The organism is Glaciecola sp. HTCC2999 (genome assembly GCF_000155775.1).
Lineage (GTDB): Bacteria > Pseudomonadota > Gammaproteobacteria > Enterobacterales > Alteromonadaceae > Opacimonas.
Genome location: NZ_DS989812.1, coordinates 323,392 through 376,007 on the forward strand (window position 1 = coordinate 323,392; position 52,616 = coordinate 376,007).

Annotated in this window: 43 protein-coding genes (1 of these 43 running past the window's edge); 31 read left to right on the plus strand and 12 right to left on the minus strand. The window is 40.2% G+C overall.

Features of this window, described 5'->3' with window-relative positions; all coding sequences use genetic code 11:
* Both zipA and G2999_RS07765 read left to right on the plus strand, forming a co-directional pair.
* On the plus strand, positions 1–1,011 hold the 3' portion of the coding sequence (zipA, locus tag G2999_RS12680; protein WP_010180410.1) for a cell division protein ZipA. 342 nt of this gene lie to the left of the window's left edge; only the last 1,011 of its 1,353 coding nucleotides appear in the window; its start codon lies off the left edge, out of view; the stop codon is at positions 1,009–1,011.
* Between the two features lie 5 nt (positions 1,012–1,016).
* On the plus strand, positions 1,017–2,948 hold the full coding sequence (locus G2999_RS07765; protein WP_010180413.1) for a BRCT domain-containing protein: 1,932 nt from the start codon (positions 1,017–1,019) through the stop codon (positions 2,946–2,948).
* Positions 2,949–2,967: 19 nt separating this feature from the next.
* Here the strand turns inward: G2999_RS07765 and G2999_RS07770 are convergent, their stop codons facing one another.
* The gene (locus G2999_RS07770; RefSeq protein ID WP_010180415.1) at positions 2,968–3,498 is read right to left on the minus strand and encodes a DUF2062 domain-containing protein; all 531 of its coding nucleotides are present in this window, start codon (positions 3,496–3,498) and stop codon (positions 2,968–2,970) included.
* Between the two features lie 82 nt (positions 3,499–3,580).
* Between G2999_RS07770 and G2999_RS07775 the strand changes: the two genes are divergently transcribed.
* From G2999_RS07775 to kdsB, 5 genes are all read left to right on the plus strand, one after another.
* On the plus strand, positions 3,581–5,950 hold the full coding sequence (locus tag G2999_RS07775) for a DNA internalization-related competence protein ComEC/Rec2 (protein WP_232222436.1): 2,370 nt from the start codon (positions 3,581–3,583) through the stop codon (positions 5,948–5,950).
* Positions 5,951–6,047: 97 nt separating this feature from the next.
* Positions 6,048–7,793, plus strand: coding sequence for a lipid A export permease/ATP-binding protein MsbA (gene msbA, locus G2999_RS07780; protein ID WP_010180419.1), 1,746 nt, complete (start codon positions 6,048–6,050; stop codon positions 7,791–7,793).
* Positions 7,794–7,810: 17 nt separating this feature from the next.
* Positions 7,811–8,776 carry a tetraacyldisaccharide 4'-kinase gene (gene lpxK / locus G2999_RS07785; protein ID WP_010180421.1) on the plus strand — a complete coding sequence of 322 codons (966 nt, stop codon included), beginning with the start codon at positions 7,811–7,813 and terminating at the stop codon, positions 8,774–8,776.
* A 25-nt stretch (positions 8,777–8,801) separates the two neighbouring features.
* The gene (locus tag G2999_RS07790; protein ID WP_010180423.1) at positions 8,802–9,008 is read left to right on the plus strand and encodes a Trm112 family protein; all 207 of its coding nucleotides are present in this window, start codon (positions 8,802–8,804) and stop codon (positions 9,006–9,008) included.
* A gap of 4 nt (positions 9,009–9,012) precedes the next feature.
* Entirely contained in the window at positions 9,013–9,789 is a 777-nt protein-coding gene (gene kdsB, locus G2999_RS07795) for a 3-deoxy-manno-octulosonate cytidylyltransferase (RefSeq protein ID WP_010180425.1), read from the plus strand.
* On the opposite strand, the gene rimO is transcribed toward kdsB, so the two are convergent.
* Together rimO and G2999_RS07805 are read right to left on the minus strand one after the other, a co-directional pair.
* The gene (rimO, locus tag G2999_RS07800; protein ID WP_010180427.1) at positions 9,790–11,235 is read right to left on the minus strand and encodes a 30S ribosomal protein S12 methylthiotransferase RimO; all 1,446 of its coding nucleotides are present in this window, start codon (positions 11,233–11,235) and stop codon (positions 9,790–9,792) included. It abuts the gene before it with no gap.
* A gap of 106 nt (positions 11,236–11,341) precedes the next feature.
* A complete protein-coding gene (locus G2999_RS07805) occupies positions 11,342–11,992 on the minus strand; it encodes a Crp/Fnr family transcriptional regulator (RefSeq protein ID WP_198006096.1) in 651 nt (216 codons plus the stop codon).
* Between the two features lie 122 nt (positions 11,993–12,114).
* Here G2999_RS07805 and G2999_RS07810 point away from each other — a divergent pair, with 122 nt between their 5' ends.
* Both G2999_RS07810 and G2999_RS07815 read left to right on the plus strand, forming a co-directional pair.
* Positions 12,115–12,933, plus strand: a complete 819-nt coding sequence (locus G2999_RS07810) for a sterol desaturase family protein (protein ID WP_010180432.1) — start codon at positions 12,115–12,117, stop codon at positions 12,931–12,933.
* 42 nt (positions 12,934–12,975) lie between these two features.
* Positions 12,976–13,443 (plus strand): DUF2919 family protein, encoded by a 468-nt coding sequence (locus tag G2999_RS07815; RefSeq protein ID WP_083781694.1) that lies wholly within the window; start codon positions 12,976–12,978, stop codon positions 13,441–13,443.
* Positions 13,444–13,471: 28 nt separating this feature from the next.
* Here G2999_RS07815 and G2999_RS07820 read toward each other — a convergent pair whose 3' ends face one another.
* Both G2999_RS07820 and tcdA read right to left on the minus strand, forming a co-directional pair.
* A complete protein-coding gene (locus G2999_RS07820; RefSeq protein WP_010180436.1) occupies positions 13,472–14,110 on the minus strand; it encodes a hypothetical protein in 639 nt (212 codons plus the stop codon).
* Positions 14,111–14,191: 81 nt separating this feature from the next.
* Positions 14,192–14,968 (minus strand): tRNA cyclic N6-threonylcarbamoyladenosine(37) synthase TcdA, encoded by a 777-nt coding sequence (gene tcdA / locus G2999_RS07830; protein ID WP_010180437.1) that lies wholly within the window; start codon positions 14,966–14,968, stop codon positions 14,192–14,194.
* 107 nt (positions 14,969–15,075) lie between these two features.
* Here tcdA and G2999_RS07835 point away from each other — a divergent pair, with 107 nt between their 5' ends.
* On the plus strand, positions 15,076–15,951 hold the full coding sequence (locus tag G2999_RS07835) for a pirin family protein (protein WP_010180439.1): 876 nt from the start codon (positions 15,076–15,078) through the stop codon (positions 15,949–15,951).
* 83 nt (positions 15,952–16,034) lie between these two features.
* Positions 16,035–17,453 carry a mannose-1-phosphate guanylyltransferase/mannose-6-phosphate isomerase gene (locus tag G2999_RS07840; RefSeq protein WP_010180441.1) on the plus strand — a complete coding sequence of 473 codons (1,419 nt, stop codon included), beginning with the start codon at positions 16,035–16,037 and terminating at the stop codon, positions 17,451–17,453.
* 2 nt (positions 17,454–17,455) lie between these two features.
* Here the strand turns inward: G2999_RS07840 and G2999_RS07845 are convergent, their stop codons facing one another.
* Positions 17,456–17,881, minus strand: a complete 426-nt coding sequence (locus G2999_RS07845) for a DUF3429 domain-containing protein (protein ID WP_010180443.1) — start codon at positions 17,879–17,881, stop codon at positions 17,456–17,458.
* Positions 17,882–17,963: 82 nt separating this feature from the next.
* Entirely contained in the window at positions 17,964–19,244 is a 1,281-nt protein-coding gene (locus G2999_RS07850; protein WP_010180445.1) for a citrate synthase, read from the minus strand.
* A 430-nt stretch (positions 19,245–19,674) separates the two neighbouring features.
* Here G2999_RS07850 and sdhC point away from each other — a divergent pair, with 430 nt between their 5' ends.
* The 8 genes from sdhC (at position 19,675) to sucD (ending at position 29,536) form a co-directional block, all read left to right on the plus strand.
* On the plus strand, positions 19,675–20,049 hold the full coding sequence (sdhC, locus tag G2999_RS07855; protein ID WP_010180447.1) for a succinate dehydrogenase, cytochrome b556 subunit: 375 nt from the start codon (positions 19,675–19,677) through the stop codon (positions 20,047–20,049).
* Positions 20,043–20,390, plus strand: coding sequence for a succinate dehydrogenase, hydrophobic membrane anchor protein (gene sdhD / locus G2999_RS07860; RefSeq protein ID WP_010180449.1), 348 nt, complete (start codon positions 20,043–20,045; stop codon positions 20,388–20,390). Before sdhC ends, sdhD begins: the two co-directional genes overlap by 7 nt.
* Before the next feature lie 6 nt (positions 20,391–20,396).
* Positions 20,397–22,169, plus strand: a complete 1,773-nt coding sequence (gene sdhA, locus G2999_RS07865) for a succinate dehydrogenase flavoprotein subunit (protein WP_010180451.1) — start codon at positions 20,397–20,399, stop codon at positions 22,167–22,169.
* Between the two features lie 12 nt (positions 22,170–22,181).
* Positions 22,182–22,892 carry a succinate dehydrogenase iron-sulfur subunit gene (locus G2999_RS07870; protein ID WP_010180453.1) on the plus strand — a complete coding sequence of 237 codons (711 nt, stop codon included), beginning with the start codon at positions 22,182–22,184 and terminating at the stop codon, positions 22,890–22,892.
* Between the two features lie 139 nt (positions 22,893–23,031).
* Positions 23,032–25,857 (plus strand): 2-oxoglutarate dehydrogenase E1 component, encoded by a 2,826-nt coding sequence (locus tag G2999_RS07875; RefSeq protein ID WP_010180455.1) that lies wholly within the window; start codon positions 23,032–23,034, stop codon positions 25,855–25,857.
* A gap of 9 nt (positions 25,858–25,866) precedes the next feature.
* Positions 25,867–27,348, plus strand: coding sequence for a 2-oxoglutarate dehydrogenase complex dihydrolipoyllysine-residue succinyltransferase (gene odhB / locus G2999_RS07880; protein ID WP_010180457.1), 1,482 nt, complete (start codon positions 25,867–25,869; stop codon positions 27,346–27,348).
* Positions 27,349–27,497: 149 nt separating this feature from the next.
* Complete coding sequence (gene sucC, locus G2999_RS07885; protein WP_010180459.1) at positions 27,498–28,664, plus strand: ADP-forming succinate--CoA ligase subunit beta; 1,167 nt, start codon at positions 27,498–27,500, stop codon at positions 28,662–28,664.
* Entirely contained in the window at positions 28,664–29,536 is an 873-nt protein-coding gene (sucD, locus tag G2999_RS07890) for a succinate--CoA ligase subunit alpha (protein WP_010180462.1), read from the plus strand. Before sucC ends, sucD begins: the two co-directional genes overlap by 1 nt.
* Before the next feature lie 67 nt (positions 29,537–29,603).
* On the opposite strand, the gene G2999_RS07895 is transcribed toward sucD, so the two are convergent.
* Positions 29,604–29,801 carry a hypothetical protein gene (locus G2999_RS07895; RefSeq protein ID WP_010180465.1) on the minus strand — a complete coding sequence of 66 codons (198 nt, stop codon included), beginning with the start codon at positions 29,799–29,801 and terminating at the stop codon, positions 29,604–29,606.
* A 131-nt stretch (positions 29,802–29,932) separates the two neighbouring features.
* Between G2999_RS07895 and G2999_RS07900 the strand changes: the two genes are divergently transcribed.
* On the plus strand, positions 29,933–30,628 hold the full coding sequence (locus G2999_RS07900) for a cupin domain-containing protein (RefSeq protein WP_010180467.1): 696 nt from the start codon (positions 29,933–29,935) through the stop codon (positions 30,626–30,628).
* A gap of 56 nt (positions 30,629–30,684) precedes the next feature.
* On the opposite strand, the gene G2999_RS07905 is transcribed toward G2999_RS07900, so the two are convergent.
* Positions 30,685–32,478 carry a S41 family peptidase gene (locus tag G2999_RS07905; RefSeq protein ID WP_010180469.1) on the minus strand — a complete coding sequence of 598 codons (1,794 nt, stop codon included), beginning with the start codon at positions 32,476–32,478 and terminating at the stop codon, positions 30,685–30,687.
* Between the two features lie 197 nt (positions 32,479–32,675).
* On the opposite strand from G2999_RS07905, the gene G2999_RS07910 reads away from it, so the two are divergent.
* The 6 genes from G2999_RS07910 to G2999_RS12685 all read left to right on the plus strand — a co-directional run bounded on the left by G2999_RS07910 (position 32,676) and on the right by G2999_RS12685 (position 41,631).
* On the plus strand, positions 32,676–34,556 hold the full coding sequence (locus G2999_RS07910; RefSeq protein ID WP_010180471.1) for a carbamoyltransferase: 1,881 nt from the start codon (positions 32,676–32,678) through the stop codon (positions 34,554–34,556).
* Positions 34,543–35,001, plus strand: a complete 459-nt coding sequence (locus G2999_RS07915; RefSeq protein WP_010180473.1) for an SxtJ family membrane protein — start codon at positions 34,543–34,545, stop codon at positions 34,999–35,001. Before G2999_RS07910 ends, G2999_RS07915 begins: the two co-directional genes overlap by 14 nt.
* Before the next feature lie 11 nt (positions 35,002–35,012).
* Positions 35,013–35,165 (plus strand): DUF5989 family protein, encoded by a 153-nt coding sequence (locus G2999_RS13605; RefSeq protein WP_010180475.1) that lies wholly within the window; start codon positions 35,013–35,015, stop codon positions 35,163–35,165.
* 119 nt (positions 35,166–35,284) lie between these two features.
* Complete coding sequence (locus G2999_RS07925) at positions 35,285–37,294, plus strand: alpha-amylase family glycosyl hydrolase (protein ID WP_010180477.1); 2,010 nt, start codon at positions 35,285–35,287, stop codon at positions 37,292–37,294.
* On the plus strand, positions 37,287–39,782 hold the full coding sequence (locus G2999_RS07930) for a TIM-barrel domain-containing protein (RefSeq protein WP_010180479.1): 2,496 nt from the start codon (positions 37,287–37,289) through the stop codon (positions 39,780–39,782). The genes G2999_RS07925 and G2999_RS07930 overlap by 8 nt, the downstream gene beginning before the upstream one ends.
* Before the next feature lie 187 nt (positions 39,783–39,969).
* Positions 39,970–41,631, plus strand: coding sequence for an EAL domain-containing protein (locus tag G2999_RS12685; protein WP_010180481.1), 1,662 nt, complete (start codon positions 39,970–39,972; stop codon positions 41,629–41,631).
* Here the strand turns inward: G2999_RS12685 and sbcB are convergent.
* Complete coding sequence (gene sbcB, locus G2999_RS12190) at positions 41,628–43,094, minus strand: exodeoxyribonuclease I (RefSeq protein WP_010180482.1); 1,467 nt, start codon at positions 43,092–43,094, stop codon at positions 41,628–41,630. The two genes, G2999_RS12685 and sbcB, sit on opposite strands and share 4 nt — an antisense overlap.
* 166 nt (positions 43,095–43,260) lie before the next feature.
* Here sbcB and G2999_RS07945 point away from each other — a divergent pair, with 166 nt between their 5' ends.
* The 4 genes from G2999_RS07945 (at position 43,261) to G2999_RS07965 (ending at position 49,897) form a co-directional block, all read left to right on the plus strand.
* The gene (locus tag G2999_RS07945; protein WP_010180484.1) at positions 43,261–44,304 is read left to right on the plus strand and encodes an isoaspartyl peptidase/L-asparaginase; all 1,044 of its coding nucleotides are present in this window, start codon (positions 43,261–43,263) and stop codon (positions 44,302–44,304) included.
* Positions 44,305–44,315: 11 nt separating this feature from the next.
* Entirely contained in the window at positions 44,316–48,248 is a 3,933-nt protein-coding gene (gene hrpA / locus G2999_RS07950) for an ATP-dependent RNA helicase HrpA (RefSeq protein ID WP_010180486.1), read from the plus strand.
* Positions 48,249–48,316: 68 nt separating this feature from the next.
* On the plus strand, positions 48,317–48,607 hold the full coding sequence (locus tag G2999_RS07955; RefSeq protein WP_010180488.1) for a PilZ domain-containing protein: 291 nt from the start codon (positions 48,317–48,319) through the stop codon (positions 48,605–48,607).
* Between the two features lie 124 nt (positions 48,608–48,731).
* A protein-coding gene (locus G2999_RS07965) for an IS3-like element ISApr1 family transposase (protein WP_076611658.1) occupies positions 48,732–49,897 on the plus strand; the annotation gives its coding sequence in 2 pieces (ribosomal slippage) (positions 48,732–48,978 and positions 48,978–49,897; 1,167 coding nt in all).
* Positions 49,898–49,954: 57 nt separating this feature from the next.
* Here G2999_RS07965 and G2999_RS07970 read toward each other — a convergent pair.
* Both G2999_RS07970 and rnhA read right to left on the minus strand, forming a co-directional pair.
* Positions 49,955–51,142: a class I SAM-dependent rRNA methyltransferase gene (locus tag G2999_RS07970; RefSeq protein ID WP_029257461.1), complete on the minus strand. Its 1,188-nt coding sequence runs from the start codon at positions 51,140–51,142 to the stop codon at positions 49,955–49,957.
* Between the two features lie 111 nt (positions 51,143–51,253).
* A complete protein-coding gene (rnhA, locus tag G2999_RS07975) occupies positions 51,254–51,727 on the minus strand; it encodes a ribonuclease HI (protein ID WP_010180492.1) in 474 nt (157 codons plus the stop codon).
* Between the two features lie 70 nt (positions 51,728–51,797).
* Between rnhA and dnaQ the strand changes: the two genes are divergently transcribed.
* A complete protein-coding gene (gene dnaQ / locus G2999_RS07980) occupies positions 51,798–52,520 on the plus strand; it encodes a DNA polymerase III subunit epsilon (protein ID WP_010180494.1) in 723 nt (240 codons plus the stop codon).
* The last annotated feature ends 96 nt before the right edge of the window (positions 52,521–52,616 follow it).

A 52,616-nucleotide genomic window follows, 5' to 3' on the forward strand; every position in this document is an offset into this window, starting at 1 on the left:
TCATCAATATCTGATTTAGATGATATTCCGCGATTTGATGAAAATACGCCTGTAGCACCAGACAAACCAGAACCTGAAATAGATGATCATGTCGTATATGCTTCGGTCGTAACCAATCCAAAACCGCATACAAAACCCGTCGTGCAAGTAGATATTTCAAATAATGATATTCCTGAACCACCAAAGCATTTTTTACAAGATAATGAGTCTGAAGTAACTAACGCTAATACTCCTCAAGATACTGTTAATGCGCCAGAGTTGAGCGAAACGGCATTAGCTGATACACCCGTTTCTGATGAAACTAATAACACTATAGAAGAAGTGCCTATTTATACTGCGCCGACTGTCGAACCAAAGCTTAGCGAAACACCAGAGAAGTTGGAGCCTCAAAAAAAACCATCATTGACAGAGCAAGCTAAAAATTTAGTCATACGTAAAAATCGCCGTTCAAGTATCAGGAATGAACCTAAAATCAATGATGACCAAATGCGCATTGATTTTGATACGGTAGATCCTGTGCTTAATGAAACAAAAGCGACGGCAAAAGCCCAACAAGAGCCAACTCATGATATCGCTCCTGAGTTTTTATCTTTGAACATTCGAGCAGCGAGAGAATATCCTATTGCGGGTGCGAGCTTACTAGCATCCATGCTTACACTAGGTTTTAAATTTGGTGAATCAGACATTTTTCATCGCCATGTTAACTCTAATGGGAAAGGGCCTGTCTTATTTAGTATTGCTAATATGTTTAAACCAGGAGTGTTTGACGTACACAATATGGAGTCACAACAATTCCATGGATTAACTTTGTTTATGGCACTTCCGATTGATGGTGATGCTCATCAAGTCTTCAACATGATGCATAATGCTGCTCGTAAATTAGCGGATGAATTTGGCGCAGAAGTATTGGATGAGTATCGCAGTGCATTGACCCAACAAGGTTTACAACATTATGTAGAGCGTATCCGTGAATTTGAACGTCGCCGTTTACTTGGCCAACCAAAAGCGTGAGTCAAATGACACCTCAACAGCAACAAATTATTTCAAGCTTAACATTACCGATATCCGTCAATTCTGTGATGGATTTGTTGGAAGAAGCTCAACCAACTTCATGGACAGATGAGCAACTTATTGCGGTTTTAGAGGCAACTAATGCGTGTTATCGTGCCGGTTTCCCTCTAGTAGAAGACGCATTTTACGATCATCATTTACTCTCCGCATTACAAGCTCGCGAGCCTGATCATCCATTTTTACTTAAAGTTGAACCAGAAATAGTTTCGGGTAAAACAATCACTCTACCTCAAAAAATGTTATCTACGGATAAAGCTTACTCAATAACAGAGATTGAAAAGTGGGTCACTCGGATCAAAAAAGCTGCTGATGAGTTAAGTATTCCCCATAGTGACGTCAATATCCGAATTACGCCTAAACTTGATGGCTATGCCGCTTACGATGACGGAAACACCCTCTACACTCGTGGGGATGGTGTGCGAGGTCAAGATATCACGCGTGCATTCACACGTGGTTTAGCTGTCGCTAATCAAGGAGAAAGGGGCTTAGGTCCTGGTGAAATAGTTATCTCCAAACAGTACTTTGATACATTTTTGTCAGACCAATTTGAAAATTCTCGTAATATTCAAGCCGCAATCATTGCAGAAAAAAAGATTGAGCCCTCAGTCGTTAAAGCGATTCAAGATGAAGCATGTGTGTTTTATCCGTTTGCATTATTACCTAACTGGACAGGATTAATCGATGTCTTAGCTGAGGATGTCGAAGCGAGAATTGAACCGATTTGGCAAGCGGTAGATTATGATATTGATGGGGTTATATTAGAAACTACGCATCCGGATATTAAAGCCCACCTGGGAGCTACACGCCATCATCATCGCTGGCAAATTGCCTTTAAAGTGAATGATGAATCAGCTGAGGTAGAAGTACTTAGTGTGACCCCTCAGACATCTAGAACAGGTCGAGTATCGCCGGTTGCGGAACTGGTACCCACTAAACTCAGTGGAGCTACCATTAGTCGAGCAACGGTACATCATTATAATATGGTGCAATCCAACGGTGTAGGTCCTGGCGCTATAGTGCAACTGGTACGCAGCGGTTTAGTTATTCCAAAAATTGAAAAAGTAATTACAGCAGTTACTCCACAATTACCTGATGCGTGTCCAAGTTGTCATTCTCATCTTATCTGGGAGGCAGACCATTTAATTTGTCCGAATAAGAATGATTGCCCTGCTCAACGAGAAAATACACTTGTGCATTTCTTTAAAACACTTGGCAATAACGATGGTTTTGGACCAAAAGTAGTAGAAAAATTGTGTCAAAACGGTGTAAAACATATTCATGATATTTACGCGCTTGGACCAGTTGATTTAATGGCTTGGGGTTTTGGTGAAAAAACGGCACTTAATTTAGTGGAACAACTTAATGTCAGTCGTTCAGTCGCTATCGAAGACTGGCGTTTCCTTGCTGCTTTCGGGATCACACGATTAGGAGGTGGCAATGGAGAAAAGCTACTTCAACATCATACGCTTTCAGAGTTATTTGATTTAACTGTTGACGCTATGGTCGAAATTGATGGATTTGCGCAACTCAGTGCAGAAGCGATTGTAGAAGGACTTGCTAACGTCAAAACTGAGTTTTTCAAAGTGTATGAACTTGGGTTTAACTTGATTGTCACACCAAAATTATCAGAAAGTGATTTAGCTGACACGGTGCTATTTGGTAAACAAGTGGTGTTCACAGGTTCAATGACGTCAGGCTCTCGCAGTGATATGGAAAAACATGCTAAAACACTTGGTGCGAAAGTGGGTAAGTCTGTAAGTGGTAATACAACCTACTTGATTACGGGTGATAAAGTGGGAGCAAATAAGATCAATGCTGCTAGAGATAAAGGCGTCACTGTACTGACTGAACTAGAGTATTTAGCGATGATAGGTTAACCTAACCATCGCTAATAGTTTATTTAGAATGTCGTTCTCGGCGTTTAACACGTCTTTGTTGCCAAGTTTTGACCACGGAACGGCGCCATAATAGGTTCATACTTAAATAGCCTAAGCCACCAAATACCACTGAACAAATCAAACAGCCTACAATAAATGCGGGTCCAATTGTATTGACACTCTCTACTAGCCAATCCCACGAAAGTTGAAATTCAAATTGACCTTCTTCAGTACCTAAAGCAATCGTTCCAACTTTATATGCGCCATAAAAAATAGGGGGCATGGTGATGGGATTAGTCAACCATACCGTGGCTACAGATAAGGGTAAATTAACACGTAATGGAATAGCGGCAAATGCAGCCAGCCACATTTGAAAAGGGACTGGCCAAAAAGCAAAAAATAACCCCACGCCAAATCCACCGGCGGCAGAATGCCGATTCAAATGCCATAAATTAGGATCTTGAAACATACTTCCGAACAGTTTCAGGAATTTTTGCTCCCTGATAGTCTTATGGTCTGGCAGAAATTTATTAATAAACTTTTTAGGCATGATAAATAAACAGTTAAGTTCCTATTTAAAGTATTGGATTAATATATTTCATCCAACGACGTTATCCGGTTTTGCATTATGCATGGTGTCGTTCTCCTGGTGGCCAAAGTTACCAGAGGGATATTCGATTATATGGGTCACTTCTATTGTAATAATTACTCTGTCAATTTTGCCCCGTTACCTAAACGATAATCGTTCGAAAACAGTGCGTCTGATGGGATATTTTACAATAGGTGTAATTGTAGCATGGCTCTATTGTAATTGGATAGGACATCAGTATATACAAAAAACTAACAGTGTCGATTTTCACAGGCCGATAAAAGTAATAGGTGAAGTAGCTAGCTTGCATCATGATGATATTGAGCACGTGAATAAAATTGTTGTGAAACTACTGGTTCGTCAAGTCGACCATAAACCAGTCATTCCTTTTAAGATAAGACTCAATTGGTACTATCCTAACGTGCCTGTATATCAGGGGCAAGATTGGCAATTTTTAGTAAAACTCAAGCCTGCCAGAGGGTTAGCAAACGAAGCCGGGTTTGATTATCATCGTTATCTGATCGGGCAAGGTATATCAGCGACAGGATACATTAAAGCTAATGAGAAGCCGGTGCTACTTAACGATGATATCTCTATGCTACAAAGAATATTAATTGCTATAAATACTGGCAAATTTAATCATCAACCTTGGATTAATGCCTTAATATTAGGTTATAAACATGATTTAACCAAAAGCGATAAAGTACTGATTCGACATACGGGAACGGCTCATTTGTTCGTGATCTCTGGTTTGCATATAGGCATAGTGGCTGGCTGGATTTATTATATATTTCATACGGTTGCTAAGCTGGGTAAGTTAGTTAATCGACAAGCCTTTTCTGATCAATATGTATTATTAGCCACATTAATTGGGACATGGGGTTATTGCTATTTATTGGGATTTACTATTCCGATGTTACGTGCTTTCATTGTGTTGCTGTTATGTCTATATATCCACTATAAACAGCTCAACATATCTATGTGGCATAAATATCTATTATGCCTTTGTGGTGTGTTAGTTAGCTTCCCTCTAAGTAGTTTCAATACCGGATTTTGGCTAAGCTTTCTAGCCGTAAGTGCGATCAGTATTATTGTCCATTGTCTGTCGAAATCAGTACGCAGTTTGTGGGATAAGGTGATGGCATTCATTATGATACAGATTGCATTAACTATACTGTTATTCCCTATTAATATCGTCGTTTTTGGTCAGATTTTTCCTTGGAGTATATTGGCAAATTTATGGGCAATTCCAATCGTGACACTGTTCTTAGTGCCTGTAGGTATGATGCTATTGTGTGTGTATTTAATAAAAATACAATACGATATTAGCTCATTCGATTCAATAATAAATGGTGGAATGTGGCTGCTTAATATGGGGTTTAACGGGCTAATATCTGGCTTACACATGATGACTCAATTCCCAATACTATCAACCGTGTTCGCGCCTGTGAACATTTCTCTAGATCCCGTTTGGTGTGTTGCTTTACTGATGGGCATAGTGGTCTTTTTCGTCTTTTATAAACAATGGCGATTATGGGGGTGGTGCCTATTATTAATACCCGCAGGAATGTCGGTTTGGGAATATCATTTCAACGTTAACAATCAACATGATCCAACACCTAACATTACGTTTACGGTATTTGATGTTGGGCAAGGTAGTAGTGCACTATTATTAGTGAATGATTCGGCCTATGTGTTTGATGTGGGCAATGATTTTGGCGAGAGTTTCAATATGGTTAATAGTGTTTTATTAGCCTATGTAAATGCTCAACCTCATATCAATATCAAGGCCCTTTATATCAGTCATTTTGATAAAGATCATGCTGGAGGTATACCCAGGTTTATCACGTATTTTCCGCTAACGCCTATATATTCGACACATGAAGGGTGTAGGCAAGGACAATCTCATCTTTGGCCCAACGATGTAAAAGTCGATGTACTATGGCCACCTCACACATTAGTTTCTGAAACATCGTCATCCAATAATATGTCATGTGTAGTGAGAGTCAGCTTACCTAATGGACAGCATATATTAGTTACCGGAGATATCGAGAAAAGTACAGAGTTAACACTGGCCAAATATCATGACCAAGGAGATATCAATTTGCATTCAGAAATTCTGATCGTCCCTCATCATGGAAGTAAAACATCTTCAACGACAGCCTTTATTGAACGAGTTCAACCTGAATATGCACTTGTCTCTGTGGGTTTTATGAATCGTTATGATCTTCCTAATGATGTTGTTATGAAGCGTTATCATGATGCCAACATAACGGTATTATCTACTGAAGAAGTTGGTCAAATTACGTTATCGTGGATGCAACGCTCGCATTCATCAATGATGCATATCTCAACTGTGCGTGGCTCTGAATTTGACCCATGGTATCGTCAACGTTGGTATGGAGTTAATTGATAATTACTTAACTATCCCCACATTTATTTGGGTAACCTTTTAAATACAGGTACAATACTATGATAAAGCAGCATAAGTAGGATATTTACGTTTGAGCATGACATTGCCTAAAAGAAGGGAACCATCAATATTTAAACGATTTTTAGGTTATTTAACCGCGTTTAAACTGTATTTTGGTATCGCAATCGTCGGTATGATTGGTTATTCCGCTATCGATGCATTTGTTATTGCCCAACTCCAACCATTAATCGATGAGTCTTTAGGTCAGGGAAATTTTGAATTTTTACGTATTGCTGCATATTTGATTATTCCGTTATTTGTATTACGTGGCGTTTTTAACTTCATGGGTACTTATACGTTAGATTGGATCTCTGGCAAAGTAGTGATGAATATGCGTCAAGCATTGTTTGCTCACTACATTAACCTGCCTGTCAGTTTTCATGATCAACACTCCACTGGACAATTGATTTCAAAATTAACATTTGATACAGAGCAAGTTGCTCAAGCCGCAGGGAAAGCGTTGTTAACCCTTGTGCGTGAAGGGGCATTAGTCATTGGGTTATTGATTGTCATGTTTTATTATTCTTGGCAATTATCCGCTATATTCTTAATTATTGCGCCACTCGTTGCAGTGGTGGTATCGGTTGTGAGTAAACGGTTTCGTAAAGTTTCGAAACGTATTCAAGATGCTATGGGTAACTTGACTACTGCCGTTGAGCAAGTGGTTAAAGGGCATAAAGTTGTTTTAATGTTTGGTGGAGCAGAAAGTGAGTCGACTCGTTTTGCTAAAAAAAATAACGAAAATCGCCAACAAACACTTAAACTCAGTGTAGCAAGGATCCTCAGCGTATCATCCATTCAGATTATTGCCTCCATCGCACTTGCTGTTGTGTTATTTATTGCGAGTGTGCCAGGCTTAGTTGAAAATTTAACTGCAGGGGTCTTTACCCAAGTCGTAGTTTGTATGACGATGCTGTTAAAACCATTAAAACAAATTACCACCGTCAATAGCCATTTCCAACGTGGTATGGCGGCTTGTAAAAGTATCTTTAAGGTGCTTGATGAAACCCTTGAGCCAAATAGTTCAACGCATACATTATCACGAGTCAGTGGTGCGTTATCGTTTGAAAATGTTAATTTTGCTTATCCAAATAAGAAAACAAATGCTCTGACAAATGTCAGCTTCGACGTAGCGGCAGGAGAGACCATTGCATTAGTTGGACGCTCAGGTTCAGGTAAATCTACGATATCAAGCTTACTGACTCGTTTTTATCAGCCTCAAACAGGTCAAATTTTAATTGATGGACATGATATTAACGATGTTGAATTAACTTCATTACGTAGACAGTTCGCGTTGGTGTCTCAGCATGTCACATTATTTAACGATACGATCGCTAATAATATTGCATATGGTATGCAAGATCAGGTGGCGTTTGAAGCAATTGTTGAGGCCGCAAAAATTGCTCACGTTACTGAGTTTGTAACCGATTTAGATGATGGCTTTCATACTGTTGTTGGTGAAAATGGTTTGATGCTCTCCGGTGGCCAACGTCAACGCATTGCGATTGCTCGAGCGATATTACAAAATGCCCCTATTTTAATTCTGGATGAAGCCACTTCTGCTCTAGATACAGAGTCTGAGCGTCTAATTCAAGATGCATTAATTAAATTACAGCAGCAGTGTACAAGCATTGTCGTCGCGCATCGTTTATCAACGATTGAGTCAGCGGATAAAATTTTGGTCATTGACCAAGGACAAATTGTAGAGCAGGGCAGTCACTCACAATTACTGGAAGAAGGTGGTGTTTATGCACAGCTCCATACCATGCAATTCAGTGAATAAATCATGTGGTAATTTCCATGAATACCATTGAACGTGCATGGAGTAAACAGGCTAAATGGCTTTACCTTTTAGCGCCATTAAGCGCATTATTTTGTTGTTTAAGCACAATCCGTCGTGTTTTATATAACATCAATTTAAAAGCCTCACATAAACTCGACGTACCAGTAATTGTAGTAGGAAATATAAGTGTTGGCGGTAATGGTAAAACACCGACAGTGTTAGCCATTGTTGAGCACTTAATTGCGCAAGGGTATCAACCTGGTATTCTATCTCGAGGGTATGGCGGTGCGTGTAAACGGTTTCCATATCGGGTAAAAACTGATGATGTTGCACAATATGTGGGTGATGAACCATTATTAATGGCCCAAGAAACCAATGTCCCAGTTATTATCGACCCTAATCGCGTTAGAGGTGGACAACAGCTAGCCAAGATTTGCGATGTCATTGTATGTGATGACGGTTTACAACATTATGCATTACAGCGTGATATTGAAATAGTGGTTATGGATGAACGCCGCGTCGGAAATGGGTGGTTATTACCTGTAGGTAATTTACGTGAGTTACCTCAACGGCTTAACGATGTAGACTTTATTATTATTAACTCGGCAACGCTGCAACACCCTAACGAATATTATATGGAGCTTACACCTCAGTCGATCATTCCTTTGCTAAACAGTGAGGATAAACAGTCAGAGCATTTACCTTCAAAGTTTGACTTTATCATGACAGGAATAGGTAACCCTAGACGTTTTGAAGAGACATGTGATCGGTTGAATATTCAATATGCTAATTCCTTATTTTATGATGATCACTTTGCATATTCGCCTGCAGATGTGCCCTCAGGTGTCATTTTAATGACACAGAAAGATGCTGTGAAATGTCGTGCGTTTGCGCTACCATCTTGGTATTACTTACCAGTGAAAGCCTCCTTTTCAGGTGACTTTTTAGTGCAACTATCGGATAAGTTACGACTACTGAGATGACCCTTAACTAAAGAGGTATATAGCAATGGCATTTGATTCATTATTATTATCCGTTCTAGCATGCCCTATATGTAAAGGAAGTCTGGTTTGGCACACGCATCCGGATACTAAAGCGCCAGAATTAGTGTGTAAATTTGACCGCTTAGCGTTCCCCGTGTTGGGTGATGCGCCTATTTTAATAGAGCAAAAAGCAAGAAGTCTCTTACTTGCTGAATACGAACAGGTAAAATAATCTCATGTCTTTTATTGTAATCATTCCCGCTCGTTTTGGGTCAACTCGTTTTCCAGGTAAACCCTTGGCAGATATACATGGCAAACCGATGATCCAACACGTTGTAGAGCGCTCAATGGCGGCTCAAGCAGATGCCGTCTATGTGGCTACTGACGATGTCAGAATAGAATCAGTCGTAAATGATTTTGGAGCGAATGTCATCATGACATCACCGGATCATCAGTCAGGTACTGAACGTTTGGCTGAAGTCGTTGACATATTAAATGCCAGCGATGAAACCATTATTGTGAATGTTCAAGGTGATGAGCCGCACATTCCTGTCGATATTATTCGCCAAGTTGCTCAAAACTTAGCTCAGCACCCTGAAGCAGTGATGGCCACTTTAGCATGTGCAATTACCACTCCTGCTGAGTTGATGAATCCAAATGCGGTAAAAGTGGTGATGGATAAGCATGGTATGGCGATGTATTTTTCACGTGCGCCATTACCGTATGTAAGAGATGAGTTTATGGCTGGTACTGAAACAAAACCCGTGAGCGATATTCATTCACCACTGACACATTCTCATTATCGCCATATTGGGATATATGCTTATCGTGCTGGGTTTATTAAAGAGTACATGACATTAACTCCGAGCGATTTAGAACAGATAGAATCATTGGAGCAATTAAGAGTGTTGTATCATGGATATAAAATTCATGTGGCAGAGGCGTTGAGCACACCTCCACCGGGGATTGATACGCCAGAAGATTTAGCTAATATTCTAGCATCAGGGGTTTAATTACTCATCTTCAGATAAAACGCCCCAGATATCATGCTCATCGGCGTGAATAATTTCAGCCCAGACACGCTCTCCTGGGGCTACATCAAAGACCCCATTTAGATGCACAACTCCGTCAACTTCAGGAGCATCAGCGAAACAACGTCCGACTGCTCCTTCTGACGTCACTTCATCTATAACAACTTGATATTCTTTACCAATACGCGTTTGCAAACGCTGCGCACTGATTTGGCTTTGAACTGCCATAAACCGGGCTAATCGCTCTTCTTTGACATCTTCAGGAATATGATCAGGTAACGCATTTGCCGTCGCACCTTCAACAGGTGAATATTTAAAACATCCCGCTCGGTCAATTTGAGCCGCTTCTAAGAAAGCGAGTAACTCTTCAAATTCTGCTTCGGTTTCTCCAGGGAAGCCCACAATAAAAGTGGAACGAATAATTAATTCTGGACAAATTTCGCGCCATTTTTTGATTCTATCAATAGTACGATCGGCAGAGCCTGGACGCTTCATTAGACGTAGTATCCGTTTTGAAGCATGTTGGAAAGGAATATCCAAATAAGGCAACACCTTGCCTTGCGTCATTAATGGGATCAAATCATCTACATGAGGGTAAGGGTATACATAATGCAAACGAACCCACATATCAAGTGTTCCCAACTGTTCACATAATTGATTCATATGGGTTTTAACCGGCATTCCGTCCCAAAAATCAGTTTTATGTTTCACATCGACGCCATAGGCACTGGTGTCTTGAGAGATTACCAATAGTTCATTCACGCCTGCTGCTTTCAAACGTTTCGCTTCGTTGAGTACTTCACCGACTGGGCGAGAGACTAGATCCCCGCGCATTGATGGGATAATACAAAAAGTACATCGGTGGTTACAGCCTTCCGATATTTTTAAATAGGCGTAATGCTTAGGTGTCAATTTCACACCATGATCGGGTACTAAATTCAAATAAGGATTATGAGCAGGTTTAGGTAAGTGTTCATGGACTTGTTCTACGACAGACTCGTATGCATGAGGTCCTGTGATGGATAAGACATTCGGGTGTACTTCCCTAATTTCGTCTTCTTTAACCCCTAAACAGCCCGTGACAATGACTTTACCATTTTCAGCTAACGCTTCACCAATCGTATCTAGCGACTCTTCGACTGCAGAGTCAATAAATCCACAGGTATTAACGATAACTAACTCCGCATCATTATATGTGGACACAACATCATAACCTTCTGTACGCAACTGGGTGAGGATGCGTTCTGAATCTACCAAGTTTTTTGGACAACCCAAAGAAACAAAACCAATTTTCGCTGCGGTTGAATTTTGTGTACCGTGTTGAGCATCAATCACTTTCACTGGGGTTTCTAATGTGGTGGTTTGTTTAACCGACGATTTAGTCTTCGGTGTGTTATTTTGGTTGGGATCAAATTGTTCGACCGACATACATTTACTCTAAATAAACTCAATGTTGACATTATACAGTAAGGTTTTATGAAATTCAGAATCGTTTATTATACGTCCAAGTTTAACGCCATTATTAGTTAACACATTAAGATGAATAATGAACGGGTAATAACGACAAATGCTCATTCAGCCAGTATTCTAAATTGATTTTGTCAAGTACGATAATGGCACCATATGAAGTCGACACTAAGCCTATTTCAGTGAGTTTATGTAATGCTTTATGTAAGCTTAGTACTGTTACAGCAAGTAATTCAGCACAATCTTGTTGACGTAATTTAATGCTGTTGATTCCGTTTTGATGGCATCGTTTATATAGTAATTTCGCTAAGCGAACGTGCGTAGGTAAGCGTCTGTGATCATCCATTAACTCCAAGGCCGTATTGAGTTTAGCGGCCAGAGAAGTCAGTAAATAGGTATTAAATTCAGGCTCGTGTTGATGTAAATAATCAAATTTTTTACGGCAAAGGTGACTGATAATGACGTCATCTAATGCTTGAGAATGATGTGTACGTGGTTTATTAACAATAACGGTGACTTCACCAAAGCTATCTCCTCGAGATAAATATGACGCGAGTTGATACTTGCCATCGAGTCCATAGTTACCGACTTTCACGATACCAGATTGGATGACTTTGAGACCGGGCTCTTTATCACCGCGTTGATGGATTTGCTGACCTGCTTGATAAATCTTACGTTCACCATGTGCTTCACATAAGTCTAGCAGTCTATTGCTCATTTTTTGTAAATCGCTCATGTTAAAATGTTATAACAAATCGACCACAAAAGTATAGATCTATATTTTTTAGTTGTTACTTAGTCTTTATAATCTGAATCACTTAAAAATTGGAGATAAACATTGTGACTTTTCAATATGCGATTTTAGCTATTTTTGTGACGTTTGCATTGATAGAAGCAAAAAATGGTAAATTCTTTAGGAAAGAGAGTGAAGTCAAAAGCGATGGTTATGTAGAAATTATTGGTTCACTCATGCTGTTCATGTTTACCCAACCTTTAATTTTATTCACATCTGCTTTTTTAATGGGACAAGCCCTGCCGGAATATGCTGGCGTATTGGCGAATTCATCAATTGTTTTACATATTGCGTTGTTATTAATATTTGACGACATGATGCAATATTGGTGGCATCGTGCATCCCATAACAGCCGTTTTCTATATTTTTTACATCGTGCGCATCACAATGCAAAATATATGAGCGTTCGCATTGTGTATCGCAATAACTTTTTTTATTACTTGTTGATGCCTTCTATCTGGTTTTCAGGAGTACTTATTTATCTTGGGCTAGGCTGGTCTTATGCGGTGTATTTAGTATTTAAAATGCTGGTCATAATAGGAGCACATTCGGAATGGAAGTGGGATCGAGCTCTATACAGTACAAAAGCACTTGCACCATTAGCCTGGGTCGTCGAACGTACAATTTCAACCCCATCTACCCACAGCGCACATCATGGTTTAACGATGGAAGATGGCGTCACTCATTACAAAGGCAACTATGGTAATTTATTGTTTTTGTGGGATGTGTTATTTGGCACAGCTAAAATTACGCGTCGTTACCCAGATAAATATGGTATCGAAGGAATGAGAAAAGCAGAGTGGGCAGAACAATTATTTTGGCCACTGATCAAATCCAAGAAAAAACCCACTAAGATCACTGAATAATTTGCGTGAGGCCTGGTAAATTTTTACGTATAATCAGGTCTTATGAACAAACTTCCACTTCCCCTTCACTGTTATGACCATGCCGGACGTGTCATTCCTCCCAATTTATTTTGGTTTTCAGGTTTTTTCTTAATGAAAAGCTGGTTAATCTTTTTAGGTTCAATCACTATTCGTGGAAAAGAAAAAGAAATCCTGGAATTTTGGTTTCCAGTACATCAAGATTTATACGTGTCACTCATTTTAGGGTTACCGGCCTTATTAGCCATGCTCTTAGCCAGTTACCGCAATACATTATGGGACAAGGGCAAAATACGTTGGGTATATTGGATTGGGATCTTGATGTCGCTAGCAGTTATTGCACAACTCATTTATTCAATGAATCGTTTAGTGCAAGCACAATTTAATTATCACAACAGTCTAGCATTGAGTATATTCGGTATATCGTTAATAGGCGTATACATGCTTAGAAGTCAACATATTGAGCTTATGTTGAAGGATTGGTTGCGCTAACTATAGTGTAAATAATGGTGGGTAAGTATTATGTTTGTCGATGTTTTTTAATATCCATGTATAACGCTATTATCAACCAAATAACAACTACACTGATTAAAAATGTCGAGTTCTCTGCTAATTGCATTACTTCTTCACTTAATGTCGCCGTAGCAAATATTAACAGCAAATAGTAGGGTAGATTTAGGATCCCTGCTAAGCCAATGATCTTTCGACTTCGATTGGCCGCGCCTTGGTTGACCATGAAGAATGCTAAAGAGTTAATGTGGATCATAGCGATTAGCAAAGAGTTAAATTTTATAGGATCAGAAACGCGCTTATTTATTTCACTGGCACTTGTTCGTCGGCCAATTTCATAGTTAATGACGGAACCGATGGTGGCACCGAGCACCATTGCAATGGTCAATTTAAAGATATCACTTGGACCTGGACTCGCACCTATTACCATCAGAACCGCAAAAAATTGTCCGGGAAAGTAAAAGCCAACATAGACAATGGACTCTAATAATATAATCACTAGAATTAAGGTATAAAAATAATCACCAGCACTATCTCGTAATAAACTAAGTAGTTCTCCACCCGGAGGAATAATATGATAATTAACTAAAACTGCTAATAAAATAAGCGCGAGCAGAGCAGTGATAGGGAGCGAAGAATAATATTTCATGAGCTTGAATTTAGCTTACTTAAAGGCATTTTTACGTGCGATAAAGCGTTCAGATCAAATGTTCGTTGCAACTGAATAGAATTATGCACGTTGTTTCAGAAATTTATTAATTGCTTGCGCTACAGCGACAAACCCAAATGTACCTGTAACAGCAACACTGGCACCAAATCCAGTTTCACAATCCAATTTGACAGCACCTTCATCAGAGAGTTTTTGTTTTCCAACAGTACCATCTCCCTGGGGATAGCGCAGCTGCTCGGTAGAATAGATACATTCAATACCAAAACGACGTTTAGGGTTTTTACTGAAATTATACTGACGGCGCAATTCAGAGCGAAGTTTTGCCGCGAGTGGATCTTGAATCGTTTTGGCAAGATCGCCAGACGTCACCAAACGCGGATCTATTTGTCCACCCGCACCACCAATAGTAATGATATTAATTTTATTGCGTTTACAATATGCAATCATTGCGGCTTTAGCCGGAATACTATCGGTTGCATCTATCACTATATCCATGGACTGGGTAAGATATTGAGATACGTTATCAGCAATAACAAAATCCTCAATTTCATTAACGATACAATCAGGATTAATGAGTTTGATTCTGTGTGCCATAGCACTCACTTTAGCCTGACCGATGGTATCCTGCAGAGCATGAGCTTGACGGTTTGTATTAGTGATACAAATATCATCAATATCAATTAATGTGATCGTTCCGACACCACTACGTGCAAATCCTTCAGCCACCCAAGTACCCACACCGCCAACGCCGACAACCGTGAAATGTGCTTGTTCTAGGGAAGCTAAACCCTGCGTTTCATATAATCGCTCAATCCCACCAAAACGTTGTTTTTGCATAAATCATTCTAAATAATTAATTGTAATGTTCTTATTATTCACCGTTACTCGGCAAACAGTTTATGTTGTAATACTATTATATTGTTTCCAATGAGAGTTGTCATATTATGTCCCATACTGAACTAAATCCAAGCAATACAAATCCTGAAAACAAAACGTTAACAAAGATCAAGCAGATCGCTAAAGGTCAGGCTACGTCCGATGGTGCCGGTGTCGCCCTGACACGTATTATTGGTCAAGGTAGTGTAAAACGCATTGATCCATTTATTATGTTAGATGAATTTGGCTCGGATCAACCGCAAGACTATCTTGCTGGTTTTCCTTCCCATCCTCATCGTGGCTTTCAAACAGTTACTTATATGCTCCAAGGTAAAATGGGGCACGAAGATTCTGTAGGCAATCAAGGTCTCATTGAAGATGGCGGGCTACAGTGGATGAATGCTGGTAAAGGCATTATCCATTCGGAAATGCCAATGCAAACTAATGGTGTATTAAGAGGGTTCCAGTTATGGGTCAATCTACCTGCCTCTGAGAAAATGTCTCCTCCAGATTACCAAGATATTCCGAGCGGTCAAATTCCGGAGCATATCTTTACTGATGGTAAAGTGAGAGTATTAGCAGGTGAATTTAACGGATTAAAGGGGGCGGTGACGACCAGAGCTATCAATCCTCAATTCTTTGATATTCATTTCACGTCATCAACGTCTTTAACATTCGATACAAACAAAAAACACAACGGGTTTCTATTTGTTTATGAAGGCCAGATCAAAGTTGGTGAACAGATATTGATGAAAGGCGAGTTGGGTATTTTGGCATTTGAAGATCTTCTACTCATCCATGCTCAGTCAAATACACGCTTAATATTTGTGTCTGGCGAGCCAATTAACGAGCCAGTTGCTCAATATGGTCCATTTGTTATGAATACCCAAGCAGAAATAGAACAAGCGCTGCGGGATTATCGTGATGGCCGATTAACTCAATAATATGAACATGGGTAAAACGTGTTTTTCATTTTAACCGTTGTTGAATATTGCTCAAGCATCATTAAGTAAAGTGTAAAAAATTTATGAAACCTATTATTCTGGCGGGTGGTTCAGGTAGTCGTCTTTGGCCAAAGTCACGCGTTGCCATGCCCAAACAATTTTTATCTCTAACCTCTAGCGATTCTATGTTACAAGATACCGTTAAGCGTTTAGCTGGTTCAGGTACCTCAGACCCGCTAATTATCTGCAATGAAGCACATCGATTTTTGGTCGCAGAACAATTACGTCAACAAAACTTAGCATACTCGGGGATCTTGCTTGAACCAGTTAGCCGTAATACTGCACCTGCTATCGCTTTGGCTGCGCTCAAGGCCATTGAAAATGACGATGATCCTATATTACTTATTTTGCCCGCTGATCATTTCATTCAAGATCATGCAAAATTTCATATTGCACTTGAGCAGGCAAAACACTTAGCTCAACAAGATAAATTAGTCACATTTGGTATAACACCAGACATACCACATAGTGGTTATGGCTACATAAAAAGAGGCTCATCATTAACTGAGCATAGCCAAAATGTTGGATTTGAGATTTCTGAGTTCGTAGAAAAACCAGACTTGGTTACCGCCGAAGCTTATGTCTCTTCAGGTGATTACTTTTGGAATTCAGGGATATTCATGTTTAAGGCGAGCGTTTATTTACAATCACTTGCGCAATATGCCCCAACAATTTTATCTGTTTGCAAACAAGCATTATCAAGACAATCTCAAGATATGGATTTTACTCGAATTGATACCGATATATTTGCTAGCTGTCCTGATAATTCAATTGATTATGCGGTAATGGAACATACACAAGATGCAGTAGTGATCCCATTAAATACTCACTGGACAGATGTTGGTAGTTGGTCATCATTATGGGAAATAACGGAAAAAGACGCATTGGGGAATGCCTGTATAGGTGATGTGATGTTGCATAACACGACCAACAGTTATATTAATGCGGAAGGAAAGCTTGTGAGTGTGATTGGTCTTGATAATGTTGTGGTTGTAGAGACAAAAGATGCGGTGATGGTGGCAGACAAAGATAAAGTTCAAGATATTAAACACGTTGTCAATGCGCTCAAAGCACAAAGACGGTCTGAATATGTATTCCACCGTGAAGTATTTCGACCGTGGGGGAGTTATGATGCTATTGATAGTGGTGAACGATTCCAGGTAAAACGTATACGAGTTAAGCCTGGGGAAAAACTATCATTACAAATGCATCATCATCGCGCGGAACATTGGATTGTGGTGACAGGTACAGCCCAGGTTACCATTGGTGAACAGACCCAAATAATTTCTGAAAATGAATCTACTTACATCCCAATTGGAGCAGTTCATTGCTTAGAAAACCCTGGCAGTATCACATTAGAATTAATTGAAGTTCAATCAGGTAGTTACTTAGGTGAGGACGATATTGTCAGATTCTCGGATAGGTATGGTCGTTGTGATTGAATTTAATGTTTTAATATCATCATCATGTGCGTAAAAATAACTACTGAAGTTAATATTAAACGCATTTTTGTATAATGAATAACCATATCTTTAGGTAAAGAGAGGTAGTACTTATCATACATTAGTATGAGTAAATAGCTCACTGACAAAACAAATAGTGTGATTTTTTGATTAAATATTAATAATGCGACCCATCCAATAATGCTGGGTAACATTGCGACATAAACTTGATGACCATTTTTGGGCTCTGTTAACGCCTGATACCAATGCACTCCTCCAAAAAAAGATAAAATAATGGCTGAATATTGAACAAAGGCCATAGACGCTTGAACTGTATTGAGTATGGTTAACTCTAAAACAGTATGTATCATGAGTGAAATAAAAGGTATTAATCCAAGATAACCTAAAATTGTAGCTTGTTTGGGCATAATTTATTCCAATTAAAGTCTATGTTTGTTTTGACCAATAAAAAAAGCACCATAAGGTGCTTTTCCACAAATTTCAATCTAATTACTTTTGAATAGGTGTATATGGACGCTCTGTTTCACCTGTGTAAAGTTGACGAGGGCGACCAATTTTTTGACCTGGCTGACTCATCATCTCATGCCAATGTGAAATCCAACCAACTGTTCTTGCTAATGCAAAGATACAAGTAAACATATTAGTAGGAATACCAATTGCTTTTAATACAATACCTGAATAGAAATCAACGTTAGGGAAGAGTTTCTTCTCTGCAAAATACGGGTCAGAAAGTGCAATACGTTCTAATTCCATAGCGACGTCTAATAATGGATCGTCTAATTGCAATTCTTGTAACACCTCATGGCAACTTTCACGCATGACTTTTGCACGTGGATCAATGTTTTTGTAAACGCGATGTCCAAAACCCATTAAACGGAATGGGTCAGATTTATCTTTAGCTCGAGCGATAAATTCTGGAATACGATCAACGGTGCCAATTTCTTCAAGCATATTTAAACATGCTTCGTTAGCTCCACCGTGAGCAGGTCCCCACAATGAAGCAACACCTGCTGCGATACATGCATATGGGTTTGCGCCTGATGAACCTGCTAAACGCACAGTTGAAGTTGATGCATTTTGTTCGTGGTCTGCGTGGAGAATAAATATACGATCCATTGCACGCTCTACAGCAGCACTGATCTGATAATCTTCAGATGGAACAGAGAACATCATATTTAAGAAGTTACCCGCATAAGACAAGTCGTTTTTTGGATAAACAAATGGCTGACCTATACTGTATTTATACGCCATCGCGATAAGTGTCGGCATTTTAGCAATTAGACGATGTGCAGAACGAACACGTGCTTGTGGGTCAGAAACATCTAGATCACTGTGGTAGAAAGAAGATAACGCACCAACTGTTCCACACAACATTGCCATTGGGTGAGAGTCATTTCTGAATCCTTGGAAAAACATGTTTATTTGTTCATGAACCAAAGTGTGATTGGTAATGGTATTTTTGAATTCTGCATACTGTTCTGCTGTCGGCTGATCACCGTGTAACAACATATAACACACTTCTAAATAATCAGAATTTTGTGCTAATTCTCCGATGGGGAAACCGCGGTGTAATAAAACACCTTCTGCGCCATCAATGTAAGTGATTGAAGATTCACAAGAACCTGTGGCCATAAATCCTGGATCGTAAGTAAAATAACCAGTTGAGCCTAATGTGCGAACATCTATTACATCTTGTCCCGCTGTACCCTTTAGAATGGGAAGCTCGACTTCCTTATTATCAACCTTAAGAATGGCTTTATTATCCGCCATAAGTGTATCTCCTCATTTTTCATAGATGCAATTATATGCAATATGTAATTATTCGCATTTTAAAAACGGCCCATAGTGTGACTTATATTTACCTTACAAGTCAATATTTAAGACAATTCCGTTTGTGTTTTTAACTATAACTTTTATGTATGGTGTATCTATTTATCAATTATAAAGGGATGCACATAAAAAATTACTACTAATGTCTTAAATATCAACAAAGAATTGTAATTCTACTGCGTGCTATATATACTTCTCAGTGCTTTTTATATAGGGAGTTTTCACTATATTTTAAGTTACAAAATATTCACAAAAAATTAACAAAGTGAGTGTTTTTATGAAGCAGTTATGTGTGATTGTTTTCATAAGTAAAATTAGTTTACAGCAGAACAGTTATAACCCTACGAATGAGAAAATAGGCTAACGTATTGTGAAAAAGCAAAGACCAGTAAATTTGGATTTAAATACCATTAAATTCCCACCTTCTGCAATTTCGTCAATCTTACACCGAGTAACCGGCGTGGCGATGTTTTTTGCATTATTATTTGTGATTTGGGCTTGGGCGGTATCGCTTGGTTCAGAAGAAGGATTCAATAATGTGCAAATCATCATGGATGGTTTCTTAGGTAAATTTGTCGCAATTGGCACAGTATCAGCCTTAACTTATCATATCCTTGGCGGAATTCGTCATGGCATCATGGATATGGGCTACTGGGAAGAATTAGAATCAGGAAATACCAGCGCAAACGTTGTGATTGGTATTTGGGTAGTATTAACGGTTATTTTAGGGGTGGCATTGTGGTAACAAATCAAGCATCCATTAAACGTAATGGCATTCAGGATTGGGTATCATTACGTGCAACAGCATTGATTATTGCGCTGTATTCATTTTACCTAGCGTTTGTATTCATTACTACTGATATCAGTAGTTTTGCAATTTGGCAGGGTATATTTGCCAGTTTATTTATGAAAGTATTTACGTTTGCTGCATTAGTGTCAATTATGCTCCACGTGCGCATCGGTTTATGGCAAGTACTGACCGACTACATTAAACCAACAGGTTTACGTGCCGGTATTCAATATGTACTTAACTTAATCGCCTTTGCTTATGTAGCAGTGGGCTTGTTCGTATTGTGGGGAGTGTAATTTAATATGAGTATTCCAGTTCATGAGTTTGACGCAGTAGTGATTGGTGCAGGTGGTGCAGGTATGCGCGCCGCTTTACAAATCTCAGAATCAGGTAAAACCTGTGCGTTATTATCCAAAGTATTTCCAACCCGTTCTCACACAGTGTCTGCGCAAGGTGGTATTACCGTAGCCTTAGGTAATTCGCACGAAGATAATTGGGAATGGCATATGTATGACACCGTTAAAGGTTCTGATTATATCGGTGACCAAGACGCGATTGAGTACATGTGTAAAACTGGCCCAGAAGCCATTATTGAAATGGAAAATATGGGTTTACCTTTCTCTCGTACAGAAGAAGGTAAAGTTTATCAGCGTCCTTTCGGTGGTCAATCTAAGAATTTTGGCGGTGAGCAAGCTGCTCGAACTGCCGCTGCTGCTGACCGTACGGGTCATGCACTATTACATTTGCTTTATCAGCAAAACGTAAAAAACAAAACAAAAGTGTTTTCAGAGTGGTATGCACTTGATTTAGTGAAAAACCAAGACGGCGATGTAGTGGGTTGTACTGCAATCGATATCGAGTCTGGTGAGGTCGTTTACTTTAAATCTAAAGCGGTAGTTTTAGCTACTGGTGGTGCTGGACGTATTTACGCTTCTACTACTAACGCACACATTAATACTGGTGACGGTGTTGGTATGGCGTTACGTGCAGGCGTACCATTACAAGATATGGAAATGTGGCAATTCCACCCAACTGGCATCGCTGGTGCAGGTACACTGGTAACTGAAGGTTGCCGTGGTGAAGGTGGTTACCTATTGAACAAAGATGGCGAACGTTTCATGGAACGTTATGCTCCTAACGCTAAAGACTTAGCGGGTCGTGACGTTGTTGCTCGTTCAATGATGACTGAAATCCGTGAAGGCCGAGGTTGTGATGGTCCTTGGGGTCCTCATATTAAGTTGAAACTTGATCACTTAGGTAAAGAAGTACTTGAATCACGTTTACCTGGTATTCTTGAATTATCGAGAACCTTTGCCCACGTTGATCCGGTCAAAGAACCTATCCCAGTTATTCCAACATGTCACTATATGATGGGTGGTATTCCGACGAACGTTGATGGTCAGGTCATTACAATTGACGCGAATGGTACTGAATCTAAAGTGAATGGTTTATTTGCTTGTGGTGAGATTGCTTGTGTATCTGTACATGGTGCAAACCGCTTAGGTGGTAACTCATTACTTGATTTAGTAGTATTTGGTCGTGCAACAGGTTTACATTTAGGTGATAAACTAAGTGAAACTGATTCTGCGCGTGAAGCGTCTTCTGATGATGTTGATGCAGCGTTAGCTCGTTTCAATCGTTGGGAAAATAGCGCAGTAGGTAAGGGCGAAGATCCTGTCCAAATTAAGAAAGACATGCAAACATGCATGCAATTAAACTTCTCGGTATTCCGTGAAGGTGACTCAATGGCCGAAGGTCTAAAAGAGTTAGCAGAAATCCGTGAACGTCTCCAGAATGCAAGACTGGATGACAAGTCGTCTGACTTTAACACTCAACGTATTGAATGTTTAGAATTAGATAACTTAATGGAAACCGCGTACAGCACTGCAGTTGCAGCGAACTTCAGAACAGAAAGTCGTGGTGCTCACAGCCGCTTCGATTTCCCAGAGCGTGATGATGATAACTGGTTATGCCACAGCATCTATCTGCCTGAGTCTGAATCTATGCTTAAACGTGACGTTAATATGACGCCTAATCTGCGTGAAGCATTCCCGCCGAAAGCACGTACATATTAAGGAGAGACTATAATGCAACTTAATTTTTCTATATATCGCTACAACCCTGATATTGATGATGCTCCGCGTATGCAAGAGTACTCGTTAGAGGTTGAAGAAGGCCAGGACATGATGGTGCTTGATGCATTGATTGCCTTGAAAGAGACAGATCCTACATTATCTTTCCGTCGTTCATGTCGTGAAGGAGTATGTGGTTCAGATGGTATGAACATGAATGGTAAAAATGGCCTAGCATGTATCACACCATTATCAGCACTAGGCAAAGGTAAAATTGTGGTTCGTCCATTACCTGGCTTACCTGTTGTGCGTGATTTAGTCGTTGATATGACGCAATTCTATACTCAATATGAGAAGATCAAGCCATTCTTAATTAACGATGACAAACAGCCACCATCACGTGAGCACATTCAAATGCCTGAAGAACGTGCGAAGCTGGATGGTTTATATGAGTGTATTTTATGTGCATGTTGTTCAACTTCATGCCCATCATTCTGGTGGAATCCTGATAAATTTATCGGTCCTGCTGGTTTGTTACACGCGTATCGTTTCTTAATTGATAGTCGTGATACTGCGACTGATGAGCGTTTAAATGACTTAGACGATGCATTTAGTGTATTCCGTTGTCACGGGATCATGAATTGTGTCAGTGTATGTCCAAAAGGTTTAAACCCGACCAAAGCAATCGGTCAGATTAAATCGATGCTCTTACAACGAGCTGTTTAGTTGTTTTAGGCGAGGGAACTCGCCTATGAATTGAATACTAAATAGCTGTCTTGTATAAGACGGCTATTTTTTTGAGTAAATACACAATGAGTTCAATGATGAACTCATACTATTAATACTGTTATAACAGGGCACAATAATGCAAGATAGCGCAATGAAAGCATGGTGGGATTCATCTCACATGGCTGGTGCGAATGCGGCATACGTCGAGGAGTTGTATGAAGCATATCTCGAGGACCCGCAAAGCGTTCCATCGACTTGGCAACAAGTTTTTGAAAATTTACCAAAAGTAGATGGTGTTGAACTTGATTCAAATCACACTCAAATTCGTGACCAATTCCGTAAATTAGCGGCGCTAGGTCCGATGGCGCGTGTTAGCTCTAATGCAGCCCCCGCTGTTGGTGCTGTTGGCGATGAGAAACAAGTTAAAGTATTGCAATTAATCAATGCTTTTCGATTCCGTGGTCATCAACATGCTAATTTGGATCCTTTGGGTCTATGGCAACAAGAGCGTGTCCGTGATTTAGAACTTTCTCATCATAACCTAACGGAAAAAGATTTTGATACTCAGTTCAATCTTGGTTCATATGCGTTAGGTAAAGATAAATTGCCACTAGGTGAATTATTCAAATCTCTTAATCGTACATATTGTGGTTCTATCGGTGCTGAATACATGCACATTACTGATACTGAGCAGAAACGTTGGTTACAACAACGCATCGAATCAGTTGAATCTAAACCTGTTATCACTCGCGAAGAAAAAATTAAAATCCTTAAAGGTCTTATCGCAGCAGATGGTATGGAAAAATACCTTGGCGCTAAGTTCCCTGGAGCGAAACGTTTCTCTCTAGAAGGGGGTGATAGTTTAGTCCCTATGCTGAAAGGCTTAATTAGCGAAGCGGGAAAAGCCGGTACAAAAGAAGTCGTTGTGGGTATGGCTCACCGTGGTCGCTTAAATGTACTCGTAAATGTATTGGGTAAAAACCCTTCGGTATTATTTGATGAATTTGCTGGTAAACATGATGATTCTTTGGGTGCCGGTGATGTTAAATATCACGCAGGTTTCTCATCTGATTTTGCTACAGAAGGTGGTAATGTCCACTTAGCATTAGCGTTTAACCCTTCTCACTTAGAAATTGTTAATCCAGTAGTAATGGGTTCAGTACGCGCCCGTTTATCGCGCCGTGATTCTGAAGATGGTGCAAAAGTATTACCAATTACCATTCATGGTGACTCAGCGATTGCTGGACAAGGCGTAGTACAAGAGACGTTTAACATGTCTCAAACACGTGGTTTTGCTGTTGGCGGTACCGTGCGTATCGTAGTCAATAACCAAGTAGGCTTTACTACGTCAAAAACAGAAGATACTCGTTCGACGCAATACTGTACTGATATTGCTAAAATGGTTCAGGCGCCTATTTTCCATGTAAATGGTGATGATCCTGAAGCGGTGATGTTTGTGACTAAATTGGCACTAGACTACCGTAATAAATTTAAGCGTGATGTTGTTATCGATTTAGTATGTTATCGCCGTCATGGCCATAATGAAGCTGATGAGCCAAATGCGACTCAGCCATTAATGTATCAAAAAGTGAAAAAGCATCCTGTTCCTCGTCAAATTTATGCTGATCAACTTACAGCAGAAGGTTCAATTGAAGCTCATGAAGTAGAAAAACTGATCACGGAGTATCGTGCTGCGCTTGATCATGGTGCTTGTGTGGTAGAAGAATGGCGCCCAATGACAGAACATTCTGTTGATTGGACTCCGTACATTGGTCATGATTGGACGGTTGATTATGATGCCTCTACTTCGGTTGAAAAGCTTAAGGAATTAGGTCAACGTTTAATTGATTTCCCAGAAGAACATAAGCTACAGTCGCGTGTAAATAAACTTTACCAAGACCGCAAGGCAATGGTTGAAGGTGAGCGTTTATTAGATTGGGGTATGGCTGAGAATTTAGCTTATGCTAATATCCTTGATCGTAAACATGATATCCGTATGACGGGTCAAGATTCAGGTCGTGGTACGTTCTTCCACAGACATGCTGTCTTACATAATCAAAGTGATGGCTCGACTTACATGCCATTACAAAACTTGAATGAAGACCAAGGTCAAATTGAGATTTATGATTCAGTATTATCTGAAGAAGCGGTGTTAGCATTTGAGTATGGTTTTGCTACTGCAGAGCCTCGTACATTAACACTGTGGGAAGCACAGTTCGGTGATTTTGCTAATGGTGCTCAAGTTGTATTTGACCAATTCCTATGTTCAGGTGAAGCTAAGTGGGGCCGTTTATGTGGTCTAACAATGTTATTACCACACGGCTACGAAGGCCAAGGACCAGAGCACAGCTCTGCTCGTCTTGAGCGTTTCTTACAACTTTGTGCTGACCATAACTGGCAAATATGTGTACCATCAACACCGGCTCAGGTATACAACATGCTTGTGCGTCAAGTAGTACGTCCAATGCGTCGTCCTTTAGTAGTGATGTCACCTAAGTCATTATTGCGTCATCCTTTAGCCGTCTCTTCAATGGAAGAACTATCGACTGGCGTATTTAAAAATATCATCGGTGAAATTGATAACATTGATCCTAAAAAGGTGAAACGTGTTGTTATATGTTCAGGTAAAGTCTATTACGACCTACTTGAAAAACGCCGTGAAAACGAGCAAGACGATGTGGCAATTATTCGTATTGAACAGCTTTACCCATTCCCAATTGATGAAATCAATGCTGAGCTTGCACAGTATCAGCATGTAACAGATTGGGTCTGGTGCCAAGAAGAGCCTATGAATCAAGGCGCTTGGTACTGTTCTCAACATCGTTTTTATGCGTCAATCCCTCAAGGTGCGACACTTACTTATGCCGGTCGTGATGCGTCTGCCTCACCTGCGGTTGGCTATATTTCCGTCCATAATCAACAACAAAAGCAGTTGGTTGATGACGCACTAACAATTAAATAAGGATTTCTAATGACTACTGAAATTAAAGTTCCGGTATTACCAGAATCGGTAGCCGATGCAACGATCGCAACATGGCATGTACAAGCTGGTGACAGCGTATCACGTGATCAAAACCTTGTAGATATCGAGACTGATAAAGTTGTTTTAGAAGTAGTTGCACCAGAAGACGGTGTTATTTCTGAAATTTTATTCCAAGAAGGTGACACTGTTCTAGGTGAGCAACTGATCGCTCATTTGACTGCGGGCGCAGCAGCTGCACCTGCAGCTAAAGCTGAATCTGCACCAGCGGCGGCACCTGCGGCGGCAGCTGGCCCAGCTGAAGACATTAAAGTACCTGTTTTACCTGAGTCTGTAGCCGATGCAACGATTGCAACATGGCATGTTAAAGTAGGTGAAGCGGTTGCTCAAGATCAAAACCTAGTTGATATCGAAACTGATAAAGTAGTGCTAGAAGTGGTTGCACCTAGTGCAGGTGCATTAACGGAAATATTGTTTGAAGAAGGTGCGACGGTGACAGCTGAGCAAGCGATTGCTAAATTTGCAGCCGGTGCCGGAGCAGTTGCTCCAGCCGCTTCTGCCGCACCTGCTGATGATGTTGAAGAATCTGATGCACTGAGTCCTTCAGTTCGTCGCTTGTTAGCGGAAAAAGGCTTAGATGCAAACGGTATTAAAGGTACTGGTAAAGGCGGACGTATTACTAAAGAAGACGTCGAAAAACATTTAAAATCAGCTCCAGCTGCATCTTCAGCTGCTAGCACAACTACAGAGGCACCAGCTGTTCCTATGGGCGAACGTACTGAAAAACGTGTTCCGATGACACGCTTACGCAAAACAATTGCAAATCGTTTATTAGAAGCGAAAAACTCAACTGCAATGTTAACGACTTTTAACGAAGTGAACATGAAACCAATCATGGACTTACGTAAGCAGTATCAAGAAAGCTTTGAAAAGCGTCACGGCATTCGCCTTGGCTTCATGTCTTTCTATGTGAAAGCAGTCACTGAAGCATTAAAACGTTTCCCAGAAGTGAATGCATCGATTGATGGTGATGACATTGTTTATCATAATTACTTTGACGTATCGATTGCGGTTTCTACACCACGTGGCCTAGTAACGCCAGTATTAAAAGATACGGATACATTAGGTATGGCGGGTATAGAAGGTGGCATTAAAGCACTTGCATTAAAAGGCCGTGACGGTAAATTATCACTTGATGAACTTCAAGGCGGTAATTTCACTATCACTAACGGTGGTGTATTTGGTTCGTTGTTATCAACGCCAATTATCAACCCACCTCAAAGCGCGATTCTAGGTATGCATAAAATTCAAGATCGCCCAATGGCGGTTAATGGTAAAGTAGAAATTTTACCTATGATGTATCTTGCATTATCGTATGATCATAGAATCATCGATGGTAAAGAATCTGTTGGTTTCCTAGTGACTGTGAAAGAAATGCTAGAAGATCCAACACGTTTATTACTTGATGTGTAATTCGTTTTAAGACATTAGTCTTGAACAAATTGAGGAAGATGATATGTCATGTATCATCTTTCTTATTATAGGCGTTGGAGAACGTCTAGTATAAATATAGCCAGGATAGATGGCTTTCTTTAAATTAATAAAGTGGATAGAAAATAACCATGAATTTGCATGAATATCAGGGTAAACAGCTTTTCAGAGAATACGGTTTACCTGTATCTGAAGGATTTGCTGCCGGTACTGCTCAAGAAGCTGTTGAAGCAGCTGACCGCATTGGCGGTGACGAGTGGGTCGTAAAATGTCAAGTACACGCAGGTGGCCGAGGCAAGGCTGGCGGTGTAAAACTAGTTAAGCAGAAAGACGAAATTGCTGCTTTTGCAGAAAACTGGTTAGGCAAAAACTTGGTTACTTACCAAACAGATGAAGCTGGTCAGCCAGTGACAAAAATTTTAGTTGAATCATGTACTGATATCGACCAAGAATTATATTTAGGTGCGGTTGTTGACCGTGCAACTCGTAGTATCGTTTTCATGGCCTCTACTGAAGGTGGTGTTGAAATCGAAACTGTTGCAGAAGAAACACCTGAAAAAATCTTAAAAGCAGCGATTGATCCATTAGTCGGTGCTCAGCCTTACCAAGCTCGCGAAATTGCGTTTGCATTAGGTCTTAAAGGTGTTCAAATTCGTCAATTCACTACGATCTTCATGGGTCTAGCGAAAATGTTTGAAGAATTAGACGTTGCGCTTATCGAAATCAATCCACTAGTTATTAAAGCTGACGGTGACTTACATTGTCTTGACGCTAAAGTAGCGATTGATGGCAATGCAATGTATCGCCAGCCTAAGCTTCAAGAAATGCACGATCCTTCACAAGAAGACGCGCGTGAAGCACAAGCAGCAGCTTGGGAATTAAACTATGTTGCTCTAGATGGTAACGTAGGTTGTATGGTTAATGGTGCTGGTCTTGCAATGGGAACGATGGATATCGTTAACTTACATGGCGGTAGCCCTGCAAACTTCCTAGATGTTGGTGGCGGTGCGACAAAAGAGCGTGTTGCTGAAGCATTTAAAATTATCTTATCAGATGATAACGTGAAAGCGGTTCTTGTGAACATCTTTGGTGGGATCGTGCGTTGTGACATGATTGCTGAAGGTATCATTGGCGCAGTAAAAGAAGTTGGCGTAAATGTACCTGTAGTTGTTCGTCTAGAAGGGACTAACGCATTACTTGGTCGTGAAGTATTAGCTAACTCTGGACTTGATATTATCGCTGCAGAATCATTAACCGATGCTGCACAAAAAGTTGTTGCTGCTGCGGAGGGCAAATAATGTCAGTATTAATTAATAAAGATACTAAAGTTATCTGCCAAGGTTTCACTGGCGGTCAAGGTACATTCCATTCTGAGCAAGCGATCGAATACGGTACGCAAATGGTTGGTGGTGTGACTCCTGGTAAAGGTGGTACTACTCATCTAGGTCTTCCTGTATTTAATACAGTGAAAGATGCTGTTGCAGAAACTGGTGCAACTGCATCTGTTATTTATGTACCAGCTGCTTTCTGTAAAGATTCTATCATTGAAGCCGCTGATGCAGGTATTGAGATCATCGTATGTATCACAGAAGGTATTCCTACTGTTGATATGATTTACGTTAAAGAGTATGTATCTCAAAAAGGCGTAACTATGATCGGTCCTAACTGCCCAGGTGTTATTACTCCTGGTGAGTGTAAGATTGGTATCATGCCTGGTCATATTCATAAGCCTGGTAAAGTAGGGGTTGTTTCTCGTTCTGGTACATTAACGTACGAAGCAGTTAAGCAAACTACTGATGAAGGTTTTGGTCAGTCTACGTGTGTTGGTATCGGTGGTGATCCTATCCCTGGTTCTAACTTTATTGACGTATTGAAGTTATTCCAAAACGATCCTCAAACTGAAGCGATTGTTATGATTGGTGAGATTGGTGGAACAGCAGAAGAAGAAGCAGCTGAATTTATCAAAAACAACGTGACTAAACCTGTTGTATCTTACATTGCGGGTGTAACTGCACCTGCTGGTAAGCGTATGGGTCACGCTGGTGCAATTATCTCTGGTGGTAAAGGTACTGCTGATGAAAAATTTGCAGCGTTAGAAGCGGCGGGTGTAAAAACCGTACGTTCTTTAGCGGACATTGGTAAAGCATTACGTGAAATTACTGGTTGGTAATTAACGACGTTGTGTCAGTCTAATTTGAAAAAGCCGTATCATGTAAATGATACGGCTTTTTTATTGGTCATGCTGATATAGCAAACTTGGTATGTAATTCTGCTGCGCGATCACTGAGTAATTCATCATGTTGAGAATATAAATAATTAAACCGTTTAATATTACTGAACACATTATGTGAAGCAGGTAACGGTGCTTCTAAATTTCCGCCAGCAATCATCTGCATTTCTTTGTTATTTAATTTACGTAAAGTATTATTTTTCATTTTATGTTCCTTAAAATTCTAGTTAATGTCATTCAGACAATCTCAGTATAATAATTAGAAGTATTTAATCTGCTGGCTGAGAGTCTAGTTTTTTATGTATGATTATAATAATTAATTAAATTGAGCAAACAATGCGTCATTCTCTATCTACTATTAATGCTAAATTTAATCAGCGTGTCACATTACACACGACTCATTTAGATTGGCAAGCCTCGCCCATGCCTGGAGTCGACCGCCGTATTTTAGACAGGGTGGGGGTAGAGGTTGCTCGTGCAACTTCTATTGTACGCTATGCACCGGGTAGTCAATTCTCTGCGCACACTCATTCTGGGGGCGAAGAGTTTATTGTGCTTGAGGGGACATTCCAAGACGAACATGGTGATTATCCCGCAGGCACTTATGTCCGTAATCCGCCGACATCAAGCCATATTCCACGTTCAGAAGAAGGATGTGTGATATTCGTAAAATTGTGGCAATTTCAGCCGGATGATCGTCAACATGTTAATATCCCCATCCCAACACACTGCAAGCAGACTTTGTTCAAAGATGCAGTGGAAACGGTATCGCAACAGGTTATTGAGCCCCATGCTCACATTGATTTGACAGATAATGGCGGTATTGAAATATTGGTGTTATCGGGAGAACTAATTGAAGCATCTGAAGAAAATCAACCTGAAGTGTTAGCACAATACACTTGGCTACGCATTCCTTGTGGTGAAAATTTTCATGCAACAGCTGGCGCGAAGGGGGCTAATCTTTGGATCAAAACAGGGCATTTATCACGCGTAGATGAGCAGATTAAGCGAGTAATGGATTACATAAAATAATTCACTCGCCCATAAACTAACCTGCCCATGAAACATCGCATTAAAGGATGACGGTGTTATTGAATACTTGCTTGAGTGCCAGTGGAGTGTATATGTGCCAAAACTCGCTTAAGCACGCCATCTTGCGCTTTTATAATATCAGCTACTGTTGGCTTGATAAGTACCTCTGGAATGACACCATGGGTGTTTTGAGGATCCACAGTATCGTCAACTGGCAAGTATTGATAAATAGGGATATCGATTTCAATTTGAGTATTAGGCAATACCATGAAAAACATGCCACCGCCGTTGATCCCATTCATATTTCCACCGGTGGGACTGCCAATGATCGTTGCAATGCCTGCATCTTGGTATTGTTTAGCCATCATAAAGGTCGCGGATGAGTTCGCGCCATCAACTAACAACCACACTTTACCATCGTAGGGCGTCTGCACTTTCTCTAAGGTAGGTATGGACGGCTGAGCTTGTGTAAACAACTCGTTATCCCATGTTTTCAAATAAGGCTTGATGTTATCAGAAATCTCAATATTAGATCGTTTAGCTATAAACGGTAATTGTTTATTTAGTGAACCAGATAAATACTCGCCCAGTTGCAACATGGTCTCATCTGATCCGCCACCATTGCCGCGTATATCAATGATCAAATGTTGCGCTTGAGTTTGGGCAATATCGGTAAAGGCTTGGGCGTAAAATGCGCGCCAATCAAACTCCATATTATAGGTTGCAAAACTCCCCAGCTTCAAATACGCAGTATTATTGGCAAGCGTTCGATATTGCCAGCTAGAAGTGTTATCAGCAAGCGTCGGCTCTAGATTGAGTAAAGCTTGTTCTCGTTGTTTTAATGTCAGGGCAGCGACATCAATAATAACCTCACGACCCGAATTAGGTAAACGTAATGTCAGTTTATAATGCTGATTATCAGGGTTAAATAAGAGCGGAAAATAGGCATCGAACAATTGGTAACTTGTAGTAGGTAATAATTGAGTCAAATATTTAAGCTGAGCAGGGTTATTACCATCGGCACTTAAAAAAGAGCGCAGTTGCTGGCTTATCGTTTTCACTGCCATATTATTTATGGCGATAATTTCTGTACCTGGTCTGATGATAGATTTATCAGATAAGTTATGCGTGATAAACCAACGGTTGTCGATATTTTGAAACAGTAGGGGAAGTTTATTGGCTGGAGCCAGGGTTAATTGATCGATCAATGCACTTTGATTATAAATCCCTGTATGCGTATGGCCACATTGCAAGGTGGCTGCTAATTTTGAGAATATCAAGTAAGCATCTTTAACACTCTGTGGTTGTGAAAGTTGTTGTTTAGTTTGGGAAAATAACTGTGCTAACTGCATTTCATCCAAATAGCGGGTTACCCCAGGGTGAATATTCATGATGGTTTCTTTAGCGATAGCTAGGTCAGCTAATAATTGCGCAGGTGTATAATTATCTACTTCATCAATATTAATCATATCTGGCACACCGAAGGTATGAACAGCCTGGGTGTGTGATTGAGTGAGTTTCGTTTGACGCATTCCTTGAATGGGTTCAAGGAGTAATTCGGGTGGTTGATTAAACTGATTTGCCTCTAGATTCTTTGAACCATCTTCAGTGACAAATTGATAACGGATGACATCATTGATTTGAGTACTAGGTAACCATAACGATATACGATAATGATTACCTTTGCGAATAAGTTGCAAAGGGGTGTCCATGGATAGTGGGGGAGTGTTACCAATGATATGTAAAGCTGAAGTATCAGGGGAATGCACCTTAATGCTTAAGGTGTTAGCAAGTGTATTAATACTCATCAATACTGAAAATACAGCTACACAAACAATCCAAACTTTCATTTAATGTCCTTATTAAAAATAGTCGAATAAATATACCACATCACCTCCAACGAAGGGGGATATTGTATTTTAATAAGTGACAGTTTCAATTTTATTATCTAATGCTTTAATCGCTCTTGTTAATAATTTGATTATATCTTGTTTAAAGTTTGGGTTAAATCCCTTACACTTTTAAAAAACGAATAATAAAAATTAATATGCAAAAAATATTAGGGATTTCTGCCTTTTATCATGATAGCGCCGCGGCGTTGATTATCGGTGGTGAGATAGTTGCTGCCGCTCAAGAAGAGCGCTTTACCCGAATCAAACATGATCCCAGTTTTCCTCAACATGCCATTCAATATTGCTTGGATTTTGCTCAATGCACGTTTGATGAAATTGACGCGATCGTATTTTACGACAAACCGTTACTAAAATTTGAGCGCTTACTGGAAACCTATCTAGCACATGCGCCACGCGGGTTTCGTTCTTTTGCCAGAGCAATGCCGATTTGGCTCAAAGAAAAACTCTACTTTAAACAGCTATTGCGTCGTGAATGTCGCGCCATGATCCATCAGCAGCGTTCACTCATGTTAAATACTCATATCGATACTGAAATAGCCAAAGATAAGTTACCCGGATTAGCTCCATTAGGCTTTAGTGAACATCATTTATCACACGCGGCTTCTGCTTTCTATCCATCACCATTTGAACAAGCCGTCGTGTTATGTCTCGATGGTGTGGGTGAATGGGCGACGACCAGTGCCTGGATAGGTCATAAGCATAACAGTAGTGGGCAGTATCATCCGCAATTAACCCCATTATGGGAACTGCATTTTCCTAATTCGTTGGGATTATTATACTCGGCGTTTACCTATTATTGCGGGTTTAAAGTCAATGCAGGTGAGTATAAGCTGATGGGCCTAGCACCTTATGGTAAACCAATTTATGTGGAGCATATTTATCGCCATTTAATAGATGTTTATGATGATGGCTCGTTTAAATTAAATATGCAGTATTTTGATTATCCTACTGGAGATAGAATGATAACGGATGCGTTTTGTGAGTTGTTTGAAGCACCAGCACTTGCACATGATGCGCCTGTTACTGAGTTCCAAAAAGATATTGCTGCATCGATTCAAGTCGTCATTGAAGAAGTGGTATTAAAAATTGCACAGCATCTATTTACGAGCACAGACTGTTCGTATTTATGCCTAGCTGGTGGGGTAGCGCTCAATTGTGTTGCGAACGGCAGGTTACTAAAAGAAAGTCCCTTTAAGGATATTTGGATCCAGCCAGCAGCAGGTGATGCTGGTGGAGCGGTGGGCGCAGCACTTGAATATTATTATCAGCAGTTTCATGTGCCGCTGAATAACGACGCTACGGCTAAAGACGCTGCTGCTAACGACACTCTTGCTTCAGATAATATGTCGCACGCTTACTTAGGCCCAGAGTATACGAATGAGGAATGTATGGCAGCGTGTCGAGAGTGGGGCGTGACTTATACTGATATACGCGCTGAAAAATTTACTCAGACAGCCCAAATTATCGCTGATGGCGGAGTCGTCGGCTGGTTTCAAGGTCGAATGGAGTTTGGTCCTCGTGCGTTAGGTCATCGCAGTATTATTGGTGATGCACGTTGTCCAAAGATGCAATCAGTAATGAACTTAAAAATCAAACAGCGTGAATCGTTTCGTCCCTTCGCGCCTATCGTATTGGCAGAACATGCTCAGGATTGGTTTGATTTAAGTACACCTAGTCCTTACATGTTACTGGTGGCAGAGGTTATCGGTAAAGAGCCTATTCCTGCGGTCACCCATGTTGATAATTCTGCGCGAGTACAAACTGTCACTGCACAACAAAGTCATATCTATCCTTTGGTGAGTGCGTTTCATGCTTTGACCAATGTGCCAATCGTCATCAATACAAGTTTTAATGTCCGAGGAGAGCCGCCTGTATGTTCACCACAAGATGCTATTCGTTGTTTCTTAGCAACGGATATGGATTATCTGGTACTAGGCGATATCATGTTAAACAAAGCGCATATGCCTCAGGCTCAAATTAATCAAGCTAAAGAGGTGACTTTTGCTAAAGATTAGCCTACTAACCCAACTAAAGCGTATCTGGCAACGAATTGCATTGCCTATGCTTACCAGTGACGCACATAAAGGGATGCGTGATTTCGCTTGGCAGTTTAGCTTACTCATTAGTATCGTTTTTATGGGTGTTTTACCGTGGTTATTTGATGAGAATATACCTTATTGGCCATTGGGGCTGAGTGTATATCTTTGTGCCAGTGGTATCATTTATCCTAAAGCGGTGTATCCAATTTACGTAGGTTGGATGATCATTGCTTCCGTGCTCGGGTTTATCAATACCTATTTATTATTAGCGTTAGTGTTTTATGTCATTTTTACTCCGATAGGGTGGATATTGAGATTAACTAAAGGACTACAGTACGATAAATATATCAAACAACCCTCCACATATTATATTACACGTGACAAGCCGTTAGATAAGTCACATTTAACCAAACCGTTTTAAGAGGACTCAAGATGAGTGAATTTCTCCAAGATTTATGGGAATTTTTAAAAGTTCGCAAGAAAATTTGGTTACTTCCTATCATTATCATTTTGGCATTACTTGGTGGCATTGTTGTCGCGACGCAACAATCTTCCCTCGCTAGTTTTATTTACACATTATTTTGATAAATAATGTGTAAATATCCATATGAAATCGTATGCAGGGGATTTGTTTCTCAATTTTAGCTAAAGTTGCGTTTATTAAACATTGTTTAACATAACAATATATACTCAGGGACTCGAAAATGCTTCAATCACTATCACACCCCATCAAAACGCTATTATTGACTACCTGTGTTGTTGCAGGATGTTCACCTGCGACATCATCGATAACGACTGATACCACACAACCACTGACTAAGCCTGCCAACATGACTGAAAATCACATGACGATGCCAGGCTCAAATGTTGAAGGATGGACTATGCATCATGGCAAAGGAGGCGGTAAGCCGGTGGTATATCAAGTATTTACTCGATTATTTGGTAACACTAATGATACCAACATTCCATGGGGCACCATTGAACAAAATGGCGTGGGTAAATTTAATGATTTTACCGATGTGGCGTTACAAGGCATTGCCGAATTAGGTGTGTCACATATCTGGTATACTGGTGTCCCACATCATGCTCTCGTCAATGATTATACTGATTTTGGTATCACTCTTGATGATCCTGATGTCATTAAAGGACGTGCTGGCTCGCCTTACGCGATTAAAGATTATTATAACGTCAACCCGGATTTAGCAGTTGATCCGGCGAATCGTCTGGTTGAATTTGAAGCCTTAATAGCACGAACGCATGCCAATGGTATGAAAGTCATTATTGATATTGTTCCAAATCATGTGGCGCGGCAATATGAATCACTTTCACGGCCTGAAGGTATTGCAAATTTAGGTGAAAATGATGATACGAGTGTTGAATATGCGCGTGATAATAATTTTTACTATGTGCCTGGCCAAGCATTTGTGGTGCCCGAACCAAAAGGAGGGTATCAACCACTAGGAGGCGAAAGTGCCCCGTTATTAGATGCAAAGTTTACCGAAATCCCCGCCAAATGGACTGGCAATGGCGCTCGTGCTCCACAACCAGATATCAATGACTGGTATGAAACGGTAAAGGTAAATTACGGAGTCAAACCTGACGGTACGTACGATTTTCCAACATTACCTAAAGGCTATGATAAAAAAGGTGTTGCAGAGCATCATGCTTTTTGGCAAGACAAAAAATTACCTAATTCATGGTATCAATTCCACGATATTGTTCATTATTGGTTAGAAAAGGGCGTGGATGGATTTCGCTATGATATGGCTGAAATGGTTCCTAGTGAGTTTTGGTCGTTCTTAAACTCATCTATCAAAGTGAAATATCCCGATACGTTTTTACTTGCTGAAGTCTATAACCCAAGTTTATTCAGAGAATACTTACACATCGGCAAGATGGATTATCTTTACGATAAAGTGGACTTCTATGATTCGCTTAAAGCAGTCATGCAAGGTCATGGTGACACAGCTTCATTAGCAAGCGTTCAAAACAATGTAAGCGATGTTGATGCTCACATGTTACATTTCTTAGAAAACCACGATGAGCAGCGAATTGCGAGTCCTGAGTTTGCCGGTGATATGCATAAAGGTAAACCAGCACTTGTCATTTCGGCATTGATTTCTAAGTCGCCAACGATGTTATATTTTGGCCAAGATGTGGGCGAGGATGGTAGTGAAGAGACCGGGTTTGGTGATCCTTCACGTACGACTATTTTTGATTATGCGGGAGTGCCAGCTCATCAACGTTGGATGAACGAGGGTAAGTTTGATGGGGGAAGCTTATCTGCTGAAGAAAAAGCACTGCGCGAATATTATAAAATTGTCATGAATATTTCTGCTAATCATCCTGCGATGTTGGGCGAATATATGTCATTACATGAGAGTAATTTAACCGCAAAGGATTACGGTCGATTGCAGTTTTCTTTTGTTCGTCATGCGCATCATCAAGATCATGTAACAGGTAAAATAAAACATCGTGCTCTGTTAGTAGTGAATAATTTTGATAGTGAAAATTCACTCATATCAACCTTATCTTTACCTGATACACTGGTGAATCAATGGGCGTTGTCACAATCAAGTTACCCTCTGCATGATCTTATTAATAAAGGACTCGGTGAGTTACGCGTAACGAAAAGCGGTGCTTATTTCGATGTTAATCTCGCCCCATTAGCATCAGTGGTATTTGAATTGACGTGGAGTGTTAATCATGAATAAATGGATAATGAAGCAAATGCTAATTACTGCCTGGTTGATTACAATTGGCTTACCTATATCGACTATTGTTCATGCAAAAACACCAGATGTCATCAGTAACATTGAACATCAAACCGGTTTGCTAACTTACATGTTATCTAATTCAGATTTTCACGCCACAAATAGTAATGATGTGAGTGTGACAATCAAAGCATTAACGGATGATAGTTTTGAGGTGTTTTATCAACCAACAGGGATCCGTCAATTACCTTCTTTTGCCTTAGCGAAGCCTGGTGTATCTTCTGCCGTTTCTACTAATCTTAATCGCTCATCTATATCTGCTGACACGGTCCAATTTGTAACAAAAACGAGTGCTGTAATCGTTAATTTAAAAACGGGTAGCTTGTCATTTGGGCAATTAAATGATGAAGGTGAAACTGTGCCAGTAGTAGAAGAGGAAGTAGGGTTTTTCTTGACTAATACACTACGCGGTTTTCGCTTTAAGTTAGATGATGGCGAGCAACTATTGGGGGGAGGACAGCGAATTTTAGGTATGGATCGTCGCGGTCATCGTATGCCACTTTATAACCGAGCTCACTATGGCTACACCACAGAATCTAATCAAATGTATTATTCGATCCCTGCTGTGATATCGGATCAAGATTATGCCATTTTATTTGATAACTCAGCCAATGGATTTTTGGACATCGGTCATACTCGTGATGATGTTTTACAATTTGAGGCTACGGCAGGTCGCACCAGCTACATTGTGATATTAGGGAATGATATTGCTGATGTGACCCAAGAATTGACCACAGTGACCGGAAAACAACCTTTACCACCGCGCTGGGCATTAGGTAATTTTGCCTCACGCTTTGGTTATCGAACGCAGCAAGAAACGATTGATACAGTCAATTTATTTAAGACAGAGGATATTCCTCTCGATGCTGTCGTGTTGGATTTATATTGGTTTGGCAAAGATATTAAAGGTCATATGGGGAATTTAGCATGGGATCGTAATGCGTTTCCTCAGCCGGAACAAATGATCAGCGATTTTATGGCGAAAGGTGTCAATACCATTGTAATTACTGAACCTTTTATTTTGTCTTCATCTAAACAATGGGATAGTGCGGTAGAAGCCGAATCTTTAGCCAAAGATTTGGATGGGGGCCCGCGTCGTTTTGATTTTTATTTTGGTAATACCGGTCTTGTTGATGTCTTTAATAAGGATGCCCAAGCTTGGTTCAATCAATTTTATACCACACTCTTTGAACAAGGTGTCACCGGATGGTGGGGCGATCTCGGTGAGCCGGAAGTGCATCCTAGCGATAGCTTACATGAGTTTAACGGTATGACTGTCACGGGTGATGAAATTCATAATGCATATGGCCATCAGTGGGCCAAAATGGTGTATGAACATCAGCAAGTTTTAAATCCTAATATGCGCCCCTTTGTCATGATGCGATCTGGATTTTTGGGCTCTCAACGTTATGGTCTTATTCCATGGACGGGAGATGTATCTCGATCTTGGGGTGGGTTACAGCCGCAAGTTGAACTAGCATTACAAATGTCAGTGATGGGGTTAGCGTATATCCATTCTGATGTTGGTGGATTTGCTGGCGGCGACACGTTTGATGCGGAGTTATATAAACGTTGGACGCAATTTGGCGCATTCTCCCCGGTATTCAGACCACACGCCCAAGAAAATATCCCACCAGAGTCCGTATTTCATACTCAAGATGTTAAAGATCTCGCGCGTGAGTATATTAAGTTACGTTATGCCTTGACCCCATATAATTATACATTAGCCATTGAAAATACGTTAACGGGGCTACCTTTAATGCGTCCAGTGAGTTATTTGGATGAGCAACAATTCACACAAAAAGATAGTTATCTGTGGGGAGATAGTTTTCTGGTGCATCCCGTGGTTGACGCAGGGGTAACTCAAGTGAATATTGATGTACCAGCGGGTGTGTGGTTCGATTTCTTTTCTGGTGCCAAAATAGAAGGGGACAGGGTAGTCAGTGTGGATGCGCCCATTGAAAAACTACCCTTATTAGTCAATGCAGGCAGCTTTATTCCCATGGTAGCCCCATTTGGACATTTAAAGTCATACTCGAGTGCTAACTTAGATATCCATTTTTATTATGATCCAAGTGTATCGACAAGTCATTATCGACTCCTTGAAGATGATGGTGAAGCACCTGATTCAGTCACGACAGGACAATATCAAAGTATACATTTTAGCAGTGTTGCTACAGATGATACGCTGTCAAAACAAAGGGTCTTAGCGATCGATACTCAGGTACAAGGGTCTTATCAAGGCGCTCCTCGCTCTCGTGAAGTTAACTATATTATTCATAACGTGTCACAATTACCTTCAAGTATTAAGATCAACGGTAAAACCATTGACGAATTAGGTATCTTATTAGAGTACAATCAAGCGACAAAACAGTTATCTATACCGGTTAATTTAACAGAAGGGCTTGGAATAGTAATGAGTTGGTAGGTAAACATATAATATTTGTTTACAAACATTAAAGGTTTTGGTGAAAGTTTCCGATATAAAGTCAGTAAACATATAAAGAACGATACTTGCTTAAGCCGTTGTTTAAGAATTCAAGCGATGCAAAGCTAATTTTCCATTAAAGTATTGTCATTATATTCACTTTTTAAATCTAATAAGGGCACTCTACATGAGTCACTCGTCACGCAGTATTTTGGTGGTTGATGATGAAATTAATATTTTAAAGTCAATGAGAAGACTCTTTAAGCATGCTGGTTATGATGTGTTTACTGCAGAGTCTGGTGAACAAGGTTTAGCCGTATTAGACAAAGAAGATATCCAGGTTATTTTATCTGACTTTAGAATGCCCAATATGGACGGTGCAGAATTTTTAGCTAAAGTTAAAGTGTCCCACCCTTATACCGTTAGTTTAATTTTAAGTGGTTATGCTGACTTCGACTCTGTCTTGTCGGTAATGAATTCCGGTAATGCGTTTAAATTTCTGACTAAGCCCTGGGAAAATAAGTTGCTCTTATCAGAAGTTGAAAATGCTTTTAAACATTACCGAGAAAAACTTCAATTAGCATCATCACTAGAACAATCACATTTATTTAATAACATAAACCAGCTTAATAGTATTTTAGAAGGTTTACTTAGTCAAAATACGCCTTTTAGCATTGGTTATTTTGAATTATCAAATGCGCTTGATCTTAAACGTCAACATATCCTTATTCAGCCATTAACTCAGTTACTTTACGATTATCTAGATAGCCATTGGCATAATGATTTTTCGATACATATGTTGTCTGAAAATACGTTGGTGTTATTGACAGTTGGCAGTGATGAAAAGATTGCCTTTTCTCGATTAGTTGCGGATATTGCTCAAACTAATTGGCAAACACTCATAGAAAATAAAGTGGATGTCAGTGTTAGTTTTATTGCGTCAGACGCGTTACTCGAATCGTCACAATTCATTCTTGACACCCTTAAAGAGGCCACTGTACTAATTAATGAATCTATTGGTTTTGCCCCCCTTGACCAAGAATATTTGTTAAGTAAGCAACGTGAATTGATAATTAAATCAGATGTCATTCATGCTTTGAGAAAAAATCAATTTTATTTAGTTTATCAACCTAAAGTGACGCTAGCTTCAGGGTTAATAGAATCAGCTGAAGTACTGCTGCGTTGGGAGCATAAATCACTAGGTTGGTTATCACCCGGAGAGTTTATCGATATTGCTGAATCAGATGGTCAAATTATTGAAATAAGCGAATGGGTTATTGATAACGGACTTAAAGAGTTATCACGTTTAATTGCACTTTCAGACCAGGTACAATCGTTGTCAATCAACATTTCCGCTAGTCAATTAATGAACTTTAATATTGTACAAACAATAGCAGCGGGATTAAAAAAATATCAAATTGATCCTAAAAAATTAGAAGTAGAAGTGACAGAAACGAGTTTAATGCAAAATTTAAACACGACCTCTGTGACGTTAAATGAACTGAAAAAAATAGGGGTGAATATTGCTATTGATGACTTTGGTGTAGGGTATTCATCATTTGCTTATTTGACCAAGTTGCCAATTGATGTGTTAAAGCTAGATCGGATTTTGTTAGATGATATTGCAAGTAACTATGATACGCAGGTGTTGATAGAGAATTTAGTAAAAACTTGTCATAACTTGAACATTAAAGTGGTAGCCGAAGGTATTGAAACGAAAGCCGCGTTAGAAAAAGTCAGCTTGACGTTATGCGATTATGTACAAGGCTTCTACTATAGTGAACCTGTGTCGATTAATGAAATCGAGCGATTATTCATTGAGCAACCATTCTTGCTTGAGCGTGACTAAAAGCAAGGGTGCTCTTTTCCATACTTGGTTAATTCTTCTAATAAATATAATTGTGTCGAGCTTAAATTTTCAGTTGATTTAAGTTCTTCTATAATTTCAAAATAGCGCATGAGTGTCAGCTTTTGGGTATTGTTAGTCAGCCTCCGTTGACAATCAACATACCATTGAGATTGTAAATCAGTACTAAGGGTATCTAGGAAGTTTCTAGCTATAAAACGCTGAAAAAGTTCATCTATTCTTGGTGATGGTGTGTTGTTTTTTAAGTTCACTAATTCATTTGGTGAAGCCATGTGGACTTGCTGGCAAAATTGTTTTTCAGCATCATTCATAAACCCACCTGTATATAATGATGCTTCAACATCAGTAGCAGGTTTCTCTGCATCATAAGTTTGACTATTTAATTGAGTCAACGTCATTATTAGATTGGCATAGGATTCTTGGTCCTGACAAATGTGTTTTAAATGTTCTACTTGTTGGTCAACCTTATTTAAATCGATATTCAGTGCTTCGGAGCGTGACTGAGAGAGCGTTTTTATTGGTGCTAAAAAAGGACATTGATTATGCTTGATAACAATGGTCGCTATATCAGGTGTTTCCTCATTGCGCTGTGCTTTAGGTAAAAATTGAATACGTTGAAGTGTATCTAAATCTTCATTAATGAGAGGGAAAATGTCTTTGGTTAAATCAATACACACTGTGGCGTTTTTATTCACAGGATGAGGACACATAGGCATTATAATACTGACACATCCAAATTTGGCTGAACGATACGGATTAATGAAAATGAGAGGCTGTCCATGGTGCTGCTCTAATATACGGATGACGGCTTGTTTACTTCTAAGTTGATAAGCATAGGCAAATAGTTTGGGTTGCTGTTGTTGGATGAGTTGAGCGATAGCAATAGTCGCGTGGACATCACTCAGTGCATCGTGCGCATTGGTATGAGATATGCCATTTTCTTGTGTCAGGCGCTCTAATTTAAAGCTCACTAATCCATTATCACCTAATGGCCATTTTATTCCTTCGGGCCGTAATGCATAGCATGCTCGGACGAGGTTAATTAAATCCCAGCGTGAATTTCCGTGTAGATATTCGCGTTGGTAGGGATCCATAAAATTACGAAAAAAACTGAAACGAGATACTTCATCATCAAATTTAATTGAGTTATAACCGACCACACAGGTGTTTGGTTGTATCATGGCCTGATGAATTTTTTGCATAAATGTATATTCATATTCGCCTTCAGCCAATGTCATCTGAGGGGTAATCCCGGTGACTAAGACTGCTTGTGGATGAGGAAGGTAATCGAGATGTATTTTAGCGGTAATATTAATAGGCTCATCACATTGCTGCAGATTTTCATCGGTTCGAATAGCCGCAAATTGGCATGGGTAATCGTGTTGTGGTGAAATTCCCCAAGTTTCATAATCATGAAATAGAAAACTTGCTGGTGGTTGAGACATATCCTTACCTCTTGTAGCACTGCAGTGAACAGCACAGAAAGTAACATGTTCTTTTCAGTTTGGATAGAATAAGTAATTACATTAATATTTCAACTTGCTACTCTCACTTTTCCTTTGCATACTTGATTTGAACAATATGCCCTGTTTAGTAAAACGAGAATATCGAATGAAAATATTAAATAATCAATGCAAACACGCTTTTAAATTGTCTTTGATAATGTGCGGGGCACTATTGAGTGGTTCTGCTCAAGCATTCAATGTACAAGCACATACACAGCAACAACCTATTGCCATCGCTATTCATGGCGGTGCTGGCACTATCACCAAAGCAAATTTATCTGAACAAAAAGCGGCTGAGTATCGGGCTAAACTTGCAGAAGCGTTGCAAGCTGGATATGCCTTGCTACAACAAGGGCAAGATGGTCAAGAAGCGGTTATTGCAGCGATTCAGATTATGGAAGATTCGCCCTTGTTTAATGCGGGCAAAGGAGCCGTTTATACCTATGCCGGCGAGCATGAATTAGATGCATCAATCATGCATGGCGCACAACGTAATGCTGGTGCTGTCGCAGGTGTAAAAACAATCGCCAGTCCAATCAAAGCGGCCCAGGCGGTCATGAATCAGTCGGTGCATGTGATGCTCAGTGGAGAAGGTGCAGAGACCTTTGCCAAGGAACAAGGACTTGCCCAAGTCGATAACCAAACATTTAATACGGAACGTCGTTTAAAGGCGTTACAAAAAGCAAAACAGGCTATCGCTGACCGACAAACTAATTTGGTTAAGTTCCAAGACTACAAGTTTGGGACCGTAGGGGCAGTGGTATTAGATCAATACGGTAACTTAGTCGCAGGTACCTCTACTGGAGGAATGACGGCGAAACGTTATGGTCGTATCGGCGACTCACCGGTAATTGGCTCAGGTACATTTGCAGATAATGACAGCTGTGCAGTTTCATCCACTGGACATGGTGAATATTTCATTCGGTATCAGGTAGCTGCTGATATTTGTGCGCGGATGGCGTATCAGGGAAAGACCTTAACTCAAGCAGCTGATGAAGTGGTTAATGGTGTCCTCGTCGAAGCACAAGGCTCTGGTGGTGTAATTGCGATGGATAGCTCAGGCAATATCGCAATGCCATTTAATACTGAAGGGATGTATCGCGGTAGTATCGATATTCATGGTAAAATCAGCATCAAGATTTACAAATAATTTATTATCAAATGACTAAACCTGCTGAACCTGTTGTCTTACGTGCATCAGACATCGCTGTACCTGCGGATTTTGATGCTCAGTTAAGTGCATGTATGCGCAAAGATGTGTTTCGATTTAAACGTCGATATGCTGATTGTAAGTTGTTAGAAGGTGAAAAACTCACCAACGCATTGTCTAAATTATTAGGTGATATAGAACGTTCCCAAGCACGTGTAAAGACTCGACAACAGGCGTTGCCTAAGATCATCTATCCGGACTTACCGGTCAGTGAACGTCAAGACGATATTAAACAGGCCATTCAGCAGCATCAGGTCGTCATCATTGCCGGTGAAACCGGTTCGGGCAAGACTACGCAAATTCCTAAGATGTGTTTAGAGTTAGGTCGTGGTGTGCGCGGCACGATAGCGCATACCCAGCCGCGTCGACTCGCCGCTAGAAGTGTTGCATCTCGTATCGCTGAAGAATTAGATACAGAAATCGGTCAATCAGTTGGCTTTAAAATTCGTTTTAGCGACCACGGTAACCAAGATACCCATGTAAAGCTCATGACCGATGGGATCCTGTTAGCAGAAATTCAACATGACCGATTTTTGCAACAGTACGATACTATTATCATTGATGAAGCCCATGAACGCAGTCTAAATATTGATTTTCTTTTAGGGTACCTCAAACAGTTATTACCTAAACGCCCTGATTTAAAACTGATTATTACCTCTGCAACTATTGATCCGGAGCGCTTTGCGAAACACTTTTTTGATGCGCCAATTATCAGTGTCAGTGGTCGAACTTATCCGGTAGAAATGCGGTATCGTAGTTTAGTGGATGAGGAAGAAGAGCTTGATTTAGGGCAGGGTATTATCAATGCGGTTTCTGAACTACGAAAAGAAAAACCCGGTGACATTTTAATTTTCTTAAGTGGTGAGCGAGAGATCAGAGAGACGGAGCAGTTACTCAAAAAACAGCCTTGGTCGAATATTGAGATTGTACCTTTGTATGCTCGGTTATCTGCGGCTGAACAAAATAAAATTTTTGCTTCACACCGTGGTCAGCGAATTGTATTAGCTACCAATGTGGCCGAAACATCGTTAACAGTACCTGGAATTAGGTATGTCATTGACCCGGGTTATGCCCGTATTTCACGTTATTCGTATCGATCTAAAGTACAACGTTTACCGATTGAAGCGATTTCACAAGCATCGGCGAATCAACGGGCTGGTCGCTGTGGTCGGGTAGCGAATGGTATTTGTATTCGTTTATATAGTGAAGATGATTATTTAGGACGCAGTGAGTTTACTGATCCAGAGATTTTAAGAACCAACTTAGCCTCAGTTATTTTGAAAATGTTAGCCCTGGGCCTAGGGGATATAAACGCATTTCCGTTTGTACAGCCACCCGATCCACGTTTCATTAATGATGGCTATCGCTTATTACAAGAACTGCAAGCAATAAGTCTGCACAAAAAACATCCTACTTTGACACCTTTAGGTAAGCAAATAGCGCGTTTACCAATTGATCCACGTTATGCCCGGATGGTCATCGCAGCAAGTGCGCATCGCGCGTTACAAGAGGTCGTGATCATTACTGCGGGTTTATCTATCCAAGATCCCAAAGAGCGTCCCAGAGAGAAACAACAAGCTGCTGATGAGTGTCATCAACAATTTGCTGATAAGCAGTCTGATTTTATTAGTATCCTCAATTTGTATGCTGGTTTTTGTGAACAGCAAGCAAATTTGACTCAAAATCAATTACGCAAATGGTGTAAAAGCAATTTCATTCATTACCTGCGGATGCGTGAGTGGCAAGATATTATTTCTCAAGTGAAACAGTCGCTCAAAGAATTGAAACTCGATATGAATCAGCAAACCCCTGATTATGATGATATTCATATTAGTCTAGCCACTGGGCTATTATCGCATTTAGGCCTGAAAGACAAAGGGCGCGAGTATCTAGGCGCACGGAACAGTAAGCTGATGATATTCCCTGGCTCACCGATGGCCAAGCAAGCGCCTAAATGGATGATGGCTGCTGAATTAGTGGAAACCTCGCAATTATTCGCTCGAGTGGTCGCTAAGATTGAACCGCATTGGATTGAACCATTATGCACGCATCTGTCTAAATCCAGTTTGAGCGAGCCATTTTGGTCCAAAAAACAAGGAGCGGCACAAGCATATGAAAAGGTGACTTTGTTTGGTTTGCCGATCATACCACGTCGTACCGTGAATATTTCTCAGCGCGATCCTGTGGTGGCTAAAGGGTTATTTATCTCTGAAGGGTTAGTGAACGGGTTAACTAAACTCAATTATGCGTTCCTACAAGACAATCAGGCATTACTTACCCAAGGTCATGAATTAGAGGCAAAATCACGCCGTCGTGACTGGCTGGTCGATGAAGAGGTCTTAGGTGATTTTTATGCAGAAAAATTACCGGAGCATGTGGTCAGCGAAGCGGCTTTTAGGAAATGGTTTAAACAACATAAAGATATTGATTTACGCTTTGATCCAGAGCTAGTGTTCCGCAAAGATCCTGATGCAGTTTCACCTAATGCTTATCCAGATATTTGGAAACAAGGTAATATAAGTTTACCGCTTTCGTATGTGTTTGAACCGAATCAAGAAGATGACGGCGTCAGTTTACTGATCCCTATTGGGGTGTTGAACCAGCTTAAAAACATCGGATTTGATTGGCTAGTCCCCGGATTTCGTCATGAACTGATTGTGGCACTGATTAAGTCATTACCTAAACGCTTACGCCGTAATTTTGTCCCCGTGCCTGATTATGCTGATGCCTGCTTGGGTGAGTTATCGCCGGTGGACAAACAGGGTGCACCAGTGTCGCTTATCGATGCCCTTACGGCGCGTTTATTTGCCATGACAGGGGTAAAAATCACGCCAGAAGATTGGGCAGAACAAGCAAGCATCAACAATTTACCCAAACATTTAATGATGCGTTTTGTGGTAGTAGATGATAACCAATCTGTGATTGCACACGGTCGTGATTTACCTGTTTTACAAGCTAATTTACAAGACCGAATTAAAGATACGCTAGAACAAGTGGCCAGCCCTGAATTGGAACGCGATAACATTACGCAATGGGATTTTGACTCTCTGCCCGAGTCCTTTACTCACGAGACAGCGGGCTTTGCCATTAAAGGTTATCCTGCATTGGTTGCTAAACGCGGACATGTGGCAATTGAGTTGTTTGATTTACCTCACGAAGCGGAAATAGCGCATCAGTTAGGTTTATATAAATTGATCCAATTATCGATTCCATCTCCGTTAAAATACGTTCAAGAAAAATTACCGAATAAAGCTAAGCTAGGTTTGTATTTTAACCCATTTGGGAATGTGAAAGAGCTTATTGATGATTGTATTTTAGCTGGTATTGCCCAGCTGGTGACACAGTTTCAAGCAGAATCTGCGACGTCGATTCGTGAGCAAACGGAGTTTATGGCGGTGTGCGATTATGTACGAGAGCATATTAATGCCGTGGTACTAGAGATTGCTGCAAAAGTGGAAAAAGGTTTAACATGCGCCAATCGTATTCAAAAATCTACCAAAGGTAGTATACCCCTTAATATGCTAGAAGCAGTGGGTCATATTAAAGCCCATTTAGATAGTTTGGTGTTTAAGCAATTTGTATTTACAGTGAGCTCAGCACGCTTAGATGACTGGCATCGGTATTTGTTGGGGTTAGAGCGCCGAGTAGAGAAACTAAAAGTCGATGCCACTAAAGATCGCATGCATCAGGTACAAATTGATAAAGTGACGGCTCAATATGAAAAAAAATGCCAAAGTATTCAGCATGGCGAGGTAATGACCGATAACTTAATAGAAGTAAAATGGATGATTGAAGAATTACGAGTGTCATTTTTTGCACAGCAATTAGGGACAGCATATCCTATTTCTGTAAAAAGAATCGAGCAGGCTCTCAATTCTGAATAAGTGATTGAATAATTACACCTGAATATATCAATGAAAATTTAGCATAATATTAATTAAGGAAAATGATGATGCTTGCTTTTGATGAAAACCGAAAATATTACCGTTTGTGCTTAAACTCACCTTGTAAAATTACATTAGAGACTGAGATCATTTATGGTATATGCAAAGATATCAGCGCGACAGGTATGTCATTTCAGACGAGTTCTTCAGCACTAATCGAAGGAGCTGTTTTGTTGATTGAAACAAAATCTCAAGATCCCAAAATCCCTTCAATTTTAGCCGATGCAGAGGTCGTTCGTATGAGTAGTATGGATGATGAAAATTATCTAATCGGAGTGAAATTTCTTCAACTGAATTAATGCTCGATATATCACTTATTGGTAAATAAAGGGCTTTTAACAAGCCCATTTGTGTATATTGTGAGGTGGTAGATTTGATTCGGACACTCTAGATAAGAGATAATTCTCAAAACTGGAGTGCATTATGAATGCTAGAAAAAAATATTCAAAAGAATTTAAGTTAGACGCTATCAGCCTAGTGGTTGATCAGAAGTTCAGTCGAGCTGAAGCGGCAAGAAGCTTGGAGATTAATCCAAATCTGATTACCCGTTGGATGAAAGAACACGAACAAGATAATGATGGTCAGGCGTTTCGTGGTAATGGCAAGCTGACGCCAGAGCAAGAAGAAATTAGGCAACTGAGAGCAAAGGTTCGCCAGCTTGAAATGGACAAAAACATTTTAAAGGAAGCAACGGTCTTTTTTGCCAAAGAAATGAAGTAAAGTACCGCTTCATTGCCCAAAATAAGAAGACCTATCCCGTTGACAGAATGTGTCAATTGTTAGGGGTGAAGCGCAGCGGCTTTTACCGTTGGGCGAAGATAGAACAAGAAATAGACCCTACTCATGCTGATATGATCGAGTGGGTGAAAAAGATAGCTGTCGCTAGTGATAACACGTATGGCAGCCGCAGAATGAAGCATGCCCTGAATTGTTTAGGCTATCCAGTGAGTCGCCAAAAGGCGAAGAAGCTAATGCTTGAAGCCAAGGTGTGGGTTCGTTATCGCAAGAAATATAAGGTGACAACAGACAGTAACCATAACAAGCCGTTGTTTGATAATGTGCTCAATCGTGAGTTTACTGTGGATGCGCCTAACAAAGCGTATGTTTCTGATATTACTTACATATGGACGCGAGAAGGTTGGTTGTACTTAGCCATCGTGATTGATTTGTACTCGCGTAAAATCGTTGGTTGGAGCATGAGCTCAAGGATGAAAGCAAAGCTGGTAATTGACGCGCTGAGAATGGCAATATGGCAGCGAAAACCAGAGAAAGGATTAATTGTGCATACCGACCGTGGCTCGCAATATGCCAGTCACGAGTATCGTAAATTACTTAACGCTCATGGCCTAGTTGGCAGCATGAGCAGAAAAGGCGATTGTTGGGATAATGCCGTTGCTGAAAGTTTCTTCGGCAGCTTGAAAAACGAACGGGTTCATTGGCGAAACTACCAAACTCGATACGAAGCACAACAGGATATCTTGAATTACATCACGATGTTCTATAACAGCTATAGACTGCATTCATATCTGGGGTATCAAAGCCCAAATCAGTATGAGCAGGAAATGGTAAAACTACAAAAAGTTGCTTAACTGGGTTGTCCGAAATATGTTGACCACGTCATTGTGATGCCAATTAATTCGAGTAGTTTAAAATACTTGGCATAACAATCCTTTTAAGTAATAACCTTCAGGGAAGTTTGTGGCTACAGGGTGGTCACTGGCTTGTGAGTAACGCTTAATAATTCTTACTTCACGACCTGCATCCAAAGCGGCATCACTGACAATTTTCTGAAACAAATCACTGCTCATTAATCCTGAGCAACTAAATGTACTTAAATAGCCGCCTGAACGGATGGATTTCATCGCGTATAAGTTAATATCTTTATACCCTCTAGCTGCCCGATTTAAACTTGATTTTGAATCGACAAATTTAGGTGGGTCAAGCACGATATGGTCGAACATTTTATCGCTCTGGGCATACTCTCTTAATAGCTCAAATACGTCCTGTTTGATAAAAGTAGCTTGCGCCATGGGTAAATGATTAAGTTCAATATGCGCTTTAGCAATGTCTAATGCGGGTTGCGAAACATCGACGTTAGTTACATGTTTGGCGCCATATTTTAGGGCATACGTTGCGAATGTCCCGGTGTAACAAAAGCAGTTTAAAACATCCGCACCTTCCATGTACTGGGCCGAGATATATCGATTATCACGCTGGTCTAAATAGAATCCTGTTTTATGTCCGTTTTCAATGTCCACAATAATAGACACATCATTTTCCCTAATGGTAATAGGTGCTAGCACTTCACCCTGAACGGGTCCTTTAATCGGTTCTAGACCTTCTTTTTTACGTACGTCAACATCACTTCTATCGTAAATTCTATGTTCAGGAAAACATTTATTTAGCGACCATAAAATTTTATCTCGATGTTTTTCAGCCCCCGCACTCAGTAGTTGCAAGACTAATACATCATCATATTTATCGATGGTTACCCCAGGTAAGCCATCTGATTCAGCAGCAATGACACGATAAGCATTCGTATTCGCTTGATTGATAACGTGCTGACGCGCAGTCATCGCTGTTTGAATACGCTGAGTAAAAAATGCATTATCAATGGATTGCTTCTCATCAAATGTCCAAATGCGAACTCTAATTTGTGAGTCAGGTGAAAATGCACCTCGTCCTAACCATTGATTGTCAGCGCTGTATACATCAACAGTATCACCGCGACGGCACCTACCTTCCGTTCGCTCTACCGCTTTACTAAATACCCAAGGGTGCTTGCGTAAAAGCGATTTTTCTCGGGTAGGGTGTAGATAAACTTTTGACATAATAAGTGCTTAAGTAGTTAATTTTAATGGTTGAATTATACCGACTATTTCATTAGATCAATAGCAGTAATAGTAGATTAGGGTTGACAATAAACAGTGGTTCAAATGTTTCGGTTACGCCGGTTGATATCCATTATCGTCTTGTCCGCTTCCTTTTGCTGCGGCTTCTGCTGCATGTCGTGCAAGTTCATCACAACGTTCGTTCTCAGGGTGGCCAGAGTGACCTTTTACCCAGCGCCAATCAATGTGATGTCCTTTTACTGCCTCATCTAAAGCCATCCACAAGTCGGCATTTTTGACCGGTTGTTTATTACTGGTTTTCCAACCATTTTTACGCCAATTATGGATCCATTGATTAATGCCATTTTTCACGTATTGGCTATCAGTTGTTAGGATGACTCGGCACGGTTTTTTGAGTAACGACAAGGCCTTGATAGGCGCAAGTAATTCCATGCGATTATTCGTTGTGGCAAAATAGCCTTCAGCAATTTCTTTTCGATGTTTACCATACACCATGATTGCGCCATAACCACCAGGTCCAGGATTGCCTAAACAACTTCCATCAGTAAAAATTTGTACTTCTTGCACGTTTGAATAATGCCTTTTGTTTTGAGATTGATATACTATTCACACAATATCATAAATTGAGAGTCTTGCTATGCGTCAAATTGTTTTAGATACCGAAACCACAGGGATGAGTCGTGAGTCTGGTGAACATTTCACGCATGGTCACAGAATCATTGAAATAGGATGTGTAGAACTAGTTGATCGAAAATTAACCGGCAATCATTACCATGTATACATTAATCCTCAACAAGACATCGATCCTGAAGCTATCGCGGTGCATGGAATTACTAATGAATTTCTAGAAGACAAGCCACTTTTTAAAGAAATAGCTCAAGGGTTTATTGATTTTATTGATGGCGCCGAACTAGTGATTCATAACGCACCATTTGATGTGGGCTTTATGGATTTAGAATTTGCTTTGAATCCAGCCACTGCGCTCACTCGAACTGAAAAGTTTTGTACCGTATTAGATACGCTAGTATTGGCTAAGAAAATGCGTCCTGGTCAGCGTAATAATCTTGATGCTTTGTGCCGTGAATATGGCATTGATAATTCTCACCGTGACCTGCATGGAGCGTTATTGGATGCTGAAATATTAGCAGATGTGTATTTGTTAATGACCGGTGGCCAAGAAACGCTATCATTAGAAACCGGTACCAAATCATCATCTGGCTTTGATAATGTAGAGAAGCTTGCACCCCGCACAAGTGCATTAAAAATTATCCATGCAACTGCGGATGAGTTAACGGAGCATGAATCACGCTTGGATATTGTGGAGCAAGCATCAGGTAATTGTCTTTATCGACAGCCATAATGATATTTAATTAAAATATTTTTAGTCAGTTTAATAGAGAAATTATTCCTGAATTTAATGGATTTTTTAGAGTTGAAACGCCCTCAATATGTACAT

What these genes read in the sequence shown, in the direction of transcription:
- G2999_RS07765 (WP_010180413.1), top strand. Translation starts at nt 1,017, where the DNA reads ATGACACCTCAACAGCAACAAATTATTTCAAGCTTAACATTACCGATA.
- G2999_RS07770 (WP_010180415.1), bottom strand. Translation starts at nt 3,498, where the DNA reads ATGCCTAAAAAGTTTATTAATAAATTTCTGCCAGACCATAAGACTATC.
- G2999_RS07775 (WP_232222436.1), top strand. Translation starts at nt 3,581, where the DNA reads ATGGTGTCGTTCTCCTGGTGGCCAAAGTTACCAGAGGGATATTCGATT.
- msbA (WP_010180419.1), top strand. Translation starts at nt 6,048, where the DNA reads ATGACATTGCCTAAAAGAAGGGAACCATCAATATTTAAACGATTTTTA.
- lpxK (WP_010180421.1), top strand. Translation starts at nt 7,811, where the DNA reads ATGAATACCATTGAACGTGCATGGAGTAAACAGGCTAAATGGCTTTAC.
- G2999_RS07790 (WP_010180423.1), top strand. Translation starts at nt 8,802, where the DNA reads ATGGCATTTGATTCATTATTATTATCCGTTCTAGCATGCCCTATATGT.
- kdsB (WP_010180425.1), top strand. Translation starts at nt 9,013, where the DNA reads ATGTCTTTTATTGTAATCATTCCCGCTCGTTTTGGGTCAACTCGTTTT.
- rimO (WP_010180427.1), bottom strand. Translation starts at nt 11,235, where the DNA reads ATGTCGGTCGAACAATTTGATCCCAACCAAAATAACACACCGAAGACT.
- G2999_RS07805 (WP_198006096.1), bottom strand. Translation starts at nt 11,992, where the DNA reads ATGAGCAATAGACTGCTAGACTTATGTGAAGCACATGGTGAACGTAAG.
- G2999_RS07815 (WP_083781694.1), top strand. Translation starts at nt 12,976, where the DNA reads ATGAACAAACTTCCACTTCCCCTTCACTGTTATGACCATGCCGGACGT.
- G2999_RS07820 (WP_010180436.1), bottom strand. Translation starts at nt 14,110, where the DNA reads ATGAAATATTATTCTTCGCTCCCTATCACTGCTCTGCTCGCGCTTATT.
- tcdA (WP_010180437.1), bottom strand. Translation starts at nt 14,968, where the DNA reads ATGCAAAAACAACGTTTTGGTGGGATTGAGCGATTATATGAAACGCAG.
- G2999_RS07835 (WP_010180439.1), top strand. Translation starts at nt 15,076, where the DNA reads ATGTCCCATACTGAACTAAATCCAAGCAATACAAATCCTGAAAACAAA.
- G2999_RS07840 (WP_010180441.1), top strand. Translation starts at nt 16,035, where the DNA reads ATGAAACCTATTATTCTGGCGGGTGGTTCAGGTAGTCGTCTTTGGCCA.
- G2999_RS07845 (WP_010180443.1), bottom strand. Translation starts at nt 17,881, where the DNA reads ATGCCCAAACAAGCTACAATTTTAGGTTATCTTGGATTAATACCTTTT.
- G2999_RS07850 (WP_010180445.1), bottom strand. Translation starts at nt 19,244, where the DNA reads ATGGCGGATAATAAAGCCATTCTTAAGGTTGATAATAAGGAAGTCGAG.
- sdhA (WP_010180451.1), top strand. Translation starts at nt 20,397, where the DNA reads ATGAGTATTCCAGTTCATGAGTTTGACGCAGTAGTGATTGGTGCAGGT.
- G2999_RS07870 (WP_010180453.1), top strand. Translation starts at nt 22,182, where the DNA reads ATGCAACTTAATTTTTCTATATATCGCTACAACCCTGATATTGATGAT.
- G2999_RS07875 (WP_010180455.1), top strand. Translation starts at nt 23,032, where the DNA reads ATGCAAGATAGCGCAATGAAAGCATGGTGGGATTCATCTCACATGGCT.
- odhB (WP_010180457.1), top strand. Translation starts at nt 25,867, where the DNA reads ATGACTACTGAAATTAAAGTTCCGGTATTACCAGAATCGGTAGCCGAT.
- sucC (WP_010180459.1), top strand. Translation starts at nt 27,498, where the DNA reads ATGAATTTGCATGAATATCAGGGTAAACAGCTTTTCAGAGAATACGGT.
- sucD (WP_010180462.1), top strand. Translation starts at nt 28,664, where the DNA reads ATGTCAGTATTAATTAATAAAGATACTAAAGTTATCTGCCAAGGTTTC.
- G2999_RS07895 (WP_010180465.1), bottom strand. Translation starts at nt 29,801, where the DNA reads ATGAAAAATAATACTTTACGTAAATTAAATAACAAAGAAATGCAGATG.
- G2999_RS07900 (WP_010180467.1), top strand. Translation starts at nt 29,933, where the DNA reads ATGCGTCATTCTCTATCTACTATTAATGCTAAATTTAATCAGCGTGTC.
- G2999_RS07905 (WP_010180469.1), bottom strand. Translation starts at nt 32,478, where the DNA reads ATGAAAGTTTGGATTGTTTGTGTAGCTGTATTTTCAGTATTGATGAGT.
- G2999_RS07910 (WP_010180471.1), top strand. Translation starts at nt 32,676, where the DNA reads ATGCAAAAAATATTAGGGATTTCTGCCTTTTATCATGATAGCGCCGCG.
- G2999_RS13605 (WP_010180475.1), top strand. Translation starts at nt 35,013, where the DNA reads ATGAGTGAATTTCTCCAAGATTTATGGGAATTTTTAAAAGTTCGCAAG.
- G2999_RS07925 (WP_010180477.1), top strand. Translation starts at nt 35,285, where the DNA reads ATGCTTCAATCACTATCACACCCCATCAAAACGCTATTATTGACTACC.
- G2999_RS07930 (WP_010180479.1), top strand. Translation starts at nt 37,287, where the DNA reads ATGAATAAATGGATAATGAAGCAAATGCTAATTACTGCCTGGTTGATT.
- G2999_RS12685 (WP_010180481.1), top strand. Translation starts at nt 39,970, where the DNA reads ATGAGTCACTCGTCACGCAGTATTTTGGTGGTTGATGATGAAATTAAT.
- sbcB (WP_010180482.1), bottom strand. Translation starts at nt 43,094, where the DNA reads ATGTCTCAACCACCAGCAAGTTTTCTATTTCATGATTATGAAACTTGG.
- G2999_RS07945 (WP_010180484.1), top strand. Translation starts at nt 43,261, where the DNA reads ATGAAAATATTAAATAATCAATGCAAACACGCTTTTAAATTGTCTTTG.
- hrpA (WP_010180486.1), top strand. Translation starts at nt 44,316, where the DNA reads ATGACTAAACCTGCTGAACCTGTTGTCTTACGTGCATCAGACATCGCT.
- G2999_RS07955 (WP_010180488.1), top strand. Translation starts at nt 48,317, where the DNA reads ATGCTTGCTTTTGATGAAAACCGAAAATATTACCGTTTGTGCTTAAAC.
- dnaQ (WP_010180494.1), top strand. Translation starts at nt 51,798, where the DNA reads ATGCGTCAAATTGTTTTAGATACCGAAACCACAGGGATGAGTCGTGAG.